Here is a 50,268-nt window from a genome sequence, read left to right as displayed (position 1 = left end):
GAGAGGCGCATGGCGCCATGCTGGCGGGCCGCCGCCAGGCGTGGCGCCGCGCCCGCGACCGGGCCGGCGCCACGGCGCGATCCGACGGTCTTTCTCCGCCGCGGCGCCGCGCGGCGACCGCCGGCTCGGCGCTGCAACCGGGGTCATCCGCGTACGCGTCCGGCGCCGCGCCCGACCGGGGCGGGCGCCGCAGGCGGACGATTGGGGTTTGCATTGGCCGCGCCGGCGCGCCAGCCTTCCCGTCAAGCACAAGACAGGAAGGGAGATCGTCCATGCCATCCCGCAGGCAATTCCTCGGCGCCGCCAGCGGCGTGCTGTTCTGCAGCTGCGGCCTGCTCGACGCCGCCGATGCCCAGGCGCAGTCCCAGGGGCAGGGCCAGCGCCGCCGCGGCTTCGAGGCCGTGGCGGTCAACGGCAAGTCCGTGAAGACCATCGACGTGCACGCGCATTGCGCCTTCGAGGCGACGCTGCCGCTGCTCAACAACGACCGCTCCGTGCTGCTGAACAATGTCCGCGGCGCGGAGGAGGTGTTCATCTCGCTCGAGCAGCGCTTCGCCGCCATGGATGCGCAGCGCGTGGACATGGAAGTGCTGTCGGTCAACCCCTTCTGGTACCGGCGGGACCGCGACAACGCGGCGCAGATCGTCAAGGTGCAGAACGAGAAGATGGCGGAGCTCTGCGCCGCGCATCCCGACCGCTTCGCCGGATTCGCCTCCCTCACGCTGCAGGATCCGCAGTTGGCGGTGCAGGAACTGACCACGGCGATGCAGCGCCAGGGCCTGAAGGGCGCGGCCATCGGCGGCAATGTCGGGGACTGGGAGTTCTCCGACCCGCGCTTCCACCCGGTCTGGCAGAAGGCCGAGGAGCTGGGCGCGGTGCTGTTCATCCACCCGCAGGGCGTGCCGCAGCTGGCGCAGCGCTTCCGCGGCAATGGCTGGCTGGCGAATGCCATCGGCAATCCGCTGGATACCACCATCGCGCTGTCGCAGCTGATCTTCCAGGGCACGCTGGACCGCTTTCCCGGCCTGAAGATCCTGGCCGCGCATGGCGGCGGCTTCCTGCCTTCCTATGCCGACCGGTCGGACCATGCCTGCACCGTGGCACCGGCCAATTGCGACCCGAATGTCCAGCTGAAGAAGAAGCCGACCGAGTACCTGCGGCAGATCTGGTTCGACAGCCTGATCTTCACGCCGTCGGCGATCCGCCACCTGCAGCAGCAGGTCGGCGCCTCGCAGATCGTGCTGGGCAGCGACTACCCCTACCCCTGGGCGCTGAAGCCGGTGGACCACATCATGGCCAGCGACTCGCTGAACGACGAGCAGAAGCTGGACGTGCTGGGCCGCACCGCCGCGAAGGTGCTGCGGCTGGAAGGCTGAGCGCGGCACGCGGGCGTCCCGGGGGCCGCGCCTCGGCCGCCAGGGCGCCCCGCGTTGCGACCCACCCGGCGCCCCGCCCGGCGACCCGGCCGGCCAGGAAGGGCATGGCTCGCCCGGCGCACCGCCATGCCGGCGATGGCCACGGAGCCGGGGAATGCCGCCGGCAATAGGCCGGCATCGGCGGAACGGATGCTTGACCCGGCCCCGCCCAGGGCCACCTGAGAGTCATGATTTGCAACGCTTTTCCGGCGCCGGCGGCCGGCTGATGGCCTATCCCGCCGCCGCCTCCGCCGGCAGCCTTGGCGACCTGCTGGCCCGGCCCGTCAAGCAGGCCATCGCCGGCCAGGTCGTCGCCCTGTTCAACGACCGCAGCCGCGGGGAGCGGCCGGTGCAGCGCCGCACGGACGGGCTGTTCGGCCCACGCGCCGTCGCCTGGCGGGTGCATGGCGACGTGGTCTCCATGATGGTCGGCGGCATCGCCGGGCTGATGCTGCAGATGCTCTACCCGCCGGTGCTGGCCGGCGTCTGGGACCATTCCCGCTTCCGCCACGATTTGGCGGGCCGGCTGCGCCGCACCGCCCGCTTCATCGCGCTGACCACCTATGGCAGCCGGGAGGAGGCCGAGGCGTCCATCGCCAGGGTGCGGGCCATCCACGACCATGTCCGCGGCACGCTGCCGGACGGCACGCCCTATGCCGCCAACGACCCGGAACTGCTGGCCTGGGTGCATGTGGCGGAGGCGACGACCTTCCTCGAGGGCTGGATCCGCTATGGCGAGCCCGGCATGTCGGGCGCCGACCGCGACCGCTACTTCGCCGAGATGGCGGTGGTCGGGGAGATGCTGGGGGCCGACCCGCTGCCGCGCAGCAGGGCGGAGGCGCGCGCCATCCTGCACGGCTTCCGCCCGAAGCTGCTGGTCGACCACCGGGTGCGGGAGACGGCGCGGGTGCTGCTGACCCGCCGCGCCGACAGCCCCTGGCAGGAGCCCCTGCAGCGCCTGACGCAGGAGGCCGGGCTGGACCTGCTGCCGGGCTGGGCGCGGCGGATGCACGGCCTGCCGCCGCGGCTGGGCGTGCCGCTGCTGCGCGCCGGCACGCTCGGCGTGGCCAGCACGCTGCGCTGGGCCTTCCGGTGACGCCGCGGGCCTGACTGGCCGCTGCCTGCCATGCGCCGCGGCCCGATGGGCCCGGTGCCGGCGGACCGACGGCCCGGGACCCGACCGCGAAAATCGCGCCCAGGGACGTTGCGGCGACCGCAGGCGCAACGGAACGATCCAGCTATCGGCATGGCGGCCGGGCGGCACGAGACGCCTCTTCGGGAGCTGTGACGGAAGCCGGGCGCATCAACGGCGGTGATGCGTTAGATCAGGATTTTGCGTTTCCCTGATGACCGGCATCACGGCATGCGTCGCGCATGCCGCTCGATCCCTCCCTGCTCCTCGCCTATGCCCTCGCCTCCCTGGTGCTGATCGTCACGCCGGGGCCGGACATGGCCTTCGTGCTGGGCCAGACGCTCGCCGGCGGCGCCCGCCGGGGCTGGGCGGCGACGGCCGGCGTCTATACCGGCGTGCTCTGCCATGTGGCCCTGGCGGCGCTCGGGCTGTCCGCCCTGCTGGCCGCGGCGCCGGGGCTGTTCCGTGCCATCCAGCTTCTCGGCGCCGCCTATCTGCTGTGGCTGGGGGTCGCGGCGGTACGGGCGGCGCTGCGTCCCGCGGCGGGCGGCGCAGGGGCGCCGCCGCTCTCCCCCGCGGCGGCCTGGCGGCAGGGGACGGTGACCAACCTGCTCAACCCCAAGGTCGGCCTGTTCTTCGTGGCCTTCCTGCCGCAATTCGTCGATCCGGGCCGGGCGCCCGCCGCCCTCCAGATGGTGCTGCTGGGCGTCCTGATGCCGCTGCTCGCCCTGCCCTTCTACGCGCTGCTGATCGGCGCCGCCGCCCGCATCGCCCGCAGCCTGGCCCATGCCCGCCGCTGGCTGGACGGCGCCTCCGGCACCGTCTTCCTGCTGCTCGGCGCCCGGCTGCTGCTGGGCGCGCGCTGATCAGCCGAGCGGGGCGCAGGCCGCCGCAAGCCAGGTCCGGGTGGCCGCGTCGCAAAGCGGCCCGACCTCCGCCAACACTCGCGCCTGGTAGGCATCCACCCAGGCCCGCTCGGCCGGCGAGAGAAGCGCTGCCTCGATCAGCCGCCGGTCATAGGGCGCCAGGGTCACGGTCTCGAATTCCAGGAAGGGCTTCACCTGGTCGGGCCGGGCCTCCGCCTCCCGCACCAGGAGGAGGTTCTCGATCCGGATGCCGTATTGCCCCGGCAGGTAGTAGCCCGGCTCGTTCGACAGGATCATTCCTGGCGCCAGCGGCACCGGCTTGGCGGCGCGGCTGAAGGCCGCCGGCCCCTCATGCACCGACAGGAAGCTGCCGACGCCATGGCCGGTGCCGTGGTCGTAGTCCAACCCGGCCTCCCACAGGGCGCGGCGGGCGAAGGCGTCCAGATGCGGCCCGGCGACGCCCTTGGGGAAGCGCAGCACCGAGAGCGCGACATGGCCCTGCAGCACCCGCGTGTAGCGTTCCCGCAGCAGGGCCGGCGCCGGGCCCGGCCCGGTCCAGAGGGTGCGGGTGACGTCGGTGGTGCCGTCCAGGTACTGGCCGCCGCTGTCGATCAGGTAGCACTCGTCCGGCCGGATCGGCCGGTCGCTCTCCGGCGTGGCGCGGTAATGGATGACCGCGCCATGCTCGCCGGCGCCGCTGATGGCCGGGAAGCTCTCCGCCTTGAACAGCGGCACCGCTTGGCGAAATTCCAGCAGCCGGTCGGCGGCACTCATCTCCGTCTCCCGCCCCGTCGGCGCCGCCTGGGCGAACCAGGCGAGGAAGCGCGCCAGCGCCACCGCATCCCGGCGGTGGGCGCTGCGGGCGCCCTCCTGCTCCACGGCATTCTTGCAGGCGCGCGGCAGCCGCACCGGGTCGTCGCCGGCGGTGATGCTGGCGCCGGCGGCGCGCAGCGTCTCGGCGAACCAGGCCGGCGTCGCCTCCGGGTCCACCCGCACCGTCTTGCCGGCCAAGTCGCGCAGCGCGCCTGGCAGGGCGTCCCGCGGGCGGACCGTGACGGCATTGCCGAGATGCGCGCGGGTCTCCGCCGGGACCTTCCCCGGCTCCATGAACAGCTCGGCCGTCGCATCCGCCCGCAGCAGGCCGAAGCCGAGGGCGAGCGGGGTATGCGCCAGGTCGCCGCCGCGGATGTTGAACAGCCAGGCGATGGAGTGGCTGTCGGCCAGCACCGCGGCATCCTCCCCCGCCTCCCGCAGCGCCCTGGCGGCGGCGAGGCGCTTGTCCTCCGCCGTGGCGCCGGCATGGTCCAGGGCATGTGGCACCGCCGGCGCGGCGGGCGGCGCCGGGCGGCCGCGCCAGATTGCGTCCACCGGGTTGGCCGGCAGCGGCACCAGGGTCACGCCGGCGGGTTCCAGCCGCTTCAGCGCCGCCTCCGGGTGCAGCCAGGGGTCGTAGCCGATGCGCCGGCCCGCCGCGTGCTCCTTCAGCCACTCCGCCGCCGGCTGATCGACGATGTGCCGCAGTTCCCACAGCGCCGGGTCGAGCTGCTGCTGCGCCTGGGTGGTGTAGCGGCCATCGGTGAACAGCGCGGCGCGGTCGGCCAGCACCACGGCGAGGCCGGCGCTGCCGGTGAAGCCGGTGAGCCAGGCCAGCCGCTCGCCGGAAGGCGGGACATATTCGCCGAGATGCTCGTCCGCCCGCGGCACCAGCACGCCCTGCACCCCGGCCCGGTCGAGTTCGGCGCGCAGCGCGGCAAGGCGTTCGGCGGGCGTCATGGGCGGTTCCTCGAGGCTCGGGGCGATTGGAGGGCGGTGGGAGGGAGTCTCGCCGGAATCGCCGGGTGGCGGAAGCGGGACAAGAGCTTAATCAAAAATGCGCATATCCACAGAGATCCATGTCACGCAAGCATGGCTCCGTCCGTCGCTTCGCAGGCCAAATGCTGCAGGCGCGAACCTATGTTGCATCTGCGAAGGCGGCGACCCGCCGCCCACCGTGCCGGGCGACCCCGGCAGATGCTGATTGGATGTCACTCCCATGGATGCCCGTCTGACCCGGGCGGAGGCCGCCTACCTCCTCCCGCTCCCCGTCTCCCCCGCGCTCGAGCGCGCCCGTGCCCTGCGGCTGGAAGCGGCGGCCGCCTACCAGGCCGGCCTGACCGAGGGCGCGCGCCAGCTCCTCGCCCGGCTGGGCGACGCGCTGTTCGGCTGGGCCGCCCGGGCCCGCGCCCGCGCCGAGCTCGGCGCGCTGACCGACCGCGAGCTGGCCGATATCGGCCTGAGCCGCGGCGAGATCGAGCGTGCCGTCGCGGTGGCCAAGCCGGCCCCGGCTGCCACGTCCCGGCCGACGCGCCGCCCCGCGTCCGTGCCGATGCCGCGCCCGGCCTGAGCCACCGCCGCACCGGGCTCCCGCGGGGCTCCCGCGCCTGGGGAGTCCGCCGGCTGGCGCTACGGCCCAGTCTGGGCGGCGCGCCGCACCGGCTCCGGGCGCCCGACCCACCTGGCGCGTGCTGACCGGCGGCCGCGCAGGCCCCGCCCTGCTTGGGGTGTTGGGGTGCCTGCCCCAGCGCCGGCAATCGGTGCTCCGGGTCCCGGCGTCCGGCCTGGCCTGACCGGGGCGCCGCGCCCCTCCATCTCCTCCCGGCCGGCGGTGACGCGGTTGCCGCCGCCGTTCGAGATACCCCGCCCGGGCATGGCAGGGTCGGCGTGCGACGCGCTTGCGGGACGCTTGCGCTTTCTTCCTGATGGCAGGATGCGCCCCGCCATCTGGACCGTCGTCGCCGCGGCCGCCGCCTCCATCAGCCTCGCGCTGGGGATGCGGCAGACCTTCGGCCTCTTCCTCCTGCCGCTCTCGGCCGAGGCCGGCATCTCCCCCGCCGTGCTCGGCACCGCGGTCGCCATCCACAACCTGGTCTGGGGCCTGTCCCAGCCGGTCAGCGGCGCCATCGCCGATCGCTGGGGCGCCGGCCGGGTGATGGCCGGCGGCGCCCTGCTGCTGGCGGCCGGGCTCGGCCTGCCGGCGCTCTGGCCCACCGCCACCGCGATCCTGTTCGGCATCGGCGTCCTCACCGGCATCGGCGTATCCTGCTGCGGCACCGGCGCGGCGCTGGCCGCGGTCGGCCGCGCCGTGCCGCCGGAGAAGCGCGGCGAGATGATCGGCCTCGCCTCGGCCGGCGGCTCGCTCGGCCAGGCGGCCATGGTGCCGCTGGCGCAGAGCCTGATCGGCAGCGTCGGCGCCGTCGCCACCCTCGGCATCCTGGCGCTCAGCCTGCTGGTCATCCTGCCGATCTCCCGCAGCATCGAATGGGGCGCGCCGCGGCAGGTGGCGGGGCAGCGCTCCACCGGCCTGGCCGGGCTGCCGGCCCTGGCGCGGCAGGCCCTGGCCGACCGCGACTTCGCCCTGCTGACCGCCGGCTTCTTCGCCTGCGGCTTCCAGCTCGCCTTCCTGACCATGCACCTGCCCAGCCATATCGCGCTCTGCGGGCTGCCCATCGGGCTGGGTGCCACGGCGCTGATGACGGTCGGGCTGTTCAACATCCCGGGCAGCTGGCTCTGCGGCAAGGTGAGCAGCCATGTGCGGCCGGAACTGGCGCTGGGCTGGATCTACCTGCTGCGCACCATCGCCATCGCCTGCTTCGCTTTCTCGACGCCGACCTATGCGGGGACGGTGGTCTTCGCCGCGGTGATGGGCTTCGTCTGGCTCGGCACCATCCCGCTGACCAGCGCCGCCATCGCCCGCCGCTTCGGCGTCGCCGATCTCGGCGCGCTGTATGGCGTCTGCTTCCTCAGCCACCAGGTCGGTGGGTTCCTCGGCGCCGCCGCCGGCGCGGTGCTGCTGGAGACGGCGGGCAGCTATCAGGCCTTCTGGCCGCTGATGATCGCGGTGGGCATCGCGGCGAGCGCGATGAACTGGGCGGTGCGGCCGCCCCGCACCGCCATGGCCTGAGCCGCCGCGGCCAAGCCATGCGGGCCGGCGCCGGCGCGCCCGGTGGCCTTGGTCCCGGCAGGCCCCGCGGCACCGATCCGGGGTCCTGCCGCGGCGAACCCGGGCGCGGGCTGCGCGGTTACCCGTACGGCGCCCTCCCCCGGGCCACACGCACCGAGCCACACTCGCCGGGCCGCACTCACCCGGTCACACTCACGGGGCCACACGCACCGGGTCGCCATCGCCATGGCGCGGCCGGCGCCGTGCCGGCAGGCTGGCGTCGGAGCGCCGGCGCCGGGGACACCGGCCCGGCCCGGGGGCGGGGCGCCGCGCGCGTGGCGCCAGCCGCGCGCGCAGGATCGGCGTGACAACCGCGCCCGGCGCGGGATCATGCTGCCGGCGGCAAGCCAGGGCGACGGACCGGCGGCATGACCGGGACGCGGACACGGGAGGCGGTGATGGACGAGATCGACGAGTCGCTGCAGGAGTATGAGCGCGCCGCCTGGGCCCGGCGGGCCGCCACGACCTGGCTGCAGGCCTTCGAGGCGGCGCTGGCATCCCGCGATGCGGCCCGGATCGGCGCCCTGTTCCACGCCGACTCGCATTGGCGGGACGTGCTCGCCTTCACCTGGACCTATGCCTCGGCCGCCGGGCGGGACGCCATCGCCGCCCGCCTCGCGGCCGGGCAGGCGACGACGGCGGCGCGGGGCTTCCACCTGCCGCCGGGCCGCCGGCCGCCGCGCCAGGTCACCCGCCTCGGCACCCCGAGCATTGAGGCGATTTTCGCATTCGCCACCGCCGAGGGCCGCGGCGCCGGCCTCCTCCGCCTCTCGCCGGCCGAGAACGGGGAGGGCATGCAGGCCTGGCTGCTCTCCACCACGCTGGAGGCGCTGGAGGGCCACGAGGAGAGGATCGGCGCCAACCGGCCGTCCGGCGCCGCCTATTCCCGCAATTTCGGCGGCGACAACTGGGCCGACATGCGCCGGAAGGCCGCGGCCTATGAGGACCGGGAGCCGGCGGTCCTCGTCATCGGCGCGGCGCAGGCCGGCCTGTCCATCGCCGCGCGGCTCAACCAGCTCGGCGTCGACACGCTGGTCGTCGAGCAATGGCCGCGGATCGGCGACAGCTGGCGGCGGCGCTACCACTCGCTCGCGCTGCACAACTCCATCCACCTCAACCACCTGCCCTACATGGAATTCCCGCCGACCTGGCCGAAATACATCCCGAAGGACATGCTGGGGAACTGGTTCGAGTTCTACGCCGATGCCATGGAGATCAACTGCTGGACCGGCACGGAATTCACCCGCGGCGCCTGGGACGAGGACACCAGGTCCTGGACCGCCTGGCTGAAGCGGGCCGACGGGTCGGAACGCGTGGTGCGGCCGCGGCACCTGGTCTTCGCCAACGGCGTCAGCAGCTACCCGATGGTCCCGGACCTGCCCGGGCTCGACGAATTCGCCGGCCAGGTCATCCATTCCGAGGGCTTCGACAGCGGCGCCGCCTGGGCGGGCAAGCGGGCGCTGATCCTCGGCACCGGCAGCAGCGCCAACGACATCGCGCTCGACCTGCACAGCCATGGCGTGCACACGACGCTCATCCAGCGCGGCTCCACCACCGTCGTCTCCATCGACCCGAGCGCCCGGCTGAACGAGGCGGTCTGGGACGAGGGCGGGCTGCTGGAGGATTGCGACCTCATCGTCTCCTCCGCCCCGCCGCCGCTGATCGTCCGGAACTACAGGGCGGTCGCGCAGCGGATGCAGGAGCTGGACCGGGAGATGATCGATGGCCTCAGGCGCATCGGCTTCAAGCACGACATGGGGGAGGACCAGGCCGGCCACCAGATGAAGTATTTCCGCCGCGGCGGCGGCTACAACCTCGATGCCGGCAGCTCCGCCCTGCTGATCAAGGGCGAGCTGGGCCTGCTGCAATACGACCGGATCGAGCGCTTCACCGCCGCCGGCGCGCGGCTGACGGATGGCACGGTGGTGCCGGCCGATCTGATCGTGCTCGCCACCGGCTACTACCCGCAGCAGGAGCTGGTGCGCCGGGCGCTGGGCGACGCGATGGCGGCGCGCATCGGGCCGGTCTGGGGCCTCGGCGAGGATGGCGAGCTGAACAACATGTATCGCCGCACGCCGCAGCAGGGCGCCTGGTTCATCGCCGGCGGCCTGTCGCAATGCCGGATCAACTCGAAATACTTGGCGCTGCAGATCAAGGCGATGGAGCTGGGGCGGCTGGGCCCGGCCTGACGCCGCCGCCGGGCATCGGGGCCGGGCGCGCAACCATCGGCGCGCGGCGCCGTTGCCGCCGCGCATGTCCCTCATCCGTCCCCTGCCTTCCGCACCGCCCGCCGCCGCCCCGGACCACCTGGCGGCGCTGCGCGGCCTCCTGCCCGGCATCGCCGCGCGCGCCGCGGCGCGTGACGCCGATGGCGCCTTCCCGGCGGAGGAGGTGGCGGCGCTGCACGGGATCGGGCTGCTCGCCGCGCCGCTGCCCGCAGCGCTGGGCGGCGACGGGCTGGGCACGGCGCCGGAGGGCGCCGCCGCGCTCTGCACGGCGCTGCGGCTGATCGGCCGCGCCAGCCTGCCGCTCGGCCGGCTCTGGGAAGGGCATGTCAATGCGCTGCGGCTGGTGCTGGCGCATGGCGATGCGGGCCAGCGCGCCGCCGCGGCGCGGGATGCGCGGGCCGGCCGGCTCTTCGCGGTCTGGAACACCGGCGCGCCGGGCGAGCCGCCGCTGCGGCTGGAACGCGGGCCCGGCGGCGTCCGCCTGCTGGGCCGCAAGGTGCTGTGCTCGGGCGCCGGCCATGTCGAGCGTGCCCTGGTCACCGCCATCGAGGACGCGGACGCGCCGGCCCGCCTGGTGCTGGTGCCGCTGGCGGTGGGCGAGCGCGCGGACCTCTCCGGCTGGACGGCCCAGGGCATGCGCGCCTCGGCCAGCGGGGCGGTGGAGTTCACCGGGCTGGCGCTGCCCGAGGCGGCGCTGATCGGGAAGCCGGGCGCCTATGAGACGCCGCCCGACTTCGCCGCCGGGGCCTGGCGCTTCGCCGCGGTGCAGGCCGGCGGGGTGGAGGCGCTGGTCGAGGCGCTGCGCGACCACCTGCGCCGCCTCGGCCGCGGCGGCGATCCCATCCAGGCGATGCGGCTGGGCGAGGCGGCCATGCAGGCCGAGGCCGCGCGGCTCTGGGCCGAGGCGGCTGCGCAACGCGCCGAGGCGGCGGATGCCGGTGATGCGGCGGTCGCCTTCGTCGGCCTGGCCCGCATCGCGGTGGAGCGGGCGGCCATGGAGGCGCTGGCGCTGGCGGAGCGGGCCATCGGTCTGCCCGCCTTCCTGCGGCCGCACCCGGCCGAGCGGATCGCCCGCGACCTGTCGACCTATCTCCGACAGCCGGGGCCGGACCGGGCGCTGGCCGGCGCCGCCGCGCATGTCCTGGCCGCGCCCGCCGCGGTCGGCGATCTCTGGCGCTAGCGATGGATGCCGCCGCCTTCCTGCGCGCCGCCGAGGCGCTGCCCGGGACCGACGACCCGCGCGCCGTGCTCGGGCCGGGCGGCGCGCTGGTGCTGGCGCCGCATCCGGACGACGAATCCATCGGCTGCGGCGGGCTGATCGCCGCCGCTGCGGCCGCCGGCCTGCCGGTGCGGGTGGTGGTGGTCAGCGACGGCACCGGCTCGCATCCCGGGGTGGCGCCGGACCGCCTGCGGGCGGTTCGGGAGACGGAGACGCTGGCCGCCGCCGCGGCGCTCGGCCTGCCGCCCGACGCGGTGCGCTTCCTCCGGCTGCGCGACACGGCGGTGCCGGAAGCCGGCCCGGCGTTCGACCGCGCGGTGGCGGCGGTGCTGGCCCTGGCCGCGCCGCCGCCCGGCGCCATCCTCTGCACCTGGCGGCACGACCCGCATGGCGACCACCGGGCGAGCTTCGCCCTGGCCGCGGCGGTGGTGCGGCGGCTGCCCGGGACGCGGCTGCTGGCCTACCCGGTCTGGGGCTGGGCCTATGCCTATCCCCTGCCCGGTTTCCCCCTGCCCGGTTCGGCCGACCTGTCCGGCCCGCCGCGCGGCCACCGCTTCGGCATCGCCGCCGTGCTGGAGGCCAAGCGCCGGGCCATCGCCGCGCATCGCTCGCAGCACAGCGACACGCTGGGCGACCCCGGCGCCTTCCAGTTGCCGCCCGCCGCCCTGGCCCTGGCGGCGCGCGACTTCGAGGTGCTGCTGGAGGAGACGCCGTGACCCGCCGCGCCGAAGCGAGCCTGCCGCGCGACTATTTCGAGGCGCTCTATGCCGCCGACCCCGATCCCTGGCGCTTCGCCAGCAGCGACTACGAGCGGGCGAAATACGCCGCCACCCTCGCCGCCCTGCCGCGGCCGCGCTACCGGCGCGCGCTGGAGGTCGGCTGCTCCATCGGCGTGCTGACCGCGCAGCTTGCCGCGCGCTGCGACAGCCTGTTGGCCATCGACATCGCCGAGGCGGCGCTTGCCGCCGCCCGCGCCCGCTGCGCCGGCCGGCCCGGCCTGGACTTCCGGCGCATGGCGGTGCCGGGGGACTGGCCGGAGGGCAGCTTCGACCTGATCCTGCTCTCGGAGGTCGCCTACTATCTCGACGCCACGGACCTGGCGCGGCTGGCGACCCGCGTCGCCGCCGCGCTGACGCCGGGGGGCGAGGCGCTGCTGGTCCACTGGATCGGCGAAACCGATTATCCGCTCTCGGGCGATGCGGCGACGGAGCGCTTCCTCGCCGCCGCCGGCCTGCCCGTCATCCGGCAGGAACGGGCGTCGCAATACCGGCTGGACCTGCTGCACCGGCCTGCGGACGCGATCGCTCGCTGACCCGAAGGGCGCCGAGCAGCAGGGTTGCCACCGCGATCTCCCGCGGCAGGTCCCCGGGCAGGACGGGCCGCCGGCGCAGCGCCGGGGTCGCCGCCTGCAGCGCCTCCCAGGCCAGGCCGAAGCTGGGCGCCAGCAGGATGTGCCGCATGGCGTCGGCCGGGATGCCGAGAGCCAGCCGGAGCCGCAGCGGGTCGCCGGCGCGCGGCAGCCCGGCACGGAGGCGGCGCAGCGCCCGCCGCGCGCGGCCGCGCAGCCAAGCCCGGTGCGCCGGCTCCAGCCGTGCATCCACCGGCGCCCGTGGGTCGGCCAGCCGCCGCCGCAGCGTCTCCGCCATGCCGCCGCCCGCCCGCCCGTCCAGCCGGCAGGAGACGACGACGCGCGCCGCATCGGTGTGGCGGATGCGGGCATCCTGGCGACGGAGCGCGGCGAAGAGCGCCCGGTCCTCCCCCTCCGGCACCGCCGGGACGCCGCCCACCGCGCGATAGGCGCCGAGGCGCAGCGCGATCGAGGCGCCGGATTCGGTGCCATGCCCCCCCGGGTCGTGCGGCAGCGGGTCGAGCCCGGCGGCCAGCGCGTCCAGCAGCGCGGCATAGCGCCCTTCCAGCGCCTCCCGCCGCCGCAGCGCCGGCGGCAGGCGCTCGGCCTCGGCCGGATCCGGCCGGATGCTGCCGGCGACCGCATCCGCCCCGGCGGCGATCGCCGCCAGGTTGGCGGCGAGCCAGCCGGGCTCCGGCCGGGCATCGGCATCGGTACAGAGCAGGACGCCGTCCGGCGCATCGCCGAGCAGCGCGGCGGCCGCATCCATGGCGGCGCCGCGGGCGCCTCCGGCATGCGACAGCGCCGGCGGCAGCCCGGCCTCCAGCACCAGCAGCGGCAGGGCCAGGCGCGGCGCCATGGCCCGCGCGACCGTGGCGGTGCCGTCGCGGCAGTTGTTGGCCAGGACGAGGATTGCGGTGCCGGGTGGCCGCACCGCGGTGCCCGGCAATTCCGCGGCAAGCGCGGCCAGGCAGTCCGGCAGCCGGGCAGCCTCGTCGCGGGCGGGGATGGCGACCACGGTCCGCAGCGCGGCCCCCCGCATGGCGGAGCGGACGGCAAGCGCCGCATGCGGCGAGATCATCGAGCGGCGTGCGGGCGATTCATCGTCCGGACAGAACAGGCAAGCCGATCCGGGCGTTCCCGTTGCCGGTCCGGGCCATTGCCGGCCGGCGATCACAGTGTCGGGCGCCGGGACGCGCCTTGGCCGGGCGATGCCGCGGCGAACCAATTCCGGGCATGCATATCTGGCCGCCGGCGCTGTTGCCCCGCCGCGCGGGGGCCATTCCACTCGGCATCGTTTGGGTCCCATACTTCCACCCCGCCGGCGGGCGGCGTCCCGGCGGCCAAGCGGGAGGGATCATGGCGGAGCGTGAACGGGTCGGGATCGGCCGGCGCCACCTCATCGGCGGCCAGGCCGCGCTGTTCGGCACGCTGCTGGCCGGGGCCAGGCCGGCCGCCGCGCAGAATGCAGCCCGGCGCGGCACGCTGGTCATCGGGCTCGACATCAGCGACCCGACCTCGCTCGATCCCGCCCGGGTCTACCAGTACACCAACCCGCTGCCGACCCATGCGGCCTATGACTCGCTGGTGACCTTCGCGCCGGGCGACTACATCACCATCCGGCCGCAGCTGGCGACCGAATGGGCCTGGCAGCCGGACGGCAAGACGCTGCGGTTCAAGCTGCGCCAGGGCGTGCGCTTCCCCTCCGGACGCACCATGACGGCCGAGGATGTGCAGTTCGGCCTGCGCCGCGTCCTCAACATCAAGGACCAGCCGGCGCAGTATGTCGGGCACATCGCCCGGGTGACGGCGGTGGATGCCGCGACGCTCGACATCGAGCTGTCGGATCCCTCGCAGCCGCTGCTGACCATCCTCGCCGCGCCGGAATTCGTCGCCATGGACCGCGCGCTGGTCGTTGAGCATGGCGGCACCGACGCGCCGGACGCGAAGGACACCGACAAGGCGACGGACTGGCTGAATGCCAATTCCGCCGGCACCGGGCCCTATCGCCTGGTCGGCTGGCAGCGCAACCAGCAGATCCAGATGGTGCGCAACCCGAATTACTGGAAAGGCACCCCTGGCTATGACCGCGTGCTGATCCGGCACATGGGCGAGAGCGCGGCGCAGCTGCTGGCGATCCAGCGCGGCGACATCGACGTCGCCTTCAACCTGCTGCCGGAGCAGCTGGACACGCTGAAGGACAATCCGGCGATCGAGGTGAAGGGCGCCACCAGCCTCGACTTCATCTACATGGCCGTCGTCGCCAGCCCGGACAATCCGGCGCTGCAGACGAAGGCGGCGCGGCAGGCGATCGGCCATGCCATCGACTATGACGGGATCATAAAGAACCTGATCGGCGGCGCCGCGGTGCGGCCGACCAGCTTCCTGCCGGTCGGCGTCAACGGCTCGACCGAGGCGCTGACCAGGGAGATCGGCTTCCGCGAGGATCTGCCGCGCGCCCGAGCGCTGCTAGCCGAGGCCGGGCTGCCGCAGGGCTTCAGCTTCCAGCTCGCCTACGGCAACGCCGCCATCGCCGGCGTGCCCTATCAGAGCCTCGCGCAGAAGATCCAGGCCGACCTCGCCCGCGTCGGCATCCGGGTCGAGCTGGCGCCGATGGACCAGGTGAACATGCGCACCCTGTTTCTCGGCGGCAAGCTGCAGGCGACGCTGACCTTCTGGAACCCGCCGGCGCCGGAGAACCTGCTCTGGGCCGCGGCGACGGTGGACCGCGTGGCGAAGCGGGTGCATTGGGACGTCCCGCCCGATGCGCCGATCCGCAAGCTGATCGCCGCCGCCGCGGCGGAGCGCGACCTGGCGAAGGCAGCGACGTTGTGGCGGCAGTACCAGGAGATGATGGTGGACCAGGCCAACCACTTCGTCCTGATCCAGCCGGTCTATCGCGTGGCGGTCCGCCGCAGCGTCGCCGGGCTGGACCTGACGGCGGCCGGCTGGATGGTGGAGCTGGACGGCGCGAAGCCGGCGGGCTGAGCGCCGCATGCTCCGCTACGTCGCGGCGCGACTCCTGACCGCCGCATTCATGGTGCTGCTGGCGACGCTGGCGGTGTTCCTGATCGCCAACTCGGTCCCGGGCGACCCGGTGCTGTCGCAGCTCGGCGACCTCGCCGCCTCCAACCCCGCCACCGTCGCCGAGTACCGGCAGAAATGGGGCCTCGACCTGCCGATCTGGGATCGCTACTGGATCTTCCTGCGCGGGCTGCTGCAGGGCGACCTCGGCAGCTCCATCGTCTCCCGCCGGCCGGTGCTGGCCGACATCCGGGACTATGCGCCGGCGACCATCGAGCTGGCCTCGGTCGCCTTCCTGCTCTCGCTGCTGGTCGGCCTGCCGCTCGGCATCCTCGCCGCGGTGCGGCGCGACAGCTGGATCGACAACCTGGCGCGGCTGGTCTCGCTGGTCGGCGTCTCGGCGCCGACCTTCTGGCTCGCATTCATCATGCTGGCGGTCTTCTATGGCTGGCTGGATTGGGCGCCGGGCCCGGGCCAGCTCGACCCCGTCTCCTTCCCGCCGGACCGGGTGACCGGCTTGCTGCTGGTGGATTCGCTGCTGGCCGGCGACTGGGAGACCTTCCAGGACGCCGCGGCGCATCTGGTGCTGCCCTCGATCGTGCTGGCCAGCGCCACGCTCGGCCTCATCACCCGCACCACCCGCGCGGCGATGCTGGAGGCGCTGTCGCAGGACTATGTCCGCGTCGCCCGCGCCAAGGGGCTGCGCCGGCGCGCCATCGTGCTGGGCCATGCCGCGCCGAACGCCATGCTGCCGGTGGTGACGCTGGGCGGCCTGGCCTATGCCAACCTGCTGTCGGGCGCGGTGCTGACCGAGACGGTGTTCTCCTGGCCCGGCCTCGGCCGCTACACCTACCAGAGCGCGGTCGCGCTCGACTTCCCCGCCATCATGGGCATCACCATGATCGTCGCGGTGGTCTTCGTCGCGGTGAACATCCTGGTGGACCTGTCCTATGCCCTGCTGGACCCGCGCGTGGTGAAGGGATGAGCGCCACCGCCCTGCCGGCGGTGGCGACGCCCGGGCAGCGCTGGCGCCGCCGCTACGGGCTGGCGGCCTTCGGCGGCGGGGTGATCCTCGCCTGGGTGCTGGCCGCCCTCGCCGCCCCGTGGATCGCCCCCTACCCGCCCGATTTCGTCGATGTCGCGGCGCGGCTGCGGCCGCCTTCCGCCGCGCATTGGCTGGGCACCGACACCCTGGGGCGGGACGTGCTGTCGCGGGTGGTCCACGGCGCCCGCGTCTCCCTCTCGGTCGGCTTCGTCGTCGTCCTGCTCGGCGCGCTGTTCGGCACGCTGGTCGGCGCGGTGGCCGCCTATGCCGGCCGCTGGGCGGAGGAGGCGATGATGCGCCTCACCGACCTGGTCTTCTGCTTCCCGCCGATCATCCTGGCGATGGCGATCGCCGCCGCGCTGGGCATCGGCACGGCGAATACCTGCATCGCCATGCTGGTGGTGTGGTGGCCGAAATTCGCCCGGCTGGCCCGCAGCCTGGTGCTGGCCCAGCGCAACCTGGAATACGTGGAAGCCGCACGGTCCATCGGCTTCCCGCCATCGCATATCCTGCTGCGGCAGATCCTGCCCAACGCGCTCGGGCCGCTGATCGTCTTGGTCACGCTCGACCTCGGCAACGCCATCCTGGTCTTCGCCGGCCTGTCCTTCCTCGGCCTCGGCACCATTCCGCCCACCGCGGAATGGGGCGCCATGGTGGGCGAAGGCCGCCAGCTGGTGCAGCAATGGTGGGTGGCGACCTTCCCGGGCCTCGCGATCCTGACCGTGGTGATGGGCTTCAACTTCGTCGGCGACGGGCTGCGCGACTGGCTGGACCCCCATGCACGGACCCGATGACCCTCTGCTTCAGGTGCGCGACCTGCGCACCTGGTTCCTGACCGATGCCGGCCCGGTGCGGGCGGTGGACGGCGTCAGCTTCGACCTGCGGCGCGGCGAGACGCTGGGCATCGTCGGCGAGAGCGGGTCGGGCAAGAGCGTCTGCGCCAAGTCCATCATGCGCCTGCTGGAGGAGCCGGCGCGGATCGTCGGCGGCAGCGTGACCTTCCGCGGCCGGGACTTGGCGACGCTGGACGAGGAGGCGATCCGCGAGGTGCGCGGCCGCGACATCGCCATGGTCTTCCAGGACCCGATGACGTCACTGAACCCGGTGCTGCGCATCGCCCGGCAGCTGGTCGAGGCGATGACGGCGCATGGCCGCTTCACCGCCGCCGCGGCGCGGGCGCGGGCGCTGGCGCTGCTCGGCCGCATGGGCGTGCCGGCGCCGGCGCGGGCGGTGCGCAGCTACCCGCACCAGTATTCCGGCGGCATGCGGCAGCGGGTGATGCTGGCCATGGGCGTCTCGAACGAGCCGGCGCTGCTGATCGCCGACGAGCCGACCACCGCGCTCGACGTCACCATCCAGGCGCAGATCCTGGAGCTGCTGCGCGGGCTGAACGCCGATCTCGGCACCGCGGTGATCCTGATCAGCCACGATCTCGGCGTCATCGCCAATCTCTGTTCCCGCGTGCTGGTCATGTATGCCGGGGAGGTGGTGGAGGAGGGCTCGCCCGAGGCGCTGCTGGGCGACCCGCGGCACCCCTATACCTGGGCGCTGCTGAATGCCGCGCCGCGCCTGGACGCCGCGACCGAGGGGCGGCGGCTGACCACCATCGAAGGCCAGCCGCCCGACCCGCGCGCCTGGCCGGAAGGCTGCCGCTTCCGCGCCCGCTGCCCCTTCGCCGTGGCGCGCTGCGCCGAGCATCCGGCGCTGCTGCCGGTCGGTCCCGGCCGCGCGAGCCGCTGCTGGGTGACGCAGGGCGGCGGGGCGCTGCTCACCCCGGCGCGGCCGCGCCCGGCCGCGCCGCCGCCGCCGGCGGAGGCCGAGCCGCTGCTGGTCCTCAGCGGCGTCGCCAAGCATTTCGCCTTGCCGCGCGAGGGCGTCTTCGCGCCGCGCCGCATCCTGCGCGCGGTGGACGGCGTGGACTTGGTGGTGCGGCGCGGCGAGACGGTCGGCCTGGTCGGCGAATCCGGCTGCGGCAAGTCCACCCTGGCGCGGCTGGTCACCCGGCTGCACGAGCCGACCGCGGGCAGCATCCGCTTCGCCGGGCAGGACATCACGCATCTGCCGCAGGCGGCGATCCGGCCGCTGCGGCGGCGGATGCAGATGATCTTCCAGGACCCCTATGGCTCGCTGAATCCGCGGATGGCGGTGGGCGAGATCCTGGCCGGGCCGCTGCTGCTGCACGGCATCGTCGCGGACCGGGCGGCGGCGGCGCGGCGGGTGGCGGAGCTGCTCGACATCGTGAACCTGCCGGCGCGCGCCGCCGCCCGCTTCCCGCATGAATTCTCCGGCGGGCAGCGGCAGCGCATCTCCATCGCCCGGGCGCTCGCGCTGCAGCCGGACCTGGTGGTGGCGGACGAGCCGGTCTCGGCGCTCGACGTCAACATCCAGGCGCAGATCATCAACCTGATGGTGGAGCTGCAGGACCGCTTCGGGCTGACCTACCTGTTCATCGCCCACGACCTGGCCGTGATGCGGCATGTCTGCGACCGCATCGTCGTGCTCTACCTCGGCAAGGTCATGGAGGTGGCGCCGGCCGAGGCGCTGTTCCGCGCGCCGCTGCACCCCTACACCCGGACGCTGATCGCCGCGGTGCCGGTGCCGGACCCGGCGCTGGAACGCGGCCGCCGCAGCGCGCCGCTGCCGGGGGAGCCGCCGAACCCGATCAGCCCGCCGCAAGGCTGCCGCTTCGTCACCCGCTGCCCGCTGGCGCAGCCCATCTGCCGGGAGGTCGAGCCGGCGCTGCGCGCCGATGGCCGGGGCGGCGCGGTGGCCTGCCACCTGGCGGAGCCGGCGGTGGCCGGCGCCGGGCCCGGGTGATAGCGTCCGGCCAACGGGAGGGAAGGGTCGGCCAGGCCATGGGCAAGCATGTCGTCGCCGCGGTGTCCGACCTGCCGCCCGGCAGCCGGCGGCTGGTGGAGGTCAGGGGGCGGCCCATCGTCGTGTTCAACCTGGGGGCGAATTCTTCGCCCTGGTGAACCGCTGCCCGCACCAGGGCGCCGGCCTGTGCGAGGGCGAGATCACCGGCCTCGTCACCTCCGACCGGCCGGGCGAGTTCACGCTGTCCCGCGCCGGCGAGATCATCCGCTGCCCCTGGCATGGCTGGGAGTTCGACATCCGCACCGGCCAGTCCTGGTGCGACCCCTCCCGCATCCGCATCCGGCCCTATCCGGTGGCGGTGGCGCCCGGCGCCAGCCTGGTGCAGGGCCCCTATGTCGCGGAGACGGTGCCGGTGCGGGTGGAAGAGGACTACGTCGTCATCGAAACCTGAGCGCCCGGGCCGCGGCCCGGCGGCGGTTGACCCCGGCACCCCCGGCACCCATGCTGCCCGCAAGCATGGCGGGACCGCGCGGCGGCAACCCGGCCAGCTTGCCCGCCGCCACGGCGGCCGTGCAGGCGGAGGAGGATGCCCATGTCGGCCGACACGCGCGGCGCGATCGATTGCGACCTGCATCCGGCGCTGCCCGGCTGCATGGCGCTGCTGCCCTATCTCGACCAGCATTGGCGGGAGGAGATCACCTCCCGCGGACTCGACAACCTCGACCTCTCGCTCTGGCCGCCGGAGGCGCCGCTGAGCGTCCGGCAGGATTGGCGACCCGCGACGGGCCTGGCGGCGGGCAATCTCGACCTGCTCCGCGAGCAGGTGCTGGAGCCCTTCGGGACCGGCATCGGCATCCTCAACACCCTGTTCGGCGCGCCGGCGCTGCACAACATCGACATGGCCGCGGCGCTGTGCCGCGCCACCAATGACTGGGTGGCGCGGGAGTGGCTGGACAAGGACGACCGGCTGCGGGCCGGCATCCTGGTGCCGGTCGAGAGCCCCGAGCTCGCGGTGCAGGAGATCGAGCGCCGCGCCCCGGACCGCCGCTTCGTCCAGGTCCTGATGCTGGGCGCCGCGGAGACCTTGCTGGGCCGGCGGGCGAACTGGCCGATCTTCGAGGCGGCGGAGCGGCACGGCATGCCCGTGGCGCTGCAGGTGGCGAGCGCGACGCGATACGCGCCGACGGCGAATGGCTGGCCGACCTACCTGATCGAGGACCATGTCAATTTCGCCCAGACCTTCCAGAGCCAGCTTCTCTCGCTGATCGCCGAGGGCGTGTTCAGCCGCTTCCCCCGGCTGCGGCTCGTGCTGCTGAATGCCGGCATCGGCTGGGTGCCGAGCTTCCTCTGGCGCGGCACCAAGGAATGGCGCGCCCTGCGTCGGGAGGTGCCCTGGGTGGACCGCGACCCGGCCGCCATCTTCCGCGACCATGTGCGCATCTCCGTCCAGCCGATCGATGCGCCGCCCGATCCCGCCGACCTTGCCGCCCTGCTCGAGATCATCGGCAGCGACGACCTGCTGCTGTTCGCCACCGACTGGCCGCATTGGCGTTTCGAGGGCACGGAGGCGCTGCCGCCCGGCCTGCCCGAGCGGCTGCGGCACCGCGTGCTGCGCGAGAACGCGCTGGCCACCTATCCCCGGCTGAAGGAGAGCGAGCCATGAGTGCCTCCACCCTGCAGCGTCCCGACACCCGGGCGGAGACCCGGCTGCGGATCGTCGATTGCGACGTGCACCCGGCCATGCGCTCGGCCGAGGAGCTGGACCGCTGGCTGCCGCCGCGCTGGCGGCAGCACCGCCGCGAATACGGCCTGAGGCTGCGCCAGCCCTTCACCACCACCTACCCCTACCCGAAATCGGCGCCGGCCCTGTCGCGCCGCGATTCCTGGCCGCCGAATGGCGGACCGCCGGGCAGCGACCTCGACTTCATGCGGGCCCAGCATCTCGATTTCCACGACATCGAATACGGGATGCTGCAGCCGCTCACCGTGCGCGGCATGGACGAACGCGTGCCGGGTTTCGCCGAGGCGGTGTCCTGCGCGGTGAACGAATGGCAGCATGACGACTGGACGTCGAAGGACAAGCGGCTGAAGGGCACCATCGCGGTGCCGGGGGAGGATGCCGCGGCCTCGGTGCGGGAGATCGAGCGCTGGGCCGGGCACCCCGACTTCGTGCAGGTCTCCATGGTGACGCGGGCGCTGGAGCCGCTGGGCAGCCGCCGCTACTGGCCGATCTACGAGGCGGCGGCGCACCACAACCTGCCGCTCGGCCTGCACACGCTGGGCACCAGCGGCCATTCCGTCGCCGCCGGCGGCTGGCCGTCCTACTACTACGAGGAGCATGCGGCCGTCGCGATGTCGCTGGCCGCCATGGTGGCGAGCTTCATTCTGGAGGGCGTGACGGAGCGCTTCCCGACACTGAAGCTGGTGGTGATCGAGGGCGGCTTCGGCTGGGTCCCCGGGCTCGGCTGGCGGATGGACAGCCACTGGCCGCAACTGCGCAGCGAGGTCCCGCACCTGACGCGCCAGCCTTCCGACTACCTGAAATCGAATTTCTGGTTCACCACCCAGCCGATCGAGGAGCCGGAGCAGCCCGAGCACCTGCGCAAGCTGATCGACTGGATCGGCTGGGACCGGCTGCTCTTCGCCACCGACTATCCGCACTGGGACAGCGACGACCCGCGCTACGCCTTCAAATGCCAGATGAGCGAGGCGGAACGGCGCGCCATCTTCGCCGGCAACGCCAAGGCGGTTTACGGGCTGTAGGCCCGGCGCACCGCGTCACCCTGGCGCGGCGAGGGTGACGAGTTCCGTCCCCTCCTCCACCGTGTCGCCGGCGGCGCAGCCGATATGCGCCACCACGCCGTCGGCGGGCGCGGTGATGCGCAACTCGGTCTTCATCGCCTCCAGCACCGCCAGCACCTGGCCGCGCGTGACGGCCTCGCCTGGCGTCACCAGCACCTGGACGACGCGGCCGGGAATGGGCGCGGAAAGCCGCCCCTGCCCCGCCGCCTCCCCGCCCGGCGGCGCATAGGGATCGAGCAGGCGGAACGTCCAGGCGCCCTCCGGCAGCAGGACCTGCACGGAAGCGCCATCGCGCAGCACCGGGATACGGTGCACCGCCCCGCCCAGCGAGACCTGCAACGCGCCGTCCAGCCGGTGGCCAGCAAGGTCGGTTTCGGTGCCGTCGAGCGCCACGCGCCAGCCGGCGCCCGCATGTTCCAGGCGCAGGCGATGCACCGCCTCGCCCTCCCCGAGGTGCAAGAGCCGCGAGCCCTTGCCCTGCAGCCGCCAGCCATCGCACCGGTCCCAGGGATCGGCGGGCGGGGCGGCGCCCGCGGGCAGCAGCGCCTCCAGCGCCGCCGCGGCCAGCGCCAGTGGCGCCGCCGGGCGCGGCGGCGGCTGCAGGTCGGTTGCGAAGCGCCCGGCGAAGCCGGTGTCGAGCTCCGCCGCCCGCATGGCGGGATGCGCCACCAGCCGCTGCAGGAAGCCGAGATTGGACGTGATGCCGGCGATCCGGCATTCGGCCAGCGCGGCACCCAGCCGCGCCAGGGCGCCGCCCCGGTCCGGTCCCCAGGCGACCAGCTTGGCGATCATCGGGTCGTAGAAGGGCGTGATGGCGTCGCCCTCGACGACGCCGCTCTCGATCCGCAGGTCGGGGGCGGGCGCCGGCAGCGCGAAGCGCCGCAGCGGCCCGGTGGAGGGGCGGAATTCCTGCGCCGGATCCTCGGCGTACAAGCGTACCTCGACGCTGTGGCCGTGCGGCGCCGGCGCTTCCCGCAGCGGCAGGGGCTCGCCCGCGGCGACGCGCAACTGCCATTCCACGAGGTCGAGGCCGGTGACCATCTCCGTCACCGGATGCTCCACCTGCAGCCGGGTGTTCATCTCCATGAAGAAGGCGTCGTCGCCTTCCACGATGAACTCCACCGTCCCGGCCGAGACATAGCCGACCGCGCGCGCCGCGGCGACCGCCGCCGCGTGCAGCCGGGCGCGCAAGGCGGGCGAGAGGTCGGGCGCCGGCGCCTCCTCCAGCACCTTCTGGTGGCGGCGCTGGACGGAACAGTCGCGCGTGTGCAGGTGGATGGTGTTCCCCTGGCTGTCGGCGAAGACCTGCACCTCCACGTGCCGCGGCTTCTGCAGGTAGCGTTCCAGCAGCACGCGGTCATCGCCGAAGGCGGCCTTCGCCTCCCGCCGGGCACCAGCAAGCTGGGCGGCGAATTCCTCGGGGCGCAGGACCGGGCGCATGCCCTTGCCGCCGCCGCCGGCGCTGGCCTTGATCAGCACCGGGAAGCCGATGCGCCCGGCCTGGTCGGCGAGGACGGCTTCGTCCTGCGCATCCCCATGATAGCCCGGCACGATGGGCACGCCGGCCTGCTCCATCAGCCGCTTGCTTTCGGCCTTGCTCCCCATGGCGCGGATGGCGGCGGGCGGCGGGCCGACGAAGGCGATGCCCGCCGCGGCGCAGGCCTCGGCGAAGCCGGCATTCTCCGACAGGAAGCCATAGCCGGGATGCACCGCCTCTGCGCCACTTGCCTGCGCGGCGGCGAGGATGCGATCCGTGCGGAGGTAGCTGTCCGACGCGCGGGCCGGGCCGATCGGAAAGGCCGCATCCGCCAGCGCGACATGCTGCGACCGGGCATCCGCCTCGGAGAAGACCGCGACGGTGCGGATGCCGAGGCGGCGCGCGGTGCGGATGATGCGGCAGGCGATCTCGCCGCGGTTGGCGATGAGCAGGGTGCGGAACATCGCCATCACATCCGGAAGATGCCGAAGCGCGTCGGCGCGACGGGCGCATTCGCCGCGGCGGCAAGGCCAAGCCCGATCACGTCGCGCGTCAGGGCGGGATCGATGATGCCGTCGTCCCAGAGCCGCGCCGTGGCGTAGTAGGGCGAGCCCTGCGCTTCGTACTGCGCCCGGATCGGCGCCTTGAACGCCTCCTCCGCCGCGGTGGGCCAGTCCTTGCCTGCAGCCTCCAGATTGTCCCGCCGCACCGTGGCCAGCACGCTGGCCGCCTGTTCGCCGCCCATGACGGAGATGCGGCTGTTCGGCCAGGTGAAGAGCAGCCGCGGCGAATAGGCGCGGCCGCACATGCCGTAATTGCCGGCGCCGAAGCTGCCGCCGATGATGACGGTGAATTTCGGCACGCTGGTCGTGGCCACCGCGGTGACCAGCTTGGCGCCGTCCCTGGCGATGCCGCCCGTCTCGTATTTCCGGCCGACCATGAAGCCGGCGATGTTCTGCAGGAAGAGCAGCGGGATGTTCCGCTGGCTGCACAGCTCGACGAAATGCGCGCCCTTCAGCGCCGATTCGGAGAACAGGATGCCGTTGTTGGCGACGATGCCGACCGGCCGGCCCCAGATGCGGGCGAAGCCGCAGACCAGGGTGGTGCCGTAGCGCGCCTTGAACTCGTCCAGTTCCGAGCCGTCCACGATGCGCGCGATCACCTCCCGCACATCATAGGGTTGGCGGACATCCTGCGGGATGATGCCATGCAGCTCCGCCGGGTCGTAGCGCGGCGGCGCCGGCGCGGCGAGATCCCCGACCATTGGCCGCGTCGACGCCAGGTGGCCGACGATGCGCCGGGCGAGCCCGAGCGCATGCATGTCGTCCGCCGCGAAATGGTCGGCGACGCCCGACAGCCGCGTATGCACATCGGCGCCGCCGAGATCCTCGGCCGAGACGACCTCACCGGTCGCGGCCTTCACCAGCGGCGGGCCCGCGAGGAAGATCGTGCCCTGGTTGCGGACGATGATCGCCTCGTCGCACATGGCCGGGACATAGGCGCCGCCGGCGGTGCAGCTGCCCATCACCACCGCGACCTGCGGAATGCCGAGCGAGGACATGGTCGCCTGGTTGTAGAAGATCCGGCCGAAATGGTCGCGGTCGGGGAAGATCTCGTCCTGGTTCGGCAGGTTGGCGCCGCCGCTGTCCACCAGGTAGAGGCAGGGCAGCCGGTTCTGCTGCGCCACCTCCTGCGCCCGGAGATGCTTCTTCACCGTGATGGGGTAGTAGGTGCCGCCCTTCACCGTCGCGTCGTTGGCGACGATGACGCATTCGCGCCCGGCGACGCGGCCGATGCCGGTCAGGATGCCGCCCGCCGGCACATCCCCCCCATACATCCCATGCGCCGCCAGCGGCGAGAGCTCGAGGAATGGCGCGCCGGGGTCGAGCAGCCGCTCCACCCTCTCCCGCGGCAGCAGCTTGCCGCGCGAAAGGTGGCGCTGCCGCGACGCCTCCGGCCCGCCCTGCGCCGCCTCGGCGGTACGGTCCGACAGTTCCGCCAGCAGCCCGCGCATATGCGCCGTATTGGCGCGGAACTCGCTGCCGCGCGTGTCGATGCCCGAAGCGAGGATGCTCATGCCGTCTCGCGGAAAAGCTCGCGGCCGATCAGCATACGGCGGATCTCGCTGGTGCCGGCGCCGATCTCGTAGAGCTTGGCATCGCGCAGCAGGCGGCCGGTCGGCGTGTCGTTGATGTAGCCCATGCCGCCAAGGATCTGGATAGCATCCAGCGCGATCTTCGTCGCTGCCTCCGCCGCGTAGAGGATGGCTCCGGCGGCATCCTTCCGCGTGGTCTGGCCGCGGTCGCAGGACCGCGCCACGGCATAGACATAGGCGCGGCAGGCATTCAGCGCCGTGTACATGTCCGCGACCTTGCCCTGGATCAGCTGGAACTCGCCGATCGCCTGGCCGAACTGCTTGCGCTCATGGATATAGGGCACGACGACGTCGAGCGCCGCCTGCATGATGCCGAGCGGCCCGGCCGCCAGCACCGCGCGTTCGTAGTCGAGGCCGGACATCAGCACGCGCACGCCGTCGTTCACGCGCCCGAGCACATTCTCGGCCGGAACCTCGCAATCCTCGAACACCAGTTCGGAGGTGGGGGAGCCGCGCATGCCGAGCTTGTCCAGCTTCTGCGCCGGGCGGAAGCCCTTGAAGCCGCGCTCGACCAGGAAGGCGGTGATGCCGCGCGGCCCCGCCTCCGGCTCGGTCTTCGCATAGACCACCAGCGTCTCGGCGTAGTGCGCATTGGTGATCCAGAGTTTCGTGCCGTTCAGGACGTAGCGGTCGCCGCGCTTGTCCGCCCGCAATTTCATCGAGACGACGTCGCTGCCGGCACCCGGCTCGCTCATCGCCAGCGCGCCCAGATGCTCGCCGCTGATCAGCTTCGGCAGGTAGCGGCGCTTCTGGTCCTCCGTCCCGTTGCGGCGGATCTGGTTCACGCAGAGGTTGGAATGCGCACCATAGGAGAGACCGACGGACGCGCTGGCGCGGCTGATCTCCTCCATCGCCACGCAATGCGCCAGATAGCCCATGCCGGCGCCGCCCCATTCCTCCTCGACCGTGATCCCGTGCAGGCCGAGCGCGCCCATCTCCGGCCAGAGATGCCGCGGGAACTCGTCGCTGCGGTCGATCTCACCGGCGATCGGGGCGACGCGCGCATCCGCGAAGCCCTTCACGCTCTCGCGCAGCATGTCGATCTCGTCGCCCAGGCCGAAATCGAGGCCGGGGATCGTCACATTGCCGGGCATCAGCGCCCCTCCTGCATCATGCGGCGCCGCAACTCGCCGCGCATCACCTTGCCGGTGGCGGTCAGCGGCAGCGCGTCCTCGAAGATCACCCGCCTCGGGTAGCAATGCGCGGCGAGGCGGGTACGCACCTGGTCCTGCAGCTCGGCGACCAGGTCCGGGCCGGTCGCGGCGCCGGGTGCCGGAACGATGACGGCCGTCACCGCTTCCGTCCGCACCGGATCCGGCAGGCCGATCACGGCGGCCATCGCAACGGCGGGATGGCGCAGCAGGCAGTCCTCGATCTCGCCCGGGCCGATGCGATAGCCGGCGGAGGTAATGACGTCGTCGTCGCGGCCGATGAAGCGGAACCAGCCCTCGCCATCCATCACACCCTGGTCGCCGGTCAGCAGCCAGTCGCCGGCGAATTTCGCCGCGGTCGCGGCCGGGTTGTTCCAGTAGCCGAGGAACATCACGGGGTCGGGCTGGCGGATGGCGATGGTGCCGACCTCGCCCGGCAGGAGCGGATGACCCTGCGGGTCCACCACCGCCACCTCATGGCCCGGCACCGCGCGGCCCATCCACCCCGGGCGCGTCGGCATGAGCGTGGCGCAGGACGAAACGACGAGGTTGCATTCCGTCTGGCCGTAGAATTCGTTGATCGTCACGCCGAAGGCGCTGCGGCCCCAGTCGAGCAGCTCCGCCCCCAGCGTCTCGCCGCCCGATCCGATACTGCGCGGATGCGCGCCGTACTGCGCGGCGCGCGGCACGCCGCGCATCAGCTTCAGCGCGGTCGGCGGCAGGAAGGCATTGCGAACCTGGTGGCGCGCCATCAGGCGGAAAGCGAATTCCGGGTCGAACTTCGCCATGCGGTGCGCCAGCACCGGCACGCCATGGTGCAGGCTGGGCAGCAGCACGTCGAACAGCCCGCCCACCCAGGCCCAGTCCGCCGGGGTCCAGAACAGGTCCCCCGGCTTCGGGAACAGGTCCTGCGGCATCTCCACTCCCGGCAGATGGCCGAGCAGCACGCGGTGCGCATGCAGCGCCCCCTTCGGCGCGCCGGTCGTGCCGGAGGTGTAGATGATGATCGCGGGATCGTCGGCCGCCGTATCCACCGGCGCGAAATCGTCCGAGGCGCGCGCCATCTGCCCGTGCAGGTCCAACGCGCCTTCGGCCGCTCCGTCGGCGCTCAGCACCAGGCGAAGCGCCGGCAGCCGGTCCCGGATGCCGGCCAGCTTGGGCAGGCCCACCGCATCCGTCACCAGCGCCGCGGCGCCGCTGTCGGCCAGCCGGAACTCCAGCGCCTGTTCCTGGAACAGCTGGAACAGCGGCACCGCAATGGCGCCCAGCTTGTAGATGGCGAGATGCGCCACCGCCGCCTCCGGCAGCTGCGGCAGCAGCACGCCCACACGGTCTCCCGCGCCGATCCCCCGCGCCCGCAGCACATTGGCCAGCCGGTTGCTGTCCGCCTTCAGCGCATCGAAGCTGATCCGGTGCAGCCGCCCATCCGCCTGCAGGTGCAGCAACGCCGTGCGGCCGCTGCCATCGGCCCAGCGGTCGCAGCAATCGACGCCGAGATTGTATCGCTCCGGCACCCGCCAGCGAAATGCCGCGCGGATCGCGTCGTAGCTGCGGCCCTTCGGCAGCATCAGGCCGGCACCGGCCGAGTGTCGTCGATGACCTTGCCGTCATTCGGCAGGCCGCCCGGCGGCACCAGTTCCACCTGGCCGCGCAGCTTGGTGGCGGCCTGCAGCGCCTCGGCCAGGCGCGCCGCCAGCGAATCGTCGGGTGCCGTCGCCTCGGCCCGCAGCAGCATCGTATCACGGTCGCCTTCCAGCGAGACGACCAGCCGCGCCTTCGCCACCGCCGGCACGGCCCGCAGCACCTCGGCCACCTGCTCCGGCCGCACGAACATGCCGCGCACCTTCGCCGCCTGGTCGGCACGTCCCATCCAGCCCTTGATGCGGCGATTGGTGCGGCCGCAGGGCGAGGCCCCGGGGAGGATAGCGGAGAGGTCGCCGGTGGCGAAGCGGAGCAGCGGGTGGCGCGGATCGAGCGTGGTGACCACCACCTCGCCCACCTCGCCATCCGGCAGCGGGTCGCCGGTGCCCGGGCGGACGATCTCCAGCAGCACGCCCTCGTCGAGGATCAGCCCCTCGCGTGCCGCGCTCTCATAGGCGATCAGGCCGAGATCGGCCGTGCCGTAGCTTTGCAGCACGGTCATCCCGCGCGCGGCATACCAGGCGCGGAGCGTCGGCAGATAGGCGCCGCCGGTGACATGGCCGAGCGTCAGGAACGACAGGTCGAGGCCCAGTTCGTCAGCCTTCTCCAGGATCGTCTTCAGGAAATCCGGCGTGCCGCTATAGGCGCGCGGGCGAAGATGCGCCGCGGCGCGCGCCTGCATCTCCGTATTGCCGGTGCCGGCGGGAAAGACCGGGCAGCCCAGTGCGCACGCGCCGGCATCCAGCATGAAGCCGGCCGGCGTGAAGTGGTAGGCGAAGCAGTTGTGCACCAGGTCGCCGGCCCGCAGGCCGGTGGCGTGCAACGCGCGGGCAAAGCGCCAGGGATCGGGCGTGTCCGGCTGCGCCTCGTAGATCGGGCCAGGCGAGGCGAAGACGCGGGCGATGCCCGCCGCGGGCGCGAGGCCGGCGAAGGGCGGCCGTTCCGCCTGCTGCCCGACCAGCAGCGATTTGCGCGTCACCGGCAGCCTCGCCAGCGTGGCAGGATCGGTGACGGCCTGCGCGTCGACGCCCGCCAGCGCATCGGCGTAGTAGGGCAGCGCGCGGGCCCCCTCCACCACGCGCGGCAGCAGCGCCGCCATCGCCGCGGCGCGCGCATCGGCGCTGCGCGTCTCCAGCGCGTCGTAGAACTCGGCCTGATCGCGCGTCATCGCCTCGGCCTCCGGCCTTCGCGGATCGGAGGCGTCGCCTAGAGCCACCGCTTCCTCCGCTTGTAGCTCTTGAGGTTCTTGAAGCTCTTCCGCTCGGCACCGTGGCCGCCGAGGTAGAACTCCTTCACGTCCTCATTGTCTGCCAGCGCCGCCGCCGTGCCGTCCAGCACCACCTTTCCCTGCTCCATGACATAGCCGTAGGAGGCGACGGAGAGTGCCATGCGGGCATTCTGCTCCACCAGCAGGATGGTGATGCCGAGATCCTCGTTCAGCTTGCGGATGATGCCGAAGACCTCCTTCACCAGCAGCGGCGACAGGCCCATGGATGGCTCGTCCATCAGGATCAGCTTGGGTCGCGCCATCAGCGCCCGGCCGATGGCGAGCATCTGCTGCTCCCCGCCCGACAGGTAGCCGGCCAGCCCGGTCCGTTCCTTCAGCCGGGGGAAATAGCCATAGACCATGTCGATGTCGCGCTTCACTTCCCGGTCGGACCGGGTGAAGGCACCGAGCCGGAGATTCTCCAGGCAGGTCATGTCGGCGATGATCCGCCGCCCCTCCATCACCTGGAAGATGCCCCGGCGCACGATCGCGTGCGCCTCCGTCCCGTCGATCCGTTCGCCGGCGAAGCGGATCTCGCCCCTGGTGACCTCGCCCTCCTCCGTGCGGAGGAGGCCGGAGATCGCCTTCAGGGTCGTCGACTTCCCCGCGCCATTGGCGCCGAGGAGGGCCACGATCCTGCCCTGCGGCACCGAGAGCGACAGGCCGCGCAGCACCAGGATGACGTCGTTGTAGACGACCTCGATGTTGTTCACCTCGAGCAGCGGCGAGGCGGGCGCCACCGCCGCCGCCGTCGCGGGGTGCGTCTCCGGCGCTGCGCTCACGGCCCTACCAGCCCAGCCAGTCGGCGCGGCGATCGAGCGTGACGGTCTTCACCGCCTCCAGCCGCATGGTGCCGGCCTGCATCAGCTCCGCCACGCTGCCCTGGCTGGTGTCGCCGCTGACGCGGGCGCGATAGATCGAGACGGCAAGCTGGCCGCGATGATCGGTCGGGGAGAAGTTGGACGGCGCGCAGACGCCCTCGAAGCCCCGCGGCACCCAGTCCTTGCGGGCATAGAAGCCGTCGCGGATGCGCTCGCCGGTCACCTGGCCGCCATTGGCCGCGGCGGTCTCCATCGCCTCCGCCACCAGCATCGCGCTGCAGATGCCAGCCAGGTAGTGCACCGGGCGATAGGCATTGCCGGCCTGGTCGGAGACGCGGCTGATCGCCTGCACTTGCACCATGCCCGGCGCCTGCTGGCCCCACACCGCCGCGGTGCGCACCGGGAAGACCACGCCATTCGCCGCGGCGCCCGCGGCCTTCATCGCGTTCTCGTCCATGCCCCAGACATTGCCCATGAACTGCACGTTCACGCCGGCCGTCTGGCAGGCCCGCAGGACGGAGATGTTGGAGCCCGCGGTGTTGCCGAGATAGGCGTAGTTGGCGCCCTGGCTGCGCAGCGTCAGGCACTGGGAGGTGTAGTCGCCCGGCGTCAGCGCGAAGACGATCGCCGGCAGCACCTCGAAGCCAAGCTCCGCCGCCAGCGCCTCCCCCGCCGCCTTGGGCGAATTCGGATAGGGATGGTTGGCGCCCATATGGACGTATTTCGGCCGGCCCTGGCCACCCTTGGCCTTCCAGTCCTCGGCCGCCCAGATCAGCATGGCGCGCAGCGCATCCGAATAGGACGGGCCGTAGAAGAAGTTGAAGGGCGAGGCCTCCACGCCCTGACGGCCGGACTTGCCGCCCGCATCGGTCAGCGCCGCGGAATAGGAGCCGGAGACATAGGGGATCTTGTCGCGGGTGACGAAGCGCACCAGCGCCTCGGTATCCGCCGTGCCCCAGCCATTGATGGCGACGATGCGGTCGCGACTCCAGGCCTGGTACTGGCTGACGGCGCGCGGCGCCTGATAGCCGTAGTCGAAGGCCTTCACATCCGCCTGTCGGCCACTCACGCCGTTGCGGGTGCGGTTGAACCAGGCCCAGGTGTCGTTGACGCCCTGCGCGAAGGGCGTGCCGACATCGCTGGTCGCGCCCGACAGATCCATGATGTGGCCGACCGGAATGGGCTGCGCCCCCGCCGCCACGGGCAGCGCCAGCGCGGCGGCCGCCGCAATCCCGATTGCCTGTCTCCTGAACGTCATGTCTGTTCCTCCCGGGTTTGTCAGTGCGAGTAGGGGTAGAGCTTCCAATAGGCCTTGATCAGCCGCCAACGCCGCGCGAGTCCGTCGGGCTCGAAGATCAGGAAGAGGATGATCGCGGCGCCGATCGCCATCTCCCGCAGGAAGGAGATGGAGTTGCCGAGGCGGAGCGCGCGATCGACCGCGCCGCCGGCCAGTGCATCGGCGAGGGCCTGCACCGCTTCCGGCAGCAGCACCATGAAGGCCGCGCCCATCAGCGACCCGGCGACGCTGCCCAGGCCGCCGATGATGACCATGCCGAGGAACTGGATCGAGAGCAGGATGTTGAAGGCCTCCACGCTCACGAACAGCAGGTAATGCGCGTAGAGCGCGCCGGCGATGCCGGCATAGAGGCTGGCGATGCCGAAGGAGAGCGTGCGGTAATAGGCGAGGTTGATGCCCATCACCTCCGCGCTCAGGTAATGGTCCCGCACCGCCACCAGCGCCCGGCCGTCGCGTGTGCGCATCAGGTTGGACGCGCCGACGAACATGATGATGACCCAGGCGAGGACGACGTAGAGATAGGTCTCCTCGCGGTCGGCCCGCCAGCCGAGGATCTCGAAGGGCTCGGTGATGCGGCCGGCGACGCCGCCGGTGAACCACTGCGCCCGGGCGAAGAAGTCCTCCAAGATGAACTGCGCCGCCAGCGTGGCGATGGCGAGGTAGAGCCCCTTCAGCCGCGCCGCCGGCGCGCCGAAGACCAGGCCCACCAGGGCGGTCATCAGCCCGGCGAGCGGGATGCAGAGCGCGACCGGGACATGGTAGCGCTCATGCAGCCAAGCGCTGGCGAAGGCGCCGAAGCCGAAGAAGGCGGCATGGCCGATGCTGATCTGGCCGGTGAACCCGACCAGGATATTCAGGCCGAGGGCGGCGATGCCCATGATGCCGATATTGACCAGCAGGCCGAGTTCGTAGCGGCCGAAGACCAGCGGCGTGGCGCAGACCAGGAGGATGCCGAGCCAGAGGGCGAGGCGGCTGTTCCGCGTCGCCAGGATCGTCATGTCCTCGCGGTAGCTGGTGCGGTAGACGCCCGCCGGGATCATGCTCGCCATCAGACGCGCTCGATGTTGCGGGTGCCGAACAGGCCGTAGGGCTTGACCAGCAGGATGAGGATGAGCGCGTAGAAGGGCGCGATGGTGTACATGTTGCCCCAGTTCAGCCACTGCGCGTCCAGGTACTGCGCCCAGTTCTCCAGCAGCCCGACGATCAGGCCGCCGAGCACCGCGCCGACCACGCTGTCGAGCCCGCCGAGGATCACCGCCGGGAAGACCTTGATGCCGTAGAAGGACAGCGCCGAGGAGACGCCGTTCACCACGCCCACCACCACGCCGGCGACCGAGGAGACCACCGCCGAGATCGCCCAGGACATCGCGAAGACCTTGGGGACGGAGACGCCGAGCGACTGCGCCACCTGCTGGTCGAAGGCGGTCGCCCGCATCGCCAGGCCATGCTTGCTGGCGGTGAAGAACCAAGCGAAGCCGGCCATGATGAGGACCGAGATGCCGAGGCTCATCAGGTAGACGGTCTGCACCTGCAGCCCCAGCACGCTGACCTGGTCCACCGCGAAGATCGGCGGGAAGGGCTTGGCGAAGACGCCGAAGATCCACTTCATCAGCGCCTGGAAGAAGATGCCCAGGCCGATCGTCGCCATGATGACGCTGATCACCGGCTCCCCGATCAGCGGCCGCAGCACCACCACCTGCAGGACGATGCCGAAGACGGTCATGAAGGCCAGGGTGAACAGGAAGCCGGCCCAGAAGGGCAGCTGCCAGTCGGTCAGCATCCACCAGCAGACCCAGGCGCCGACCAGCAGGAACTCGCCCTGGGCGAAATTCACCACCTGCGACGCCTTGTAGATCAGCACGAAGCTCATCGCGACCACGCCATACAGCGCGCCGACGATGAGGCCATTGAGCGTGAGCTGCAGCAGCAGCGACCAGTCCATGTGGGCTACTCCGCTGCCATGGCGATGGGCTGGCGCATGGAGACCACCTTCAGCGTGGTCCGGATGCGCTGCTTCGTGCCGTCCTGGAAGGCGATGGTGGTGTCCACCGGGATGGCGGCGTCGCCGCGATACATCGCCTCGATGATCCCGCCATATTTCTCGTTGATCACGCCGCGGCGGACCTTGCGGGTGCGGGTCAGCTCCTCGTCATCCGCGTCCAGCTCCTTGTAGAGCAGCAGGAAGTCCTGGATGCGCTGCGGCGCCGGCAGGGTGGCGTTCACCTTCTCGACCTCCTGCCGCAGCAACTCGGTCACCTCGGGGCGGGAGGCGAGGTCCGTGTAGGTGGTGAAGGCGATGCGGTTGCGCTCCGCCCATTTGGAGACGATGGGGAAGCGGATGCAGATCATCGCCGCCAGGTGCGGCCTCGCGTCCCCCAGCACCACCGCTTCCGCGACATAGGGGCTGAATTTCAGCTTGTTCTCGATGTACTGGGGCGAGAAGCGGTCGCCGCGGCTGGTGGTGGCCATGTCCTTCACGCGGTCGATCACCACCAGGTGGCCGGCCTTGTCGACATAGCCGGCATCGCCGGTGTGCAGCCAGCCCTCGCGCAGGTCGCCGGTCTCCGCCACGCCGAAATAGCCGGCGAACATGTTGGGATGCCGGGTGACGATCTCGCCCAACCCGTTCGGATCCGGGTCCAGGATGCGGGTCTCGATCTCGTCGGTGAAGGCGACGCCGACCGTGTCCTGGTTCACCTCCCCCGGGCGGTGCACGGTGTAGGCGCCCAGCGTCTCGGTCTGGCCGTAGATCTGCCGCAGCGGCACGCCCATGGCCTGGAAGAAGCGGAAGGTGTCGGGGCCCAGCGCCGCGCCGCCGGTGGCCGCGCTGCGCAGCCGGGTGAAGCCCAGCCGGTCACGCAGCGCGCGGAAGACCAGCTGGTCCGCGAGGCTGGAGCGCCGGCCCTGGTCCAGCGCCTCCAGTCCCAGCCGCGTGCCCATCTCGTAGATGCGGCGCTTCAGCGGGCTGGCGTCCATGACCTTGGCGCGCACCTCCGCCGCCAGGGCTTCCCAGACGCGCGGGGCGAACAGCACGAAGGTGGGGCCGATCTCGCGGAAATCGGCCATCATGGTCTCCGGCTCCTCGACGAAGTTCACCTTCATCCGGGCCAGCAGCCCCCAGCCGATGGCGTAGATCTGCTCCATGATCCAGGGCAGCGGCAGGACGGAGACATATTCGTCCTCCGGCCCCTTCGGATCGGCCGTGAGATAGGCGGCGCAATGCCGCACCATCGCCCCGCCGGTCAGCATGGCCAGCTTCGGCCGCGCCGTGGTGCCGGAGGTGGTGCAGAGGATCGCCACCTCCTCGCCACGCGTCGCGGCCACCAGCCGCGCCCAGGCCTCGGGGTCCGCGCGATGCGCCGCCTCGCCCAGCGCGACCAGCTCGGTCACCGGCAGCAGGCGCGGGTCCTCGTGCTTGCGCATCCCGCGCGGGTCGCAAAAGATGATGTGGCGCAGCGCCGGCAGCCGGTCGCCGATGTTGAGCAGCTTGTCGACCTGCTCCTCGTCCTCGGCGATCACCGCCTTGGCCGAGGCGAATTCCAGCAGGTAGGCCACCTCCTCCTCCAGCGCGTCGCGATAGACGCCCAGGCTGCGGGCGCCGATGGCATGCGCCGCGATCTCGCCCATCACCCAGTCCGGCCGGTTGTCGCCGATCAGCCCGATGACGTCGCCGGCGCCGAGCCCGAGCCGCTGCAGGCCGAGCGCGAAGGCGCGCGTCCGCGCCTCGTACTCCGCCCAGGTGAAGCTCCGCCAGATGCCGAACTGCTTCTCGCGCAGCGCCACGTCGCGCGGGTGCGCACGGGCGTTGCGGACAAGCAGCTTGGGCAGGGTGTCGGCGGCGCCCTCCGCGGTCCGACCCGGCTCTCCGCGCCCCTCGGCGCTTGGACCATCGGGCCGGGTCATGCGACGGCCGGCTCGTCGACGTCGTGCACGACCTCATCCGCCTCGCCGAGATAGGCGCGGCGCACATGCGGGTCGGCGAGCACCGCCTCCGGCGTGCCCTCGGCGATCTTGCGGCCGAAATCCAGCACCATGACGCGGTGCGAGATGTCCATCACCACGCCCATGTCGTGCTCGATCATCAGCACGGTCATGCCCCATTCCTCGTTGAGGTCGAGAATGAAGCGGGCCATGTCCTCCTTCTCCTCGAGGTTCATGCCCGCCATCGGCTCGTCCAGCAGGATCAGCTTGGGCTTCAGGGCGACCGCGCGGGCCAGTTCCACCCGCTTGCGCAGCCCGTAGCTCAGCGTGCCGGCGGTCGCCTTGCGGACATGCTGGATCTCGAGGAAGTCGATGATCTCCTCGACCTCGCGCCGGTGCGCGATCTCCTCCCGCTGCGCGCCGAGCAGCCAGTAGGGCATGCCGGTCCAGAAGCCGTGCCGCAGCAGGTGGTGGCGGCCGACCATGATGTTGTCCAGCACGGTCATGTGGCCGAACAGCGCCAGGTTCTGGAAGGTGCGGCCGATGCCGATGCCGGCGCGCTTGCGCGTCGGCAACCGGGTGATGTCCTTTCCGTCGAAGCGGATCGCCCCCTCGGTCGGGCGGTAGCGGCCGGAGATGCAGTTGACCATGGAGGTCTTGCCGGCGCCGTTCGGCCCGATGATCGAAAAGACCTCGCCGCGCCGCACCTCGAAGGACACGTCGGTCAGCGCCCGCACGCCGCCGAAGCGCAGCGTGACATGCTCCGCGGCCAGGATGGGTGCCGCCGGCGGCCCTTGCGCCTCGCCTGCGTGGCGGCCCGGCCCGGTCGGGTCGGGTCTCGCGGGCGCGACAGCGGTGGGTGAGGCGTCAGCCGCCATGAGCGATGCCCGTCGCACCCCGCATGCCCTGGACAGGCCTCTGCGCCATCGATTGCCTCCCTGCCCGGGCTTGCCGCCGGGCTGGAAGTAAACATACGTTCGTTTTTCCATTGACCGCAAGCCCCGGGCCGGCGAAGGCTCGGGCCGGCGAGGAAGCGAGACGGGAGAGGCGATGGCCCGCACCACGGGCTCGAACGGCGCGCGCACGCATGCGGCCATCCGCGCCGCAGCCACCGGCCTGATCTACCGGCAGGGCTTCGCCGCCATGAACCTGCGCGACCTGGCGGCCGAGGTCGGCATCCAGCCCGGCTCGCTCTACAACCACATCGACAGCAAGCAGGCGCTGCTGTTCGACCTGATGCAGGACCACATGGCCGCCTTGCTGGCCGGCACGGATGCGGCGCTGGACGCGGCCGGGCCGGCGCTGATGGACCGGCTGCGCGCCTTCCTCGACCACCACGTGCTGTACCACATGGAACGGCGCGAGGAGATCGCCATCGCCAATTCCGAGCTGCGCGCGCTGGAGCCGGAGAACCGCGCCCGCATCGTCGCGCTGCGCAGCGCCTATGAGGCACGGCTGACCGCGCTGCTGCGGGAAGGCGTGGCGGCCGGGCTCCTCAGCGTGCCGGACGTCGCGGTGACGGCCTATGCCATGCTGGCGATGCTCACCGGCATCTGCAGCTGGTACCGGCCGGATGGAAGGCTGGGGAAGGAGGAGCTGGTGGCGCTCCATACCGCCCTGGCGCTCAACGGGATCCTGCGGCGTCAGCACCAGGCCTGAGGGGACCTTGGCGCTCAGGCCTCCCCACCGAGGGCCGAACGGCCCGCGGGCCCCTCGGGCGTCAGGGTCGTCGCTGCCCGGGCAGGAGCCCGAGCAGCGCGCCCTGCAGGTCGACGCGCTCCGTGAAGCCGACGTCCCGCCGCAATCGCGTGATGTCGGCGGTGATGAAGGGGGGCTCGCCCGGGCGGTCCGGCAGCGCGCCCAGCCGCAGCAGGTCCGGGCGGCCGGCGAGGCGCGCGATGGCCTGCACGAGTGCGCGGATGGCGAGGGGCTGGCCGGACGCGATGTTCACCGGCCCGGTCGCGGCACTCGCCGCCAGCGCCGCCAGGGCACGCCCGGCCTGCGGCGTCCCGAGGAAGTCCCGCACCGGCCGGCCGGAGGCGACCAGCGCCTCCCGGCCCTCCTGCAAGGCGAGCAGGACGGCGGGGACAAGCCGCTCGGGATGCTCGCCGGGCCCGAACAGGTGGAACAGCCGCGCCCAGGCCACGGACAGGCCGTATCGCTTCCCCAGCGCCGACCAGCGCGAGGCAAGCTCCGCCTTGGCGCGGCCATAGGGCGTGGCCGGCAAGATGCGGCGCGTCTCCGGCCAGGGCGTCGGGTCCGGGTCCTCCCAGTCGTATTCCGCGCAACTGCCGAGACCGACCAGCCGCCGGCCGCCCAGCGCGGCGAATTCCGCGCCCAGCGCGGCGGACGCCTCGACCCAGGCGGCATTCTCGGGCGCGGTCCAGAAGGCACCATGCGCCACATACCAGGCGGCATGCACCAGCACCGCCGGCCGCACCTCGCGCAGCAGCGCGCGCATCGCGGCCTCGTCGAGCAGGTCCGCCGCGTGCCACCGCGCCGCGCCGTCCCCCGGGCGGCGCGCCACCGCATGCACCTCGAAGCCGCGCGCCGCCAGCGGCGCCGCCAATTGCCGCCCAACGAAGCCGCTGGCGCCCGTCAGCAGCAGGCGTTCAGGCATAGCGCGGCCAGTCCCGGTCCCGGTCGGAGATCACCGCCGGCGCCGCCGGCCATGCGATGCCGAAGGCCGGGTCGTCCCATCGCACGCCGCGCGCCGTGCCGGGGACGTAGGGCGCGTCGATCAGGTACTCCAGCCAGGCATCCCCGGTCAGCGTCAGGAAGCCATGCGCGCAGCCCTGCGGGATGAACAGCGCATTGTGGCGCGCGGCGTCCAGTTCCACCGCCACCCAGCGCCGCCAGGTCGGCGAGTCCCGCCGCAGGTCCACCGCCACGTCCAGCACCGCGCCGCGCAGGCAGCGGATCAGCTTGCGCTCCACCGCCGGCGGGTCCTGATAGTGCAGGCCGCGCAGCGTGTGCCGGCGCGGATTCTCCGACAGGCTGATCTGGTACGGGCGGAAGTCCAGGCCGGCGGCGGCGAATTCCCCGGCGCACCAGGTCCGCACGAAGCGTCCGCGGGCATCCTCGGCGGGCTCCGCCCGCACCTCGACCACGCCGGCAATGGCGGTGGGCCGCAGGATCACGCCAGCCGATCCTGCACGCGCATCGCCGGCACCGCGACGGCCAGGCGGCCGCGATGGCCGGCACCGCGCAACTGCCGCGTCACCTCGGCCTCGATGTTCCAGGGCAGGATCAGGATGTCGTCCGGCGCCAGGGCCAGCAGCGCCTCCGGCGAGACCACCGGGATGCGGCTGCCCGGCAGCAAGCGCCCCTGCTTCTCCGGGCTGCGGTCGGCCACCGCCAGGATATCGGCGGCGGTGACGCGGGCGGCGTTCAGCAGCGTGTTGCCCTTGGCCGCGGCGCCATAGGCGCAGACCCGCCGCCCCCCGGCGCGCGCATCCGCCAGCCAGGCGCGCAGCCCGTCCAGCACCGCGCGGACGCGCGGCCCGAAGCCCCGGTAGAAGGCATCGGCGGACAGGCCGCGCGCCGCTTCCTCCGCCCGCACATCCAGCAGCCCCGCGCCGACGGGCTGCGCGGCGGCGGAGGCCAGCACGCGCAGGGAGCCGCCATGGGTCGGCAGCCGCTCCACCTCGAACACGCGCAAGCCATGCCGCGCCAGCGCCGCTTCCATCGCCAGCAGGGACCAGTAGGCATAATGCTCGTGGTAGATCGTGTCGAACTGCACGCCATCCACCAGCGCGACCAGGTGCGGCGCCTCGATCGAGACCACGCCCCGCGCCCCAGCCAGCAACGCCAGGCCGCCGATGAAGTCGTCCAGGTCAGGGACATGCGCCAGCACGTTGTTCGCCACCACCAGGTCGGCAGTGCCGCGCGCGGCCAGGATGTCGCGCGCGGCGGCACGGCCGAAGAAGCGCGCCTCGGTCGGTATGCCGGCGGCCTGGGCGATCGCCGCCACGTTCGCGGCCGGCTCGACGCCCAGGCAGGGGATGCCGGCGGCGACGAAGTTCCGCAGCAGGTAGCCATCGTTGCTGGCCACCTCCACCACGAAGCTGGCGGGCCCCAGGCCCAGCCGCGCGACCATCGCCGCGCAGAAGCGCGCGGCATGGTCCAGCCAGGTGGAGGACATGGAGGAGAGATAGGCGTAGTCGCTGAAGATCCCGCGCTCATCCACCACGGTGTCGAGCTGCACCAGGCGGCAGTCCTCGCAGACCATGCAGCGCAGCGGGAAGGCCGGGTCGGGCGCCGCGGCGCGCTCCGGCGGGACATAGCTGTTCGCCACCGCCATGGCGCCCAGGTCGCAGAATTCGAGCCCCAGCCTGCCGCCGCAGGCGCGGCAGGCGGTGACCGGGCGCGACCCGCTCATGCCGGCACCAGCCGGTCGATCGCCGCCAGCGCATGCGCCCGCGCATCCGCGCCGGCACGCCAGGTAGCATACCAGCGGGCGGTCTCGGCGATGGCCTCGGGCGTGGAGAGCGCCGGGCGCCAGCCGAGCACGCGCATCGCCAGGGTGGAGTCGAGGCCGAGCCGAGGCGCCTCCGCCATGATCGGCCCCTCCTCCTGCCGCCAGGCCACCGGCACGCCCGTCGCGGCCTGCCAATGCACGAGCAGGTCCCGCACGCGGATCTCGCCATCCAGCGGGCCGAAATTCAATGCCGACGGGGCGTCGGCCGTCGCCCCGGCCAGGCGTTCCGCCAGCATCAGGTAGCCGCGCAGCACGTCCAGCACATGCTGGAAGGGCCGGGTGGCGTCGGGGCGGCGCAGCAGCAGCGCCTGCCCCGCCATCTCGGCGCGGACCAGGTCGGGGATGATGCGCTGCTCGCCGAAATCGCCGCCGCCGATGACGTTGCCGGCGCGGGCGGTGGCGATCGGCGGCAGGTCCGCGGCGAAGCTGGCGCGCCAGGACTGCACGGCCGCCTCCGCCGCCGCCTTGGACGCGCTGTAGGGATCATGCCCGCCCAGCGGGTCGTCCTCCAGGAAGGCGCGGCCGGCGCCGTCGTTGCGGTACACCTTGTCGGAGGTGATGAAGACCGCCGCCGCGACGCCGCCCAGCCCGCGCAGCGCGTCCAGCACATGGATGGTGCCGGTGCAGTTGGTGGCGAAGGTCGCCGCCGGCTCGCGATAGCTGCGGCCGACGAAGGGTTGCGCCGCCAGGTGCAGCAGCAGGTCGGGCCGCGCGGCCCGCAGCATCGCCGCCACGGCCGCGCCGTCCCGCACATCCAGCCGGTGGTCGGCCTGCAGCAGCGGGGCGATGCGCAGCGCCTCGAAGGCCGTGGGCCCGGCATAGGGATCCAGCCCGATCCCGGTCACTTGGGCGCCCAGCCGGTGCAGCAGCAGGCAGAGCCAGCTGCCCTTGAAGCCGGTATGGCCGGTGACCAGCACCCGCCGGCCCCGCCAGAATTCGCGGCGCGGGGTCACCAGCACCGCCAGGGCGCGCGGCCCTCCGCCCAGAGGCGTTCCAGCTGGTCGCGGTCGCGCAGCGTGTCCATCGGCTGCCAGAAGCCGCGATGGTCGAAGGCCATGAGTTCGCCGTCCTGGGCCAGGGATCGCAGCGGGGCATCCTCCCATTTCGTGTCGTCGTCGGGGATGCGGTCCAGCACCCGCGGCGAGAGGACGAAGAAGCCGCCATTGATGGTGCCGCCATCGCCCGGCGGCTTCTCGGTGAAGCTGCTGACGGCGTCGCCGTCGCGGGCCAGGGCGCCGAAGCGGCCGGGCGGCACCACCGCCGTCACCGTCGCCTGCCGGCCATGCGCGCGATGGAAGCGCAGCTGCGCGCCGACATCCACATCTGCCACGCCGTCGCCATAGGTCATGCAGAATTCCGGCTCGTCCACCACATAGGGCGCGATGCGCCGCAGCCTTCCGCCGGTCTCCGTCGCCTCCCCGGTGTCGACCAGCGCGATGCGCCAGGGCTCGGCGGAGGGCCGCAGCACCTCCACCTTGCCGGCCGCCAGGTCGATCGAGAGATCCGAGGCATGCAGCCGGTAGTTCAGGAAATACTCCTTGATCATCCAGCCCTTGTAGCCCAGGCAGACGACGAAGTCGGTGACGCCATGCGCGGCGTAGATCTTCATGACGTGCCAGAGGATGGGCCAGCCGCCGATCTCCACCATCGGCTTCGGCCGCAGCGCCGTCTCCTCGGACAGGCGGGTGCCGCGGCCGCCGGCCAGGATCACCGCCTTCACCGCGCCACCTCGGCGCATTGCGCGTAGAAGCCCTGCACGAAGCGGTCGGCCTGGCCCAGCGGGTTGGCGCGGATCATGTCGCGCAAGCCGTGCCGCAGGGCACGCCGGCGGGCCCGGTCCTGCGCCAGCGCCGCCGCCGCCTGCACGTAATCCTCCACGCTGAACACCGCGAGGTCGCCGAGACCGGCATTCGACAGGTTGGAATAGCTGAGCCGCTCCGGGAAGCCGGGCCCGACCAGCGAGACGCAGGGCACGCCCATCCACAGCGTCTCGCAGGTGGTGGTGCCGCCGACATGCGGCAGGCTGTCCAGCGCGATGTCGATGGAGTTGTAGTGCGGCAGATGGGTGCCGCGCACGCCGATGAATTCCAGCCGGTCCGGGTCCACGTCACGCGCGGCGAAGCCGGCCCGGGCATTCTCGACGAAGGCCCGGGTCCGCGCCTCCGGCCGGACGAAGAGGAAGCGCGAGCCGGGCACGGCCCGCAGCACCGCCGCCCAGGCATCCAGGCAGGCGCGGGTGAATTTGTAGGGGTTGTTCATGGTGCCGAAGGTCAGGTACCCGCGGCGCTCCTCCGGCAGCGCCTCCTCGATCGGCACGGGCCGGAAGCCGACATTGCCCAGCGTCACCCAGGTCTCCGGCATCTCGAAGGGCTGCTCGATCAGCAGCCCGGGCTCGGACGGCTTCAGGTAGGGGTCGACCAGGATGTAGTCGATGCGTTCCAGCCCCGCCGAATGCGGGTAGCCCAGCCAGCTCGCGCCGATGCGGGCGGGGCGATAGGCCATCACCTGCAGCTTGTTCATCGCCGTGGTGCCGCCGAGCTCGAACAGGATGTCGAGCGCATCCTCGGCGATGCGCTCCGCCGCCTGCGCCGCCGGCAGTCGCGGCCACCAGCGGAAGCCGGTCACCTGCCGCTCGATATGCGCCTGCACGGCGTCCTTCTCGCGCTCGTAGAAGGAATAGCAGTAGACCTCGAAGCGGTCGCGGTCGAAGCGCTCCAGCAGCGGGATGGCGAAATAGCTGACGGGGTGGTCCCGCAGGTCGGAGGACATGAAGCCGATCCGCAGCCGCCGGCCCGTGCCGATCGCCGGCAGGGCCGGGACGGTCACCGGCGCGATCCCGCGTTCCTCCCGCTGGCCCCATTGCCGGTGCCAGGCGACGACCTGCCGCCGATCCTCCAGCGTCTCCACCCGCCCCAGCTCGTAATGCAGGGCGGCGATGTCGCCATCGCCCATCCAGCGCGGCGCAAGCTCCGCCAGCGTGCCGGTCGCGTCCAGCCGGTCATGGTCCAGCACGCGCATGAAGACGGTGCGCAGCGGCTTGGCATGGCGCTGCACACCGCCCGGATCGGCCGCCAGCAGGGCGCAGGCGCGCTCATAGCCTTCCTGGATATGCGCCGCCTCGTCGTCGTAGCGGCTGCGCGCCAGGTTCTCGACCAGGGCGGTGGCGAGCTGCAGGTTGCCCGGATTCGCCTCCACCCCCTGGCGCAGCGCCGCATTGGCGGCGCGCAGGTTGCCGTCGCCATGGATGCGGGCCAGCAGCAGCGCCAGCACCGGGTCGCCGGGGCTGGCGGCCGCCGCCCGCTCGGCGATCGCCAGCGCCTCCTCCCGCCGGCCGAGCTGCAGGCAGACCCGCGCCTGCAGCAGGTCCACGGCCGCGTCGCCCGGCCTGGCGCGGCGCGCCCGCTCCAGCGCCGCGAAGGCCTTCTCGGTCTCGCCCAGCAGCAGCAGCGTGCCGACTAGGTCGGTCCAGCCGTCCAGCCCGGCGGGTTCGAAGGTGACGCAGCGCTCGAAGCTCAGCAGCGCGGCGCGGGGATCGCCTCCGGCCCGCTGGGCGCGGCCCAGCAGCCGGTGCAGGTTGCCGTTCTTCGGCTCCAGCCGCACCCCGGCCTGGTAGGCTGCCACCGCCTCCGCGAAGCGGCCCAGCTGGTCGTAGGTGTTGCCCAGGTTCTGGCAGGCGGACGCGGCGCGCGGATCCAGCTTGCGCGCCTGCTCCAGCACCGGTAGCGCGTCCTGCAGCCGGCCGGCGCGCTTCAGCATCACCCCGTGCAGATTGGCCAGCGCGAAATCCTTCGGCCGCTTCGCCCGCACCGCGGCGGCGACCGCCACCGCCTCCTCCACCCGCCCGGCATTGCTCAGCGCCAGGGCCTGCGGCACGGCGAGCAGGAAGGGCGAGGCACCGGCCGCGATGGCCTTGCCGAAGGCCTCCGCCGCCTCCGCCGGGCGCCCGGTCTCGAGGCAGAGCTGCCCGAGCTGCTGCCACAGCCCGGCATCGCCCGGGGCCGCCGCCAGTCGCGCCCGCAACTCGGCTTCCGGCAGGCGGGGCGCGGCCGCGGCGGGACGGCCGGCGGGGGATGCCTTGGCGACTCCTGGGGCGGGTTTCTGCTGCGGCGTCATCCGGTCTCTCGCGGCGGGGGCGATTCGGTCATGCCGCCTCGCCGCCCGGCCCAGGTCTGGGCGCCGGCGGGTTCTGGGCAGCCGAGATTGCCAATGGCTTGATGCGCCTTGCCGGCGCCCCGAGGCCATCGCTGGTTCGCCTGCCGGTTTAGATCGCCGCCGCCTCGCGTCGCAACGCCCGCGGGCTCAGCCGCGCAGCCGCAGGGCCAGGGGCGGGTCGTCGGTGGCGATGGCATCGAGCCCCAGCGCCAGGCCGTGCCGGATCGTCGCCGCGTCGTTGGCCCCCCAGGCGCCGACCGCCAGGCCCGCCGCCCGGAAGCCCGCCACCGCATCCGCGTCCAATTCGCCGACCGGCAGCCCGATCTCCTCCGCCCCGCAGCCGCGTGCCAGGGCGACGGCGCCGGGCAGGCCCATGCCCCGAAAAGGCTTCGCCTCCAGCAACAGGACGCGCCGCAGCAGCCCGCCGGCGGCGGCGAATTCGGCCATGGTCAGGGGCTGGAAACTCATCGCCACGGTGCGGCCGCGCAGCCCGGCCGCGTCCAGCACGGCCAGGCAGGCGGGGACGATGCCGGGATAGGGCCGCCCCTCCCCGTCCGCCTTCACCTCCAGCCGCAGGATGCGGCCGGTCGCGGCCACCAGCGCCGCGGCCTCCGCCAGGGTTGGCGGCGGCTCCCCGCCGGTGCCCTTTACCCGCACCCCGCGCAGCGCCGCCAGCGACCGGTCCCGGACGGGGCCGCGCGCATCCGTGGTGCGGTCCAGCGTGGCGTCATGGATGACCACGACCTCGCCATCGGCCGAAAGATGCACGTCGAGCTCGAGCTGCTCGGCCGGCAGGGCCAGGGCCTCGCGGAAGGCGAGGAGGCTGTTCTCGGGCCAGAGGAAGGCGCCGCCGCGGTGGCTGGCGATGTCGGTCTGCATGGCGCCCGACTACCACATTTGCGAGGGAGGCTCTGCCTCCCTCGCGCTCCCGCCGCCGCAGGCCGGAAGGCCTTCGGAAGCCAGGGATCAGCCTTCCAAGAGCCAGACCGAGAACCAGGCCCGCTCGTCGGTCCACATCGTGGCGGCGCGCCAGCCGGCCGCTTCCGCCAGGCCGCGCAGGCGCTCGGGGCGGTATTTGTGGCTGTTCTCGGTGTGGATGGTCTCGCCCTCGGCGAAGCGGAATTCGCGGCCGGCCAGCCGCACCGTCTGGGCGCGTTGCGCCACCAGGTGCATCTCCACCCGCTCCGCCGCCGCATTCCACACGGCGCGATGGCGGAAGCCGCCCAGGTCGAAATCCGCCCCGGCCTCCCGGTTCAGCCGGCGCAGCAGGTTCAGGTTGAACCCCGCCGTCACGCCGGCGGCGTCGTCATAGGCCGCCTCCAGCACCGCCGCGTCCTTCACCAGGTCGGCGCCCAGCAGCATCCGCGCGCCGCGCCCCAGCGTCTCCCGCGCCCGGCGCAAGAAGAGGGTCGCTTCGCCCGGTTCGAAATTGCCGATGGTCGAGCCGGGGAAGAAGCCCAGCCGCGGCGCCGCGCCCAGCCGCGCCGGCAGGGCGAAGGGCTGCGCGAAATCCGCCACCACCGGCAGCACCGGCAGGCCCGGCCGCGCCGCGGCAATGCGGCTGGCCGCCGCCTCCAGCCATTCCGGCGCGATGTCCACCGGCACATAGGCGGCCGGCGCCGGCAGCGCGGCCAGCAGCAATTCCGCCTTGGCGCCGTCGCCCGGGCCGAATTCCACCACCGCCGCGCCGGGCCCGATCGCCGCCGCGATCGCATCCGCCTGGTCGGTCAGGATCCCCACCTCGGTCCGCGTCGGGTAGTATTCGGGCAACCGGGTGATCGCCTCGAACAGGTCCGCCCCCGCGGCATCGTAGAGCCATTTGCAGGGCAGGGTCTTCGGGACCGCGGACAGGCCCGTGACCGCGTCGGCGATCAGCGCGACCCGCTGGGCAGCCTCGCCGCTCAAGGCGCATCCTCCGCCAGGCGCACTGCGCTGAACTGCCAGCGGGCGCCGGGCGGGAAGAAATTGCGATAGCTCGGCCGCGCATGGCCGGGCGGCGTCGCCAGCGACCCGCCGCGCAGGACCATCTGGTTGATCATGAACTTGCCGTTGTACTCGCCGACCGCGCCCTCCCAGGGCCGGAAGCCCGGATAGGGGAGGTAGGCGCTGTTGGTCCATTGCCAGCCGATGCCGGTGGCGTCGCGGAAGCCGGGCAAGGCGCTCGCCACCTCCCATTCCTGCTCCGTCGGCAGCCGCTTCCCGGCCCACCGCGCGAAGGCCTCGGCCTCGTACCAGGAGATGTGGCGGACCGGCGCCGCAGGGTCGAGCGGGCGGAGGCCATTCGGCGTATACTGCATCCAGCCCTCGCCGCGCCGGTGCCAGTGCAGCGGCGCCTCCCAGCCCTCGGCGGCACAGGCCGCCCAGCCCTCGCTCATCCAGAGGGTCGGGGTGCGGTAGCCGCCCTCCGCCATGAAGGCGAGCCAGGCGCCGTTCGACACCAGCCGGTCCGCCACCCGGCAGCCGGCGACCCAGGTCCGGTGGCGCGGCGCCTCGTTGTCGAAGGCGAAGCCCGGGCCGGCATGGCCGATCTCCGCCAGCCCTTCCGGCAGGGTGAGCCAGCCGGCCTCGCCGGTCGCCGCCGGCGGTTCCCGCCAGTCGGGGTCGTAGGGCGGCAGGAGCGGATTCTGCGACAAGGCGTGCAGGATGTCGGTCAGCAGCAATTCCTGGTGCTGCTCCTCATGCTGCAGGCCAAGCTCGACCAGCACCGCCGCCTCCGGCAAGGGGTCGCGCAGCAGCGCCGCCATGCCCTCGTCGACATGCGCCCGATAATCGGTGACCTCGGCGGCCGAGGGCCGCGTGAGCATCCCACGCCGCGGCCGGGCATGCCGCGGCCCCGCCGCCTCGTAGTAGGAGTTGAAGAGGAAGCCGAACCGGTCGTCGAACCGCCGATAGCCCGCCAGGTGCGGCACCAGCAGGAAGGTCTCGAAGAACCAGGTGGTATGGGCCCGGTGCCACTTCGCCGGGCTGGCATCCGGCATCGACTGTATGCATTGGTCCTCGGCCGAAAGCGGCGCGGCCAGCGCCTCGGTCCGTCCGCGCACCGCGGCGTAGCGCGCGGCCACGGGCGCGCTGCCCGCCCTGCCGGCGGGGCCGCGGGTCTGGATCAGGTTCATGCCCCCTCCTGCTCGTTCCGGCTTGCTCGGGACGGAAAGCGATCCGCCGTCCAAGGTTCCGCCAGCCATCCTGGCGTTTCGCGGCGCCGCGGCAACAGGTTAGCGCCGGGCGGGACGCGGCCCGGACCGAGCATGTGGCGAGGGTCGCGGCCCTGGCCAGCCCGCCGAAAGGCGGGGGCGGCCAGCCCAGCCCCGGCACGGGTCACGGGCAAATGAGCCTGCCGCGGCGCCCTGGCGGCACGGTGGCGGGCGGCGATCCGCATTGCGGTCCCGACCCCACGGCACCGGCCGCCCCGCCCGGGCAACCGCTCGTGCCGCGCGGGGGGGCGTGCAGGATCCCATCGCCCCGCGGCCGCGCTGTCGGCGCAGCCGGCTCCGACCCATGCCGGGGTGCGGCGCCCGCATCCGGCTGCGGGCGCGGGCCGCGCGGGACCGATCCCGGGCTGCCCCCCTGGGGCCGGCATCCCGGACCCGCGGGCCGACAGCATGGCGCTGACGCGCCGGACCTGCCGATCCTGCCCGTCGGCCCTTTGGCCGGCCGGCGCGTCCCTCAGTCGATGCGCAGGCCCGGCAGCGGCTCGGCGATGCGGCCCGGCGCGCCGGGTTGCCCGGCCAGCGCCGCCCGCACCTCGGCCGCCGGGGTGCCATCCAGCACCAGCAGGAGGTCGGGCTGGGCCACCGCCAGCGCCGCCGCCGGCCAGACCGGCACGGCACTGCCCGGCAGCAGCAGCCCGGCCGCCGCCCCCGAGGGGTCCACCGTGCCGGCAAGCAGCCCGGGCCCCAGGCCGCAAGCGGCCGCCAGCGTCGCCGCGGTCGGGCCGGCCCCGAAGCCGGCGACCCGCCGGCCCTCCCGCCGCGCCGCCACCAGCAGGTCCAGCACCGCCAGCCGGGCCTCCGCCACCTGCACGGCGGCGCGGGCATAGGCCGCCGATCCCTCCAGCCCCGCCGCCCGCTCCTCCGCCCGGCGGGTCAGCACGCTGCCGCCGATCGGCTTGGTCGCATCCTCGGCATGCCTGACCAGCAGGCGCAGCCAGCCGCCCGGCGCCGGCAGCGTCTCCAGCGCGAAGGGCACCAGGTCGTGCAGCCCCAGCATCATCTCCGCCACCAGGACGGAGGGCAGCAGGCGCAGCGCATGGCCCAGCCGGTCGAAGCGGTTGCCGCGCAGCCAGCCGAGCAGGTCCGGCAGGTCGAAGACCGCGACGCCGCCCGGCGCCAGCAGCGCCCGCACCCCGGCCAGCGCATCCGCCGGGTCGGATGCGGTCGCCAGCACCGGCCCGGCGAGGAGCAGCACCGGCGGCGGCATCGCTTCCCGCAGGGCCAGCGCGGTGCGCGCCCCGGCAGGCACGGCGCGGGCCGGGATCGCGCGGTCGCGGAAGGGGCCGAGGCAGGCAGGATCGAAGGCCGCCACCGGCGTGCCCGGGCCGAGCCGCAGCCGCGTGGCGATCAGCCCGGCGAAGCCGTGCTGCGGGCCGAGCGGCGGCAGCGGCGCGGCAACCTCCGCCCCCGGCGTCTGCACCAAGCGGCAGTCGGTGCAGACCAGGGCGCGCAGCGGGGCGCAGGCGAGCGGCCGCCCGGCCGCGGCCGGCGGCACCGACGCCAGCGACAGGGGCACAAGGCCGAGATCGGCCACCTGTTCCTGCAAACCGGCGCCGCAGACCCGGCAGGCCGGGTCCGCGCCATGCGTCGTCCCGTCCACGCGGCCGGCTCCTGGGCGATGGGCTTCCTTTGCCTAAGCCCCGAGCCGCCCGGGCGTTGCATCACGGTGGCGTTGCCGCATCGCACCATTCGCCCCAGGCGCGGCGCAGCGCCTGCGCCAGCGCCGGGCCGAAGTGTGCCGCATCGGTCAGCGGCGACGCCGCCACCCTGTCGCGCAGCCCGGCCCGCAGCGCCGCCAGCGCCGGCAGGTCGGACGCCCGGGCGATGGCCGCGGCGACGTAGGCTTCGGCGTCCGTCACCGCCCAGTCCGGCAGGCCGACATTGCTGAGATGGCTCAGCGCATGCCGCCCGCAGAAACTGTCCCCCGCCAGGGTCAGCACAGGGACGCCCATCCACAGCGCCTCGCAGACCGTCAGGCCGCCGGTATAGGGAAAGGGATCGAGGGCGATGTCGATCCCGCCATAGGCGGCCAGCAGCGCCTGGTGCGGCACCCCGCCTTCCAGCACCACGCGGTCCGCGGGCAGGCCGAGCCCGACCATGCGGGCCAGCACGCGCTCGCGCGTCGCAGTCTCTCCCAGGGCATGGGTGCGGAGCACCAGCCTCGCCTGCGGCAGCGCCGCCAGGATCCGCGCCCAGGCCGCCAGAACCTGCGGCGTCACCTTCGCCAGGTTGTTGAAGCAGCCGAAGGTGACATGCCCGCGCGCCAGGGCCGGCAGCGGCCCGACCGGCGGCGCCTCCGGCGGCGGCAGGTAGCAGACATAGCCGTCCGGCAGCCGCAGTAGCCTCTCGGCGTAGAACCGCTCGAACCCCGCCGGCGTCTCCCAGCGGTCGGTCAGCATCCAGTCGATGCAGCCCAGGCCCATGCTGGCATTCTGCATGCCCACCCATTTCACCTGCACCGGCGCCGGCCGCTGCTGCAGCACGCCCGGCCGCCCGCCATCGCCATAGCCGCCGAGATCGAGCAGGATGTCGACGCTGTCGGCCGCGATCTGCGCCGCCAGGGCCGCGTCATCCAAGTGCCCGACATCGCGCCACAGGCCGCAGCGGGCGCGGAACCGCGCCGCCAGCGCATCCTGCCGCGGCTTCAGGGCATAGGCCGCCAGCTCGAATTCCGCCTCCGGCAGCGCCTCCAGCCCCGGCAGGGTCAGCCAGCCCACCGGGTGCTGGCCCAGCCCGCCCGAAAGCAGCCCGACCCGCAGCCGCCGCCCCCGGTCGCGCGGCCGCGCCGGCGCCGGCGGGGACGGCCCAAGCCGCGCCGCCAC

The 50,268-nt window shown here is 73.0% G+C and carries 42 protein-coding genes; 18 read left to right on the top strand and 24 right to left on the bottom strand.

The genetic code is table 11. The features are described 5' to 3' along the window. The first annotated feature begins 272 nt into the window (after nucleotides 1–272). The 3 genes from E2C05_RS06255 (at nucleotide 273) to E2C05_RS06245 (ending at nucleotide 3,413) form a co-directional block, all read left to right on the top strand. Nucleotides 273–1,376: an amidohydrolase family protein gene (locus E2C05_RS06255; RefSeq protein ID WP_133218748.1), complete on the top strand. Its 1,104-nt coding sequence runs from the start codon at nucleotides 273–275 to the stop codon at nucleotides 1,374–1,376. Nucleotides 1,377–1,641: 265 nt separating this feature from the next. Further along, nucleotides 1,642–2,511, top strand: a complete 870-nt coding sequence (locus tag E2C05_RS06250) for an oxygenase MpaB family protein (protein ID WP_133218751.1) — start codon at nucleotides 1,642–1,644, stop codon at nucleotides 2,509–2,511. Nucleotides 2,512–2,789: 278 nt separating this feature from the next. Continuing rightward, nucleotides 2,790–3,413 (top strand): LysE family translocator, encoded by a 624-nt coding sequence (locus tag E2C05_RS06245; protein WP_133218747.1) that lies wholly within the window; start codon nucleotides 2,790–2,792, stop codon nucleotides 3,411–3,413. On the opposite strand, the gene E2C05_RS06240 is transcribed toward E2C05_RS06245, so the two are convergent. Next, entirely contained in the window at nucleotides 3,414–5,186 is a 1,773-nt protein-coding gene (locus E2C05_RS06240) for an aminopeptidase P family protein (protein ID WP_133218746.1), read from the bottom strand. It abuts the gene before it with no gap. Between the two features lie 259 nt (nucleotides 5,187–5,445). Between E2C05_RS06240 and E2C05_RS06235 the strand changes: the two genes are divergently transcribed. The 6 genes from E2C05_RS06235 to E2C05_RS06210 all read left to right on the top strand — a co-directional run bounded on the left by E2C05_RS06235 (nucleotide 5,446) and on the right by E2C05_RS06210 (nucleotide 12,151). Further along, entirely contained in the window at nucleotides 5,446–5,796 is a 351-nt protein-coding gene (locus E2C05_RS06235) for a DUF1127 domain-containing protein (protein ID WP_133218745.1), read from the top strand. Nucleotides 5,797–6,159: 363 nt separating this feature from the next. Next, nucleotides 6,160–7,353: an MFS transporter gene (locus E2C05_RS06230; protein WP_158291975.1), complete on the top strand. Its 1,194-nt coding sequence runs from the start codon at nucleotides 6,160–6,162 to the stop codon at nucleotides 7,351–7,353. A 407-nt stretch (nucleotides 7,354–7,760) separates the two neighbouring features. Then, nucleotides 7,761–9,581 carry a flavin-containing monooxygenase gene (locus tag E2C05_RS06225; protein ID WP_200305505.1) on the top strand — a complete coding sequence of 607 codons (1,821 nt, stop codon included), beginning with the start codon at nucleotides 7,761–7,763 and terminating at the stop codon, nucleotides 9,579–9,581. A gap of 64 nt (nucleotides 9,582–9,645) precedes the next feature. Continuing rightward, nucleotides 9,646–10,800 carry an acyl-CoA dehydrogenase family protein gene (locus E2C05_RS06220; protein WP_133218743.1) on the top strand — a complete coding sequence of 385 codons (1,155 nt, stop codon included), beginning with the start codon at nucleotides 9,646–9,648 and terminating at the stop codon, nucleotides 10,798–10,800. A gap of 2 nt (nucleotides 10,801–10,802) precedes the next feature. Next, on the top strand, nucleotides 10,803–11,555 hold the full coding sequence (locus tag E2C05_RS06215) for a PIG-L deacetylase family protein (protein WP_133218742.1): 753 nt from the start codon (nucleotides 10,803–10,805) through the stop codon (nucleotides 11,553–11,555). Next, the gene (locus E2C05_RS06210; RefSeq protein ID WP_133218741.1) at nucleotides 11,552–12,151 is read left to right on the top strand and encodes an SAM-dependent methyltransferase; all 600 of its coding nucleotides are present in this window, start codon (nucleotides 11,552–11,554) and stop codon (nucleotides 12,149–12,151) included. Before E2C05_RS06215 ends, E2C05_RS06210 begins: the two co-directional genes overlap by 4 nt. Here the strand turns inward: E2C05_RS06210 and E2C05_RS06205 are convergent. Next, nucleotides 12,078–13,229, bottom strand: a complete 1,152-nt coding sequence (locus E2C05_RS06205; RefSeq protein ID WP_205082736.1) for a glycosyltransferase — start codon at nucleotides 13,227–13,229, stop codon at nucleotides 12,078–12,080. The genes E2C05_RS06210 and E2C05_RS06205 overlap by 74 nt on opposite strands. A gap of 317 nt (nucleotides 13,230–13,546) precedes the next feature. Between E2C05_RS06205 and E2C05_RS06200 the strand changes: the two genes are divergently transcribed. The 8 genes from E2C05_RS06200 to E2C05_RS06170 all read left to right on the top strand — a co-directional run bounded on the left by E2C05_RS06200 (nucleotide 13,547) and on the right by E2C05_RS06170 (nucleotide 21,836). Further along, complete coding sequence (locus E2C05_RS06200) at nucleotides 13,547–15,175, top strand: ABC transporter substrate-binding protein (protein WP_158291973.1); 1,629 nt, start codon at nucleotides 13,547–13,549, stop codon at nucleotides 15,173–15,175. A 7-nt stretch (nucleotides 15,176–15,182) separates the two neighbouring features. Next, entirely contained in the window at nucleotides 15,183–16,196 is a 1,014-nt protein-coding gene (locus E2C05_RS06195; protein ID WP_133218738.1) for an ABC transporter permease, read from the top strand. Continuing rightward, nucleotides 16,193–17,050: an ABC transporter permease gene (locus tag E2C05_RS06190; protein WP_133218737.1), complete on the top strand. Its 858-nt coding sequence runs from the start codon at nucleotides 16,193–16,195 to the stop codon at nucleotides 17,048–17,050. The genes E2C05_RS06195 and E2C05_RS06190 overlap by 4 nt, the downstream gene beginning before the upstream one ends. After that, a complete protein-coding gene (locus E2C05_RS34565; protein WP_133218736.1) occupies nucleotides 17,034–19,073 on the top strand; it encodes a dipeptide ABC transporter ATP-binding protein in 2,040 nt (679 codons plus the stop codon). Before E2C05_RS06190 ends, E2C05_RS34565 begins: the two co-directional genes overlap by 17 nt. A gap of 38 nt (nucleotides 19,074–19,111) precedes the next feature. Further along, a complete protein-coding gene (locus E2C05_RS35385) occupies nucleotides 19,112–19,231 on the top strand; it encodes a Rieske (2Fe-2S) protein (protein ID WP_369127891.1) in 120 nt (39 codons plus the stop codon). Then, nucleotides 19,228–19,524, top strand: coding sequence for a Rieske (2Fe-2S) protein (locus E2C05_RS06180; RefSeq protein ID WP_240046610.1), 297 nt, complete (start codon nucleotides 19,228–19,230; stop codon nucleotides 19,522–19,524). Before E2C05_RS35385 ends, E2C05_RS06180 begins: the two co-directional genes overlap by 4 nt. Before the next feature lie 141 nt (nucleotides 19,525–19,665). Beyond that, a complete protein-coding gene (locus E2C05_RS06175; RefSeq protein WP_200305507.1) occupies nucleotides 19,666–20,736 on the top strand; it encodes an amidohydrolase family protein in 1,071 nt (356 codons plus the stop codon). Next, nucleotides 20,733–21,836 carry an amidohydrolase family protein gene (locus E2C05_RS06170; protein ID WP_133218734.1) on the top strand — a complete coding sequence of 368 codons (1,104 nt, stop codon included), beginning with the start codon at nucleotides 20,733–20,735 and terminating at the stop codon, nucleotides 21,834–21,836. The genes E2C05_RS06175 and E2C05_RS06170 overlap by 4 nt, the downstream gene beginning before the upstream one ends. A gap of 15 nt (nucleotides 21,837–21,851) precedes the next feature. Here the strand turns inward: E2C05_RS06170 and E2C05_RS06165 are convergent, their stop codons facing one another. Genes E2C05_RS06165 through E2C05_RS06115 form a run of 11 tightly spaced genes read right to left on the bottom strand, consistent with a single transcriptional unit; the run spans nucleotide 21,852 to nucleotide 36,342 of the window. Then, nucleotides 21,852–23,816 carry an ATP-binding protein gene (locus E2C05_RS06165; RefSeq protein WP_133218749.1) on the bottom strand — a complete coding sequence of 655 codons (1,965 nt, stop codon included), beginning with the start codon at nucleotides 23,814–23,816 and terminating at the stop codon, nucleotides 21,852–21,854. A gap of 5 nt (nucleotides 23,817–23,821) precedes the next feature. Continuing rightward, nucleotides 23,822–25,429 carry a carboxyl transferase domain-containing protein gene (locus tag E2C05_RS06160; RefSeq protein ID WP_133218733.1) on the bottom strand — a complete coding sequence of 536 codons (1,608 nt, stop codon included), beginning with the start codon at nucleotides 25,427–25,429 and terminating at the stop codon, nucleotides 23,822–23,824. After that, nucleotides 25,426–26,601, bottom strand: a complete 1,176-nt coding sequence (locus E2C05_RS06155) for an isovaleryl-CoA dehydrogenase (protein ID WP_133218732.1) — start codon at nucleotides 26,599–26,601, stop codon at nucleotides 25,426–25,428. Before E2C05_RS06155 ends, E2C05_RS06160 begins: the two co-directional genes overlap by 4 nt. After that, a complete protein-coding gene (locus E2C05_RS06150) occupies nucleotides 26,601–28,226 on the bottom strand; it encodes an acyl-CoA synthetase (RefSeq protein ID WP_133218731.1) in 1,626 nt (541 codons plus the stop codon). The genes E2C05_RS06155 and E2C05_RS06150 overlap by 1 nt, the downstream gene beginning before the upstream one ends. After that, nucleotides 28,226–29,467, bottom strand: a complete 1,242-nt coding sequence (locus E2C05_RS06145) for a phenylacetate--CoA ligase family protein (RefSeq protein ID WP_133218730.1) — start codon at nucleotides 29,465–29,467, stop codon at nucleotides 28,226–28,228. The genes E2C05_RS06150 and E2C05_RS06145 overlap by 1 nt, the downstream gene beginning before the upstream one ends. A gap of 38 nt (nucleotides 29,468–29,505) precedes the next feature. Continuing rightward, on the bottom strand, nucleotides 29,506–30,348 hold the full coding sequence (locus E2C05_RS06140; protein ID WP_133218729.1) for an ABC transporter ATP-binding protein: 843 nt from the start codon (nucleotides 30,346–30,348) through the stop codon (nucleotides 29,506–29,508). Between the two features lie 4 nt (nucleotides 30,349–30,352). Then, nucleotides 30,353–31,645 carry an ABC transporter substrate-binding protein gene (locus E2C05_RS06135; protein WP_133218728.1) on the bottom strand — a complete coding sequence of 431 codons (1,293 nt, stop codon included), beginning with the start codon at nucleotides 31,643–31,645 and terminating at the stop codon, nucleotides 30,353–30,355. Between the two features lie 20 nt (nucleotides 31,646–31,665). After that, on the bottom strand, nucleotides 31,666–32,733 hold the full coding sequence (locus tag E2C05_RS06130; protein WP_133218727.1) for a branched-chain amino acid ABC transporter permease: 1,068 nt from the start codon (nucleotides 32,731–32,733) through the stop codon (nucleotides 31,666–31,668). Beyond that, nucleotides 32,733–33,626, bottom strand: coding sequence for a branched-chain amino acid ABC transporter permease (locus tag E2C05_RS06125; protein ID WP_133218726.1), 894 nt, complete (start codon nucleotides 33,624–33,626; stop codon nucleotides 32,733–32,735). Before E2C05_RS06125 ends, E2C05_RS06130 begins: the two co-directional genes overlap by 1 nt. Nucleotides 33,627–33,631: 5 nt before the next feature. Continuing rightward, nucleotides 33,632–35,587: a long-chain fatty acid--CoA ligase gene (locus E2C05_RS06120; protein ID WP_133218725.1), complete on the bottom strand. Its 1,956-nt coding sequence runs from the start codon at nucleotides 35,585–35,587 to the stop codon at nucleotides 33,632–33,634. Continuing rightward, nucleotides 35,584–36,342, bottom strand: a complete 759-nt coding sequence (locus E2C05_RS06115) for an ABC transporter ATP-binding protein (protein WP_408901610.1) — start codon at nucleotides 36,340–36,342, stop codon at nucleotides 35,584–35,586. Before E2C05_RS06115 ends, E2C05_RS06120 begins: the two co-directional genes overlap by 4 nt. A gap of 313 nt (nucleotides 36,343–36,655) precedes the next feature. Between E2C05_RS06115 and E2C05_RS06110 the strand changes: the two genes are divergently transcribed. Beyond that, nucleotides 36,656–37,264, top strand: coding sequence for a TetR/AcrR family transcriptional regulator (locus tag E2C05_RS06110; RefSeq protein ID WP_133218723.1), 609 nt, complete (start codon nucleotides 36,656–36,658; stop codon nucleotides 37,262–37,264). A gap of 61 nt (nucleotides 37,265–37,325) precedes the next feature. On the opposite strand, the gene E2C05_RS06105 is transcribed toward E2C05_RS06110, so the two are convergent. The 11 genes from E2C05_RS06105 to E2C05_RS06055 all read right to left on the bottom strand — a co-directional run. After that, the gene (locus E2C05_RS06105) at nucleotides 37,326–38,225 is read right to left on the bottom strand and encodes an NAD-dependent epimerase/dehydratase family protein (RefSeq protein ID WP_133218722.1); all 900 of its coding nucleotides are present in this window, start codon (nucleotides 38,223–38,225) and stop codon (nucleotides 37,326–37,328) included. Beyond that, a complete protein-coding gene (locus E2C05_RS06100) occupies nucleotides 38,218–38,745 on the bottom strand; it encodes a dTDP-4-dehydrorhamnose 3,5-epimerase family protein (protein ID WP_133218721.1) in 528 nt (175 codons plus the stop codon). The genes E2C05_RS06105 and E2C05_RS06100 overlap by 8 nt, the downstream gene beginning before the upstream one ends. Continuing rightward, the gene (locus E2C05_RS06095) at nucleotides 38,742–39,986 is read right to left on the bottom strand and encodes a class I SAM-dependent methyltransferase (RefSeq protein ID WP_133218720.1); all 1,245 of its coding nucleotides are present in this window, start codon (nucleotides 39,984–39,986) and stop codon (nucleotides 38,742–38,744) included. The genes E2C05_RS06100 and E2C05_RS06095 overlap by 4 nt, the downstream gene beginning before the upstream one ends. Further along, nucleotides 39,983–41,038, bottom strand: coding sequence for a CDP-glucose 4,6-dehydratase (gene rfbG, locus E2C05_RS06090; RefSeq protein ID WP_240046609.1), 1,056 nt, complete (start codon nucleotides 41,036–41,038; stop codon nucleotides 39,983–39,985). The genes E2C05_RS06095 and rfbG overlap by 4 nt, the downstream gene beginning before the upstream one ends. After that, nucleotides 41,035–41,823 (bottom strand): glucose-1-phosphate cytidylyltransferase, encoded by a 789-nt coding sequence (gene rfbF, locus E2C05_RS34140; RefSeq protein ID WP_133218718.1) that lies wholly within the window; start codon nucleotides 41,821–41,823, stop codon nucleotides 41,035–41,037. Before rfbF ends, rfbG begins: the two co-directional genes overlap by 4 nt. Beyond that, on the bottom strand, nucleotides 41,802–44,105 hold the full coding sequence (locus tag E2C05_RS06080) for an O-linked N-acetylglucosamine transferase, SPINDLY family protein (RefSeq protein WP_158291971.1): 2,304 nt from the start codon (nucleotides 44,103–44,105) through the stop codon (nucleotides 41,802–41,804). Before E2C05_RS06080 ends, rfbF begins: the two co-directional genes overlap by 22 nt. A 279-nt stretch (nucleotides 44,106–44,384) precedes the next feature. Beyond that, the gene (locus tag E2C05_RS06075) at nucleotides 44,385–45,116 is read right to left on the bottom strand and encodes a glycerophosphodiester phosphodiesterase (RefSeq protein ID WP_133218716.1); all 732 of its coding nucleotides are present in this window, start codon (nucleotides 45,114–45,116) and stop codon (nucleotides 44,385–44,387) included. 87 nt (nucleotides 45,117–45,203) lie between these two features. After that, nucleotides 45,204–46,142 carry an L-histidine N(alpha)-methyltransferase gene (gene egtD, locus E2C05_RS06070; RefSeq protein WP_133218715.1) on the bottom strand — a complete coding sequence of 313 codons (939 nt, stop codon included), beginning with the start codon at nucleotides 46,140–46,142 and terminating at the stop codon, nucleotides 45,204–45,206. Further along, nucleotides 46,139–47,350 (bottom strand): ergothioneine biosynthesis protein EgtB, encoded by a 1,212-nt coding sequence (egtB, locus tag E2C05_RS06065; RefSeq protein WP_133218714.1) that lies wholly within the window; start codon nucleotides 47,348–47,350, stop codon nucleotides 46,139–46,141. Before egtB ends, egtD begins: the two co-directional genes overlap by 4 nt. A gap of 550 nt (nucleotides 47,351–47,900) precedes the next feature. Further along, nucleotides 47,901–49,046: a class I SAM-dependent methyltransferase gene (locus tag E2C05_RS06060; protein ID WP_133218713.1), complete on the bottom strand. Its 1,146-nt coding sequence runs from the start codon at nucleotides 49,044–49,046 to the stop codon at nucleotides 47,901–47,903. 61 nt (nucleotides 49,047–49,107) lie between these two features. After that, nucleotides 49,108–50,268 (bottom strand): O-linked N-acetylglucosamine transferase, SPINDLY family protein (locus E2C05_RS06055; RefSeq protein ID WP_456306480.1); only part of this gene is annotated, 1,161 nt, incomplete at its 5' end.

The organism is Paracraurococcus ruber, from assembly GCF_004353985.1.
Taxonomy (GTDB): domain Bacteria; phylum Pseudomonadota; class Alphaproteobacteria; order Acetobacterales; family Acetobacteraceae; genus Paracraurococcus; species Paracraurococcus ruber.
Note: the sequence above shows the minus strand (reverse complement) of the source record. Positions and strands in the feature narration are given on the sequence as shown.

Excerpts from the sequence above, each read along its gene's own strand:
- E2C05_RS06255 (WP_133218748.1), top strand. The coding sequence starts at position 273 with ATGCCATCCCGCAGGCAATTCCTCGGCGCCGCCAGCGGCGTGCTGTTC.
- E2C05_RS06250 (WP_133218751.1), top strand. The coding sequence starts at position 1,642 with ATGGCCTATCCCGCCGCCGCCTCCGCCGGCAGCCTTGGCGACCTGCTG.
- E2C05_RS06245 (WP_133218747.1), top strand. The coding sequence starts at position 2,790 with ATGCCGCTCGATCCCTCCCTGCTCCTCGCCTATGCCCTCGCCTCCCTG.
- E2C05_RS06240 (WP_133218746.1), bottom strand. The coding sequence starts at position 5,186 with ATGACGCCCGCCGAACGCCTTGCCGCGCTGCGCGCCGAACTCGACCGG.
- E2C05_RS06235 (WP_133218745.1), top strand. The coding sequence starts at position 5,446 with ATGGATGCCCGTCTGACCCGGGCGGAGGCCGCCTACCTCCTCCCGCTC.
- E2C05_RS06230 (WP_158291975.1), top strand. The coding sequence starts at position 6,160 with ATGCGCCCCGCCATCTGGACCGTCGTCGCCGCGGCCGCCGCCTCCATC.
- E2C05_RS06225 (WP_200305505.1), top strand. The coding sequence starts at position 7,761 with ATGACCGGGACGCGGACACGGGAGGCGGTGATGGACGAGATCGACGAG.
- E2C05_RS06220 (WP_133218743.1), top strand. The coding sequence starts at position 9,646 with ATGTCCCTCATCCGTCCCCTGCCTTCCGCACCGCCCGCCGCCGCCCCG.
- E2C05_RS06215 (WP_133218742.1), top strand. The coding sequence starts at position 10,803 with ATGGATGCCGCCGCCTTCCTGCGCGCCGCCGAGGCGCTGCCCGGGACC.
- E2C05_RS06205 (WP_205082736.1), bottom strand. The coding sequence starts at position 13,229 with ATGCGGGGGGCCGCGCTGCGGACCGTGGTCGCCATCCCCGCCCGCGAC.
- E2C05_RS06200 (WP_158291973.1), top strand. The coding sequence starts at position 13,547 with ATGGCGGAGCGTGAACGGGTCGGGATCGGCCGGCGCCACCTCATCGGC.
- E2C05_RS06195 (WP_133218738.1), top strand. The coding sequence starts at position 15,183 with ATGCTCCGCTACGTCGCGGCGCGACTCCTGACCGCCGCATTCATGGTG.
- E2C05_RS06190 (WP_133218737.1), top strand. The coding sequence starts at position 16,193 with ATGAGCGCCACCGCCCTGCCGGCGGTGGCGACGCCCGGGCAGCGCTGG.
- E2C05_RS34565 (WP_133218736.1), top strand. The coding sequence starts at position 17,034 with ATGCACGGACCCGATGACCCTCTGCTTCAGGTGCGCGACCTGCGCACC.
- E2C05_RS35385 (WP_369127891.1), top strand. The coding sequence starts at position 19,112 with ATGGGCAAGCATGTCGTCGCCGCGGTGTCCGACCTGCCGCCCGGCAGC.
- E2C05_RS06175 (WP_200305507.1), top strand. The coding sequence starts at position 19,666 with ATGTCGGCCGACACGCGCGGCGCGATCGATTGCGACCTGCATCCGGCG.
- E2C05_RS06170 (WP_133218734.1), top strand. The coding sequence starts at position 20,733 with ATGAGTGCCTCCACCCTGCAGCGTCCCGACACCCGGGCGGAGACCCGG.
- E2C05_RS06165 (WP_133218749.1), bottom strand. The coding sequence starts at position 23,816 with ATGTTCCGCACCCTGCTCATCGCCAACCGCGGCGAGATCGCCTGCCGC.
- E2C05_RS06160 (WP_133218733.1), bottom strand. The coding sequence starts at position 25,429 with ATGAGCATCCTCGCTTCGGGCATCGACACGCGCGGCAGCGAGTTCCGC.
- E2C05_RS06155 (WP_133218732.1), bottom strand. The coding sequence starts at position 26,601 with ATGCCCGGCAATGTGACGATCCCCGGCCTCGATTTCGGCCTGGGCGAC.
- E2C05_RS06150 (WP_133218731.1), bottom strand. The coding sequence starts at position 28,226 with ATGCTGCCGAAGGGCCGCAGCTACGACGCGATCCGCGCGGCATTTCGC.
- E2C05_RS06145 (WP_133218730.1), bottom strand. The coding sequence starts at position 29,467 with ATGACGCGCGATCAGGCCGAGTTCTACGACGCGCTGGAGACGCGCAGC.
- E2C05_RS06135 (WP_133218728.1), bottom strand. The coding sequence starts at position 31,645 with ATGACGTTCAGGAGACAGGCAATCGGGATTGCGGCGGCCGCCGCGCTG.
- E2C05_RS06130 (WP_133218727.1), bottom strand. The coding sequence starts at position 32,733 with ATGGCGAGCATGATCCCGGCGGGCGTCTACCGCACCAGCTACCGCGAG.
- E2C05_RS06125 (WP_133218726.1), bottom strand. The coding sequence starts at position 33,626 with ATGGACTGGTCGCTGCTGCTGCAGCTCACGCTCAATGGCCTCATCGTC.
- E2C05_RS06120 (WP_133218725.1), bottom strand. The coding sequence starts at position 35,587 with ATGACCCGGCCCGATGGTCCAAGCGCCGAGGGGCGCGGAGAGCCGGGT.
- E2C05_RS06110 (WP_133218723.1), top strand. The coding sequence starts at position 36,656 with ATGGCCCGCACCACGGGCTCGAACGGCGCGCGCACGCATGCGGCCATC.
- E2C05_RS06105 (WP_133218722.1), bottom strand. The coding sequence starts at position 38,225 with ATGCCTGAACGCCTGCTGCTGACGGGCGCCAGCGGCTTCGTTGGGCGG.
- E2C05_RS06095 (WP_133218720.1), bottom strand. The coding sequence starts at position 39,986 with ATGAGCGGGTCGCGCCCGGTCACCGCCTGCCGCGCCTGCGGCGGCAGG.
- rfbF (WP_133218718.1), bottom strand. The coding sequence starts at position 41,823 with ATGCGCCGAGGTGGCGCGGTGAAGGCGGTGATCCTGGCCGGCGGCCGC.
- E2C05_RS06075 (WP_133218716.1), bottom strand. The coding sequence starts at position 45,116 with ATGCAGACCGACATCGCCAGCCACCGCGGCGGCGCCTTCCTCTGGCCC.
- egtB (WP_133218714.1), bottom strand. The coding sequence starts at position 47,350 with ATGAACCTGATCCAGACCCGCGGCCCCGCCGGCAGGGCGGGCAGCGCG.